The following is a 49,210-nucleotide window of genomic DNA, read 5'->3' on the forward strand; positions in this document are numbered from 1 at the left end:
TTTCCCATCTTAAGCACCCTGATCCCCTGCTCTTCAAAATGCTTTATATTATCGCTTTGTGCCACATCTGTAAGTAATATCCACTCAAATTCTGGGTATTTAATTAGTTCTAATAAAAAATCGTTAAGATACATTCCTACGCCACTAGGTCTTGAACCTAGAGTTCTTGCATCTACCGCTATTCTCATTTTAAATCCTCCCGGACCCTTCGTTCCTTTAAAAAGCGAATCTAATACACTAGATTAAATTTGCTATATTTAGTTCTTCTTAAACACAAAAATCTTGCTTATAACATAGTTTAACACGATAATAATAATCTGAGCCACTAATTTTACAATCATTGAATTGAAATGAAGCAATGTATCAAACACTAGAATTATAGCCTCTTCAACTACTAATGTTGCAAGACGACCTGTATAAAACTTTACCATCTCAGCTAACACAGCCTTAGCGCCCTTAGCCTTTGAATCAAAAACCCAAATTTTATTAGTGATATATGCAAATGTTACAGCAAAAATCCATGAAATAATATTGGCAATTAAAACATTAATTCCGCATATCTTATAAGCCACATAATAACTGGCAATGCTCACAACTGTTGTTAATCCACCAAAGAACAAATAAAGTAAAACTTCCTTATTCTTAAAATAAAATGGGCCAAGTGGTCCCCAAATCTTAGCTGACATTATTCTATCAAAAATGTCCTTATCCTTCTTTTCCATAATCCTACTAAGCCAAAACTAATTGGCTGCCTTTCTTATTCATAATAGCTTTTAGAAAGCCCTAGAGCTTTCCTTTTAATTGATTTTTATTTCATCCACAAAGTGCAGACTTCCTTATTTTACCATTTATGATATATAAGTCAATTATTTGGATACTATAGCTAAGGCTCCTTACTTTCTTCGCTAAATTTTATACAGAAAAAACTATAGACTAATAAGATTTAATCTTATTTAGCCTATAGCTTTAAACTATTTTTTCCTCTTTAAATACTTATAAATATTAAATAGTCCATCTTTCTCTTCAAATGAAATGTGCTTTCTATTTAAAATACCTATAAATATAGGAGCTTGTTCTTCTCCTATTTTTAACACTCTAACATTATTATCAACAATAAAAAAGAAAAACAACTCATGATACTTAATCACATGATTAACTTCTCTTAGTTTCAAAATACATTCGCCATCATCTAAAATTTCGTCATTAACTATTTCTCTTTTACTACATGTTGATTTTTGCCAAATTATTTTATTAAGTTTTTTTCAAATTTTTGTTTTAAATATATATATGCTATGTATAATATTAAATATGAAAACATTGTAATTATACAAAGTATAGATAAAATATGAAAACCTAAACGATAAATCAAAATTGAAAATATAAAAGAAATCGGTAAACCAATATAAGTAAGCTTTCCTAGATTTCTCGTTTTTGTTAGCCCAACCTTTTCAGGAATAAGATTTTCTACGCTAAAAATTTTTTCCAATTCTACCCTATCAGAATCCGTCAGTCTATCTTCTAAAATCATATTCCACCTCCACTTATGTATATATTTTGTAAGTATACACTTTACACATTTATAAATTATAACACTTATATATAAATATGCTAAATTTTATACAGTAAAAGCTATAGACTAATAAGATTAAATCTTATTTAGCCTATAGCTTTAAACTATTTTTTCTTCTTTAAATACTTATTAAAATTAAACGGTTCATTTTTCTCTTCAAATAAAATATTCTTTTTATTTAAAATATCTATAAATTCTAGAGCTTGTTTTTCTCCTATTTTAACAGCACCTATAATATCCCTATCCGTCAAAAAAAAGAATATATTATGATACTTAATAACCATTTCTATTATTTTAAAATCAATAACAGAAACTCCATCTCCCATAACAGCATCATCTGTCACTTCAATTTTACTATAAGATAGATTATTCCAAGCAAAATTATGTATATTTTTTTCTTTTTTTTCAACTCTTACTTTATACAGTATTTGTATTATAAAAATATAAAGGCAAGCTACAAAGCCTAATATTGCCATAGAATAGTCTTTATAGAAGCACAATAATAAAGATAATAAAAAAGATAATAAAAATAATATTGGAGTCAATATATAAATCACTCTCTTTATAAATTTCCTTGTTTTACGAGTACAAAATGGTATCATATCCTCTAATAAAAGTAACTTTTCTACCTCTATTCTTTCATAATCCGAAACTCTCTCATCTATAATCATATTCTTCATTCCTCTCTATTATCTTTATGCTCCCGCACATATTATTCCTATTAGTAATGGAACCCCTATTGTAAAAGCTTTAAGTATTAACACTAAACCACCAATCACTATTGCACATGCAACAACAACTGCTACAGCTGTAGCCACCACATTTTCATCTACCATAATTACCGATTCTTCATTAAACCTATTCTTCTTATTCGGATCCAGTGATATTTTAAATTTTAAAGCAACCGATATGCCACATTCAACATCTTCTTCTGGTAATAAATCCGGAGAACTTACTGTAAGTGTAAATTCAGCACTTAGAGGCGTTACATTACTTACCTCAAACGTAATATTACCACTTTTTACTGAAAATGCTACTTCTTTTAGCATATCTTCAACTTTATCTGTTTCCTCAATATTAGAATTAACTAAATTGCTTGATATAGCCATTATTTCGTTCTGACAAGTTTGTGTTAATTTTCCATCATTTCCTATCCCAACGTTAATACTATACGCTTTATCTGTATCTGTATTAACTGATGTAGAAATCACTGTTGTTACTTCTATCTCCACCTCAGGGCTTACTACATGAAACAACGAAATTTCTTTATCATATTCAATGCCAACATCCATTATTGTGTCTAAATATCCTAATGGAGACATTACATCGTAAACAAATTGATTTCTTGCGATTTCCATCTTTGCTTGAAGATTCTCTTCTTTTAATTCTTCAGCATTTTTTTCTTCAACATTATCAAATTTACTAAAGCCCTCATCTCTTCCTGACATTGCATCCTTATCTATTGGAAAGGTAGGTTGTGCCTCAAATGATTCTATTGTATGAAATTGATCAAAAGCCCAATTCTCAGGAATTCTATATCCTAGATTACAACTAAATCCAGTTGACATATCCGAAACAAAAGATTTGTCAGCTAAGCCTAGTGCTGAAACCTTTGTACACACAAATCTAGGTGCATATATTCCTATTCTATAATTCTTCTTATTTTGAGAACTATTAAAACATAATTTTATCTGCTTAAAATAAGGAACTATAAATGTATCTATTTGATATCCATAGCAATCGAAATCCACAGCAAAATATATAGTTGTTCCCCTTGGTATACCTATTCTTTCCGCTGCAAGTATTGCCGTTTTTGCATCAACACTTCCTTGTGATGGCTTTTTAAAATAATCTAGATAATATCCTCCATCTTGATAAATTGGAAATATTGATAATCCTGCATTTTCTATATTTACTACTTCTTCATGTGTCATATACTTTGGTACATGCTCTTTTCCAACATATCCTGTTAAATATCTACCAACATGTGTATATCCAGCGTTTTTTATTGCAAGAGCCTGCTGTTTATTTAATACAGTGGCACAATCACATGCTTTCGCTTTTCGATTTACATCCCCCTTACTTGTTAATAAGGACTTCATTGTTGAAACATCGACTTTACCCTTACTTACCAAGCCTATATCTGTAAGGCAATAAAATTCCTGAAATGCCTCTACTTCTCTTGCTGTTAAGTAATCATATATACCATCAAATCTACCCGGATCATATCCATTAAAATACAATCCATATTGAACTAATTTATTGTATGGAATTAAATTTGATGAATTCTGATCTTCCTGTAATACCTTTGGAAATGCAGCTGTTGTTGCTGGTCCGAAATTTAAAGAATTTAAATTTATTATTAATTCTTTTGTAACTCCCTCTGCGGCCTGTAATGCTCCAATTAAAGATAATGCAGTCTGTCTAGATATAATTCCATCACATGGTCCAACACCTATAACATCTGACCAATCTTTATTTAGCTGCCTCTGTATCGTAACTACCTTAGAATCTCCACCGCTAACCTTTTTGAACCAATTTAATGATAATAAACCAAACCATACTTTCCAATCAATCACACCAGTTTCTGGTAACCCTGCATCGCTTTGCATTTCTTTAATTGCTTTAACCCCAGAATTATAATATATTCCAGTGATTCCTCCTGCTGAATATCCTTTACAAAACAACGCACATTGAATTAGACACACATTTATTTGTGGTTCATCATTAGGATCCATTTTCTTCAAGGTGTTCCCAATACTCATTTGCTCCAAACATTGCATTTAAATACTTTTGTGCTTTAGTTACATTTGCATCACTCATTTTTCTTCCTCCGCTTATGTATATATTTTTGTAAAAATATTACTACTGTAGTATACTAAAACTAATGGTTAGAATCAATATTTTTATATAATTTATGAAACTTTTCGAGGATATAATTATGGAAGATAAAAAATACTATACATCAGGACAATTCGCCAAAATGGCTAATGTTTCAACTAGGACAATTCGTTTCTACGATCAGAAAGGATTATTAAAACCAAGTCGTATTGAAAATGGATCGAGGCTTTACACAGATGCCGATTTTGCAAGATTACAGCAAATAATACTTTTAAAATACCTTGGTTTCTCTCTAGAGGAAATTAAAAATATGACCATCGGAGATAGCGACTACCACATTCTTCTTAATTCCCTAGAATTACAGAGCCGTCTAATTGAAGATAAACTTGCTCAGATGCAGCTTGTAGCCGGTGCTATTAAGGAAACATCTGCTGCCATACGTTCTAGGGGCGAAGTCAACTGGGATCATATGCTAAATCTAATTCACCTAACCAATATGGAATCCAGCCTTAAGTCCCAATATGTTAATGCAAGTAACATCACTGCAAGAATCAAACTTCATAACCTTTATTCTATAAATAAGGAAGGTTGGTTCCCTTGGATATACAGACAATGCAAGATAAAATCTGATATGAAGGTATTAGAACTAGGTTGTGGTAATGGCGCACTTTGGACCAATAATACAACCAAAATTCCAGCTGGTGCTGATATAACTGTGTCCGACGTATCCAACGGTATGCTTCGTGATGCCAAGCGAAATATGAAGACGCTTTCAGCTTCCATGCACTTTAAAAAAATCGACGCCACAAACATTCCCTTTGAAGATAATAGCTTTGATTTGTGCATCGCTAACCATATGCTATTCTATCTTGATTTAAAGGCCAAGAAAAAAAATGCACTTGCAGAAATCTACAGAATACTTAAACCAGGTGGAAAGCTAATTTGTAGTACTTATGGTTCTAACCATATGAAGGAAATTTCTGATTTAGTAACTAGCTTTGATAACAGAATTCGACTAAGTTCTGACAAGCTTTATGAAAATTTTGGACTTGATAACGGAGCTGATATTTTGTCGAATTTTTTCAATAGGAAGAAAATCGAGAAAAAGCTCTATGATGATTATCTTCTTGTTGATAGCGCAGAACCTCTCATTGAATATATTTTATCCTGCCACGGAAATCAGAATGAATATCTTCTAGATAAGTATTCTGATTTTAAGGCTTTTGTTACTAGCAAAATCGGGTCTGGCTTTAAAATCACCAAGGAATCTGGAATTTTCATATGTACTAAATAGACATTCTTCTGTTTTTTATAGAAAAAATGGGAATATTTAGTTTATGTACTAAATTTAGTACAGGAAAAGTCTTGACGGTTACGTTACGTAACCCTATATAATACAATAGATTCTTAATAAACATTAAGTAAGTTGGATTTATTTTTGACTTACAATAAGTTATGTTAATTGCTAAGGCAATAACAGTATGGAGGAATTATGAAAGGTATTATTTTAGCAGGTGGTTCAGGCACACGTCTTTATCCACTAACAATGGTAACTTCTAAGCAGTTACTTCCAATTTATGACAAGCCAATGATTTATTATCCTATGTCAGTTCTTATGAACGCTGGCATCAGAGATATTCTTATCATTTCCACACCACAGGATACACCAAGATTTAAGGAGCTTTTAGGAGATGGACATCAGTTTGGTGTTAAACTCTCATACGCAGTTCAGGAAAGTCCAGACGGACTTGCTCAGGCATTCATCATCGGTGAAGAATTCATCGGAAATGACACTGTAGCAATGGTTCTTGGCGATAACATTTTTGCTGGTCACGGTCTTAAGAAGAGACTTAACGCAGCTGTTAAGAATGCTGAAGAAGGTAAGGGCGCAACTGTATTTGGTTACTATGTTGATGATCCAGAACGTTTCGGTATTGTTGAATTTAACAACGAAGGCAAAGCTATTTCAATCGAAGAAAAGCCAGCTAAGCCAAAGTCAAATTACTGTGTAACAGGTTTATATTTCTACGACAACAAGGTTGTTGAATATGCTAAAAGCCTTAAGCCATCAGCTAGAGGCGAACTTGAAATTACAGATTTAAATAGAATCTACCTTGAGAATGAAAGCTTAAATGTTGAGCTCTTAGGACAGGGCTTCACATGGCTTGATACAGGTACACATGAATCTTTAGTAGATGCTACTAACTTCGTTAAGACTGTTGAAACACATCAGCATCGTAAGATTGCTTGTCTTGAAGAAATCGCTTACTTAAATGGTTGGATTTCTAAGGATGATGTATTAGAAGTATATGAAGTATTAAAGAAAAATCAGTACGGTCAGTACTTAAAGGACGTCTTAGACGGCAAGTACCTAGACCAGTTAAGGTAAGTGTGCGCGCCCTTGGGCGCGTACTAATAAAATTATTATTAAGGAGAATAAACTCATGACTATTATCGTTACAGGTGGTGCCGGTTTTATCGGTTCTAATTTCGTTTTTCATATGTTAAATAAGTACCCAGATTACAGAATCGTATGTTTAGATTGCTTAACATACGCTGGTAACTTATCTACACTTGCTCCAGTTATGGACAACCCTAACTTCAGATTCGTAAAAGAATCAATTACAGATAGAGAAGCTGTTTATAAGCTTTTTGAAGAAGAACATCCAGATATGGTAGTTAACTTTGCTGCTGAATCTCATGTTGACCGTTCTATCGAGAACCCAGAAGTATTCCTTGATACTAACATCAAGGGTACAGCAGTTCTTATGGATGCTTGTAGAAAATACGGTATTAAGAGATATCATCAGGTTTCTACTGATGAAGTTTATGGTGATCTTCCACTTGATAGACCTGACCTATTCTTCACAGAAGAAACTCCAATTCATACATCAAGCCCATATTCATCATCTAAGGCAGCTGCAGATTTACTTGTACTCGCTTACCACAGAACTTATGGACTTCCTGTATCTATTTCAAGATGTTCTAACAACTACGGACCATACCACTTCCCAGAGAAGCTTATCCCTCTTATGATTGCTAACGCATTAAATGATAAGCCACTCCCAGTTTATGGTGAAGGTCTTAACGTTCGTGACTGGTTATATGTTGAAGATCACTGCCGCGCTATCGACCTTATTATTCATAAAGGTCGCGTTGGTGAAGTTTACAACGTTGGTGGTCACAACGAAATGAAGAACATCGATATCGTTAAGATTATTTGTAAGGAACTTGGTAAGCCAGAAAGCCTTATTACACATGTTACAGATAGAAAGGGACATGATATGCGTTACGCTATCGACCCTACTAAGATCCACAACGAACTTGGCTGGTTACCAGAAACTAAGTTTGAAGATGGTATCAAGAAGACAATTAAGTGGTACTTAGATAACAAGGAATGGTGGGAAACAATCATTTCTGGTGAATATCAGAACTACTATGAGAAGATGTACGCTAATAGATAATTAGAGTTTGTAAAGATACATTTTTCATAAAAAAATAATAGCCTGGCTCTAGCAATAGAGTCCGGGCTTTAAAAATATTAACGACTGAAAGGAAGCTAATAGATGAAGATTTTTGTTACAGGTGTTGGCGGTCAGTTAGGCCACGACGTTATGAACGAATTAGCTAAGAGGGGCTACGAAGGTATTGGTAGTGATATTGCTCCTAAATATTCAGGTATTGCAGACGGTTCTTATGTAACTACTGCAAGCTACTGCCCTCTTGATATAACAGATGCAGATGCTGTATCTAAGACTCTTAATGAAGTTAAGCCTGATGTAATTATTCACTGTGCTGCTTGGACAGCTGTTGACCTTGCAGAAGACGAAGATAAGCAGGCTAAAGTTAAGGCTATTAACGTAGATGGTACTAAGAATATTGCTAACTGCGCTAAGGCTCTTGATGCTAAGATGGTTTACATCAGTACTGACTATGTATTTAATGGTCAGGGTGAAACACCTTGGGAGGCTGATTGCAAGGATTATGCTCCTCTTAATGTTTACGGAGAAACAAAGCTTGGTGGCGAACTTGCAGTATCAGAAACTCTTGATAAGTACTTTATCGTACGTATCGCTTGGGTTTTCGGTCTTAACGGTAAGAACTTTATTAAGACTATGGTAAATGTTGGTAAAACACATGACTCTGTTCGCGTTGTTGCAGATCAGATTGGTACTCCAACTTACACACTTGATTTATCAAGACTCCTTGTTGATATGGTTGAAACTGACAAGTACGGTTACTATCATGCAACAAATGAAGGTGGATATATTTCATGGTATGACTTCACATGTGAAATCTACAAGCAGGCTAAGGAACTTGGCATTGAAGGTTATGTAGATAGAACTGTTGAGGTTAATCCAGTTACAACTGCAGAATATGGTTTAAGCAAAGCTGCTCGTCCTTTCAACTCAAGACTTGATAAGTCTAAGCTTGTTAAGGCTGGCTTTACTCCACTTCCAACATGGCAGGATGCAGTTCATAGATATTTAACTGAGATTAAGGATCAGTTATAGGATATTTGCTGATGATTCAAATGAATTACAGCTCGTTATGTTTATTTCAAAAATAAATTTAAGAAAGAGGTAAGATAATGGGACAGATTAAGGTAGAGAAAAATGTTGGTGGCATTGAAGGTCTTCACGTAATCACACCAGCAGTTCATGGTGACAACCGTGGTTATTTCATGGAAACATACAATCAGAACGATATGCACGAAGAAGGTCTTGATATGGTTTTCGTTCAGGACAATCAGTCATGCTCAACTAAGGGTGTTCTTCGTGGTCTTCACTTCCAGAAGGAATTCCCACAGGGCAAGCTTGTAAGAGTAATTAAGGGTAAGGTTTTCGACGTTGCTGTTGACCTTCGTAAGGATAGTAAGACATACGGTAAGTGGTATGGTGTTGAACTTACAGAGGAAAATAAGAAGCAGTTCTACATTTCAGAAGGATTTGCTCATGGTTTCCTTGTACTTTCAGACGTAGCAGAATTCTGCTATAAGGTAACAGACTTCTATCATCCAGGTGATGAGGGCGGTCTTGCTTGGAACGATCCAGCAATCGGTATCAATTGGCCAGAACTTGTTGGCGAATACAAGGGTAACTGCGAAGCTACAGGCTACACACTTACTGATGGTACAGCACTTAACTTATCTGACAAGGATCAGAAGTGGGATACATTAGAGAATACATTTAAGTTCTAATAATACAATGTATTAAAAAACGCAGCTTTAACAATTATTGTCAAAGTTGCGTTTTTACTATATATGATATACATTAACTAATATAAATTGCCAACCCTGGAGAGGGTTTACAATACTACATTTATAAAGGGGAATTATGATTAGATATCTAATCATATTATAAAACTATGATAAAATCTGTTTTTTATGCAGTAATGTTACTGTTATTTTTTATCTGTGCTTTATTATGGAAAAGAAAAGAAACGAAAATCAACATAATTGAAAACATTGCAATTGCGATAATGACAATTTTATGTTGGAATGCTTTTGCAACAGGTATAATCCAATTATTTTCTATTAAGATTTCTCTAATAACAATTGGACTTACTTACTTTATACCTATCTTATATATATTATTTACTATCAAGAAAAAAGGAATACAACATAATAGTTACTCACTCTGGGATATAGTTCCTATAGTTATTGGTGGTATATTATTATTTCATTATATAAAAAATTACTTTGGACTAGATTTACAGCTTCATTTCATAGCAAGTGATGCAGCTAGACATTTAGACTTCGCTCTTACTACGGTTAATTCTGGAGATATAGCGCTAAACATGTATTTTCATTCGTTAAACGATAGCTTAGCAATGTTATTCTTTAATCCTTTCATCTCAACAGTTATGGGACAGGCTAAAGTATTTACTCTTATGAGTTTGTTTGATTTAGTGCTATTTGGACTAGTTTTTTATGCTATAATTCGACCTTTAATGAAGAGCACACTAGATTACATCATCGGCAACATTTTACTTTTCATGTACGTTTGCGGATACCCATTATATGTAATGCAATTTGGATTCTCATATTATGTATCAGCAATTATATTAATCGAATTTATAATTTTAATTGCAACTAGATATCTAAATGATAGTTCATTAAACTGGCTAATATTACTTAATTTAGCATTATATAGTATATTTGTATGTTATACTTTCCTAATTCCAGTAACATATTTATCATTGTTCATTGCAGTTTTATGGAAACGATTTAAGCCAACTAGTAAGGTTCTTCTAAAAACAGCTTTAGAAGAAATAAAAATATTTATAATACCCTGCATACTAGGACTTTATTACTCTTATAAAAACCTCTCTGAGCTTTCGTCATCAGGCGGAGGAATAACTAACGAAGGTGGAAGCTATTTTGATTTGTTTTCCAACTTTATATGGCTATTACCTATAGCATTTGTTGGTTTAACCTTTTGCTTAAAGAAAATAAAGCACTATGTGTTAAGTTCATTTATAATCACAAATGTGTTATTTACACTATTTATTTTTATCCTTTGTATGAAAGGAAAGATGTCAGCATATTATTATTACAAAGAATATAATGTACTATGGCTTTTAGCTTTTTTAGCATTTTTCTATGGTGTGTTAGAATTAGAAAAACATAGATTAGACTTAATATGTATCTCAATCGCCATACCAATTGCATTAATTTCTATGGTTGTATTTAGAATAGAAGATAGAATTACTGAGCATAATCCTAATATTATGAATATAAGTGCAAAAAATTTTGTAAATATATATGCTTTCAATTATAATTACTATAAAAATTTTCCTATGTTCAATCCGTTGTATATTGACTTAATGAATTATGCAAATGAAAATATATCTGATTCAAAAAAAATAGCAGTTGGTGATGAAGTAACTAATGCTTGGTTTCAAACATTAACTAATTCAAAAAAGAGTTTTGCTTATGGAACACATGAAGACTTAGTTAAATTTATATCTGAAGAAAATCCTGATTACATTTGCATCTTTGCTTCTGAAAGATATAACGAGAACAAAGAATATCTTGATTCCCTAGGTAAATGTATCTATAAAAACGAAGGTGGATTTATAATCAAAACAAAATAATTAAAATTGTAATGGAGTTGAAAGTTATGAATAAACTTATTGTATATCACGGAAGCAGCATGGAAGCTCTAAAATTTGAAGGGAGCGATAGCTATGAAAAATAAATACTTTCCTGATGAAGAAATTGAAGAAAATGATTTATTCTTTGTATGTTCCATGATTGAACGTGTCGCAAGGCAGCTACATCAAAGAAATAAATATGTAGTAAACACCATAGGAAGGGATAACTTATATCACTTGCTAAGTGTTGCCAATGTATTACATTCTGAAAATCCGCTAAAAGTCGCAGATGATTGGATTAAAGATTATAATTTAAAAGCAGGAGATTTTGATATTACAGATATTGATAGAGACTTAGCTGAAAGAATCCCAACAGCATTAGAGATGGGAAGTGTATATAAAAGATTAATTCTAGATACCATGACTAGCAAAGAAAACTATGTCGATGGAATTATAAGAGTCTACAATAATGATCTATGTAAAGTTATTGATAACTATAATTGCAGTGCATTCTACGAACCGTCATATGTAATTGCAAGAGCCTATGAATCAGGCGGTTTTTAATAAGTAAAAATTTGGAGCAGTGAAAGCGCGAAGCGTTTTCACTGCTTTTTCTCTATTTCTAAGTTTACGACAAGATGTGATAATCCTATTCACTTTTCCAATTAGGTCAACGATTCAATTTTGTCCCCATTTTCCTCAGCTATACTCAAAGAGTCTTTCTCCACCTTACAAGTCAAGAAAAGTACCTTAACACCTGCTGCCTTTGCTTCCATTAAGATTTTCTTGTTTGCATTTTCAATATAAAAATCAATTCTTGAATCTCCATAGCTATATTCCGCTTTTACATAATCAAGTCTCTTTTTTTCAAGCCATTCTTTAACTACTTTATTAGAAGCTTGCTTCCTCTATTTTTACAATTTAACTAGATATTAAAATTACTAAATATTCTCTTTCTTTCTGTTTTAGAGACAACTATATTCTGAAGTTGCTCATAACTTCCATCAATCAAAGATTGCTCATCAATAAATATATCATCGATAACAATATACTCATGTGCCATAACACATTTTGTTATGTCATCATATTGTTTTTCAACACACTTATTGAAAAAATTAGCAGTCAATTTATTATCCGAAAAAGTAATAACACAATATGATTGATTCATAGTCTTTAGACTTATTCCATAACGTAACAACATCAAATGCTTCGTCAACCCTATAAATTTAAATCTTTTTCCACATTTCAATAATTTTTGTGTTATTAATATAGCCAAAAATGTGAATACTACTAATAATAATAGTTTTCCAAGTATAATTTTCATATTTTGTGATTCGCCTAAAATTGCATCTTCCAATTTTAATATTGCTATAAAAAAAGTTAACATGTATGCAACTAAATATAAGGCAATAATTACTAATAAAAACCTCTTTATCATCGCACTTTCGCGATTGATAATATTAAATCTTCTTTTCCAATATTCATTATCTGTTTTAAATTTAAATTCCACTTTATTTCACCTCAATTAATAATGCAGTTAATGCAGCAACTGCTGGAGTTCCAGCAAATACAATTATTAGCACTACTATTAGCAGAATTAAATAATCTGCTAAATGATATTTTTTCACCACTTTACCAGCCTCATTTACAGTTTTTTCTACAGCGTTAAATGCATTACTAATACACATAACTGTACTAGCCACAAACATCTTAATTGTTTCCTCCGTTTGCTCTTGCGTTGCGATTATTTCCTCAATTTTCCTATATTTTTGCACTTCTGCTTCGCTTAGCCCATCATCAAATTCAAACTCAAGACCTAATTCAACATATTCCTCAAGTCCTTCTTCAATAGACATATTCTTATGAAATAGAATAAACCATTTAAACGTACCATCATCTAACAATGATACTCCCATTTCAATATACCCATTATTTACCATAAACTGTACTTTTGACTGAAAATCAAGAATCCCAGACGCATCTACCATCATTGAATTATCTTCAGATACATTTTTAAATCCTTTAGTAGCAGTAATATATGCTTTATCTTCAATCTTACCATCCACGATATCAAACTTAGCTCTTGTAAAGCCATCACCAATTGATATACTTTCTCCCTGTGTAGCCTTATATTTAACAGTCACACCAGGTAAACTAACCTCTGTTTCAGCATTGAACTTAACAACATCTACATCAATACCTAGTAACTTCAATGTATCTACACAGAATCCATTAGCTACATCTCTGCTGCTTGGTTTAATCTGCTGTTCTGGTCTATCAATTATGTGATTAAAACCATTGTATTTTCCTGAAGTTGCTACACAATCAAGAGCAAATGCTCCATCAGCCGAACCTTGCGTATACTCACGTATCTGATCAAACACCCAATTATCAGGTAAGATAAAGCCTTTATTGCCACTATATCCTGTGGACATATCACTTACAAAACTATACTTGGCATAACCATAGTTGCCAATACGAGTGCATATGTTACGTGGGCCATAACATCCAATTGTATATTTATGACCATTATCCCTTATGTACTTAGCAATTCCCTGAAAATGTGGAATTATCATATCCGTTGTCTGGTCATCATTAAAGTCATAATCCACTGCAAAAAATATAGGTTCCCCATAAGGAATACCCAAGTCTTCGGCAGCCTCTACAGCTTTCTTAGCATCAGAATAACCCTGATCATAATTGTAATAATGTACCGTTGTTTCTTCATCAGGATGACTATTGTAGTACTCCTTTTCATCCTGATAAATAGCAAATATCGATAGTCCTTGATTGAATAAAATAGACAATTCTTCTCTTGTTAGATTCTTAGGGCCATTAGCTGTACGACCTGTGAGATATCTACCAATTATTCTAAAATCATTGGCATAAATTCTCTTTGCCTTAGTTTCCGTAATCTGTGTTGATGCATCACAAGCAAGCACATCTCTTTTAGGATATCCTGTACTTACAAAAAGTGACATCCAAACCTTGATATCTACCACACCATCTATATTTAACATGCCCGTAAATTTCTGAAACTCTTTTACTGCATTTGCCATTCTCTCATCAAAAGTTTCAGTAAAATTATTACCATCACTGCAATCAAAGGAATTTTCTTTGAATTTTCTTACACCATTAATGTATAAGCCAAACTTAGCAAGTTTTACAAGCTTCCCTTTACCTGTTCCTACTGTAAGGGTATTCTGCTTTGCTAGTTCCTGTGTTGCTGGGCCAAAATTTCCGTTAGCCGTGTAAGCATCCATACCTGCCGATATCTGGAAGGCATATATTAATGCTTTATTCGTGTTGGCATTGTACTTACCATCACATGGTATTATATCAAAATAACCACCATAATATCTATTAAGATACTGTTGAATAAGTCTAATTTTACTATCTCCACCTGGCACCAATACTAGTGCATCAGAACATAATATCTCTTTAAATACCTTAGCTGACAATCTTTCAGTTATATAATCTTCACTAAATCCAGCATCAAGCTGCACCTTTGTAACAGCCTCCATGGTACCATCGCCAAAAAATCCTGTGACAGCACTAGGATTATAACCCTTACAAAAAAGACCATATTGTAAAATTCTTACAAAATTGTTGTCACTATCTCTATCTCCCTTTTTTATGGCTTTACTATTGTAATTTTTAGCTGTTTCTTCCCCGAAGTAACCTGTTATGTTACTCATATGTAATTCAATCTGCAGAGCACGAACCAAGGCATTCATAACTGCATTACCAGTGCGTCCATTTTCCTCTACTTTAACAAATCCTTCTCTACTACCATAAGTTTTGTTTAACCACACTTGTGCTTCTTTTACTTTTTCGTCCATATTCAAGTCTCCTTTTTTAGCTAGTTTTCATTTGTAAAATCTGGATTTCAAATGTCTAATATGGTTATAACTCTTTTGTTAATAATATGCAAGGAAAATAGTTGGTTATATGATTTATTTTATAATTTTTATAAAAAATTAACACTTTTCTTATCACACTAACAAAAATCCTCCAAATTCTGCCACCTGACCTTATGTCATACAGAATTTGGAGGGGTTCTTTTATTTTAAAATTCTTTTGGATGATATGTTGGAACTACTTCCTTAATCAAGCTTCTAATGTCGTCAGTCTCTGAATAAGATGCCTCTTTTAATCTTTCTAGATCTTTGAAAAGTTGCTCTCTATCAAACTCAATTGGCTTGCCAATGTGAATTAACTTGTTATTAGTATCCTGCATTCCTTCTTCCTTCATAAGAAGTTCTTCGTAGAGCTTCTCACCTGGACGAAGGCCAGTGTACTTAATATCCATATTAACACCAAGTGTGTAACCTGAAAGTCTAATTAGGTTCTTGGCTAAATCATCAATCTTAACTGGTTCACCCATATCAAGAACGAAAATCTCTCCACCCTTAGCATAGGCACCTGCCTGTAAAACAAGGGAAACCGCCTCAGGGATTGTCATGAAATATCTAATGATATCCGGATGTGTTACTGTTACTGGACCGCCATGTTCAATCTGTCTTTTAAATAAAGGAATAACTGAACCATTACTTCCAAGTACATTACCAAAACGAACAGCAACAAACTCAGTCTTAGAAATTTCATTATAAGCCTGAACAATCATCTCACATATTCTCTTAGTTGCGCCCATTACATTAGTTGGGTTAACTGCTTTATCTGTACTAATCATTACAAATCTCTTAACACCATACTTATCAGACATCTGTGCTAATTTCCATGTACCAACAACGTTATTCTTAACAGCTTCATTAGGACTATCTTCCATAAGTGGCACATGCTTGTGAGCAGCTGCATGATAAATAATCTCAGGTCTATATTTTTTAAAGACTTCTTCAAGTCTACTTGTATTTCTAACAGAACCTATTAAGACTTCCACATCTGCATCAGGGAAATTTTGCTTTAATTCTTGCTGAATGTCATATGCATTATTTTCATAAATATCAAAAATAATCAATTTCTTAGGATTATGACTAACAAGCTGTCTACATAATTCAGATCCTATTGATCCGCCGCCACCAGTTACCATAATTACCTTGTTGCTTACGTAGCCCATAATTGATTCAATATCTACATTAATAGGATCACGACCAAGTAAATCTAACACATCAACATTTCTAATAGAGTTAATATTAAATTCTCCGTCTACCATCTGGTAAACGCCTGGCAATGTCTTTAATGAACATTCAGTTGTCTTACATATGTTAAGAATCTGCTTTTTTTGCTCTGCTGTTGCACTTGGTATAGCAAAAATAATCTCATCAACACCATAAAGTCTTGCGCTATCTACAATCTTGTCTCTACCGCCTACAACCTTTATTCCTCTAATATATTTGCCAATCTTATTCTTGTCATCATCAATAATACAGACAACTTCTGAATTAGCAAGATATCTAGAATTCTGAATTTCACGAATTATAACATTAGCTGATTCACCAGCACCAATAATCATAATTCTTGTATATTCACCAAGTTGACGCTTTCTATTTAATACAGTTCTTATCATACGATACATAAATCGGCTGGCAGATTCTGCCACAATAAGAAATACCATAGTATTAAAATAAACACTTCTTGGTAACATTGTATTAGTTAGTGCAGTAAAAATAACATGCACAACTTCTACAACAAAACATGCCTCAGCAATTTTGTAAACCTCAGCTATACTTGCATACTGCCATAATGAATGATACAGCTTAAATGCCCAAAAAATCACTAATGAAACCAACGTATATGGAAGCATATTAGCAGCATATGCATGTACATACTGTGGTTCAATCTTAGCAATGCTCACATCAAAACGCATAACCAATGCCAAATAAACAGCTGCATTTAATATAATTGCATCTACTATTATCAGGAAAAATCTTCTAACTAGAAGTTGCATCCTGTCTTTTTTCTTCTCATCCATACCAAAACCTCTTTTTCTTGAATGTAATATCAAGTCTTATTTTTTCATAAAAAAAGATCTTAATGTTCCAAGTCCATAAGATACATGTAATAAAAAAAACAATACCGGCAAAAGAACTGCACTAGCATGTCTCTTATCTCGTGGTGCTGTAATAACCGCCAAAATTGCCATTGCTATGGCAAGCAAGCAATAAAGCCCCCACATTATTCCTGTAAGTATACCAATAGCCATCCAATCTGTAAACAGGCAAAGTATTGTAGTTACTATAATAGCCATTACAAAAGCAAATGGAACAAAATGATATAAAGATAAACATCCCGGAACAAGTCTAAGAGTCTTACCAATCCAAAAACCATTGGCATGCTTTTGCTTCAACATCTTAGCTAAGCTACTTCTTATATATTGATAGCTTACGATGTCCGGATCAAAAAGAATATTAAAGCCAGCATTTCTTATTCTATAATGAATCTCATTATCCTCTGTTCTAGTAAGCTGTTCATTAAATCCGCCTACTTTATCAAACACTTCTCTTCTATAAGCCCCATGAAAAATTGATTTAACGTATGTCTTTCCAGGATTATTTCTAAAGGAAGCTATGCTTGATCCAAACATTGAATTTTCAGCAAGTAATAACGTATCCTGCCAATTAGAATCATCTTTTATAATAGTAGGTCTTCTGCCGCCTACCACCATCTCTCCAGATTCCAAATCCCTTACGTTCTTAGAAACAAAAGAAGTTGGTAACTTAGCATGGGCATCTACCTTTAAGATAGCCTCGCCCTCATAACAACTAAGCGCCACATTCCAGCCACACGGCAAAGTCTTCTTTGGATTTTTTACGATACTTATTTTTCTAAAATTTGTTGAGTTTTTCTCCATGAAATCCCTCATGATTTCTGGTGTCTTATCTGTCGATGCTGAATCAACCAAAAGCAATTCCATGTCATTATGGTTATAATCCTGATTTTTTATATCATCAAGAATATCACCTATATATTGTTCTTCATTATACGCTATAACGCAAATTGTAATATACACAAGTAATTCCTCTCATTCCTAACTATTTACGAACAGTTAGTTTTTCGCTCCCAACTACTGATATAAATGTATCCCATAAAACAGACATCTCAGTAAAGAAGCCAAATTTCTTGAGTGATTCAAGATTATATTTCATCTTAGCTGGCAAAATCTCATTAACATAAACATCGTCAGCATCTCCTGCATCAACTCTACCAAGGATCTTATCCTCGTCCTTATATGCAATACTTGTTCTGCTTGTAAGACCAGCTGGAAGAAGTAATGTGGCATACATTTCAGGAGTGTATCTCTTAACATATTTAGCAACTTCAGGTCTTGTTCCAATTAAAGTCATATCCCCTGCTAGTATATTAAAAACCTGAGGAAACTCATCCATTCTATATTTTCTAAGAAATTTACCAACTCTTGTAATTCTATTATCATTATCAACAGTAACTGCTGATCCTAATTCACTGGCATTTACCACCATAGTCCTAAACTTGAAAATTCTAAAAATCTTACCATACTGTGTCACTCTTTCCTGTCTAAAAAATACAGGTCCTCTAGAATCAAGCTTAATTGCTATTGCAATAACTCCCATAGGAATTAATAATACCACCATCATAATGAAAGCAATAATCACATCTATAAATCTCTTAAAACATAACCATATCTTATGCTTCTCTAAAATTGCATAATATTTATAAACTTCCTTGGTTCGCATCTTATTAGGCAATTTTGTCCAAGATCTTAGTCTCATATATTATTCTCCAATAATCAAAAATCTACTGTGACAACTTAAGTTGCCACAGTATCTCTATTTTATACGTATTTATTGAATGTTTCAATAACATATGCTAAATCTTCATCAGATAATCTTGTATGAAGCGGTAATGTTATTTCATTTTGATACATATTGTAACTATTAGGGTAATCCTTAATATCAAAACCTAACTTCTTATATGCTGTATGCATAGGAAGAGGCTTATAATGAACATTAGTAGACACGCCGTCTTCAGCCATAGCTGTAATAAGGGCGTTTCTCTTAGCTTCATCATAACCATCAATTCTAACAATCATTAAATGACCACTAGACTGATACTCATCTGTATAATGCTCTAAGATGTGAACTCTATCACTTTCAATGCCCTTCTTATAAGTTTCAACCATTTCTCTTCTTCTCTTTAAAAGCTCAGGATATCTTTCAAACTGTACAAGACCAATAGCAGCCATAATATCTGTCATATTGCACTTGTAATAAGTTCCAATGATATCGTATTCCCAAGCACCTGCCTTAGTCTTAGCAAGAGCATCTTTATTCTGTCCATGAAGTGAGAATAACTGTAACATTTTGTATGTATCCTCATCATCAATTCCTTCAATGCTATTCCAAGATAGAGCTCCACCTTCAGCTGTTGTTAAGTTTTTTACAGCATGGAATGAGAAAGCTGTAAAGTCAGCAATGCTACCACTCATCTTATTCTCACCCTTAAATTTTGCGCTAGCACCAAAGCCATGAGCTGAATCACCTAATACTAAAATTCTGCCTAGAGCCTCCTGATATTTGCCCTTTGCTCTAAAGAGGTCTTTCTTACTGTATACAATGTCAAAAATCTTCTCATAATCGCAAATTGTTCCCGCAAAATCAACAGGAATAATTGCCTTAGTATTCTCATTAACAGCCGCATTTAATTTATCATAATCAAAATGGAAAGTACCTGGCTCTACATCCACTAAAACTAACTTAGCACCAACGTGATCAACAACAGATGCTGAAGCAGTATATGTATATGCTGGTACAATAACCTCATCACCTTCACCAATTTCAAATAGTCTAAGTGCTAATTCAAGAGCTGCAGTTGCTGAATTAAGGCAAACAGCCTTTTTAGTTCCTACATAATCTGCGATTTTTCTCTCAAATTCCTTAGTCTTAGGTCCAGTTGTAATCCAACCTGATTTAAGTGTGTCCACTACTGCATTAATTTCAGCATCAGTTATATCTGGTGGTGAAAAAGGTACGTTTAACTTACTCATTTTTACTTATCCTCCAAAATCCATATCTAATTGTTAACTACTTTAACGATTCCACCTTACTTGATTCACTTTCAGTCCCTGAATTAAGTTCTGTTTTTACCATTTCAGGGAAGCTATATTTAAGGTTTCCAGTGGTGTTAAGTACTGAAATCGTGTAGCTTACAGTCTTATAGCCTTCTTGTTTTAATGTTATTGTCTTGTTGCCATAAGTTTTTTGAAAACTACAAGGTATAACTCCAACATAAACACTATCTACATAAAGCGCAGCTCCAGTTGGTGCTTCAACAGAAACTGTATATCCGTTAGTGTTATCCTTAGTTGTAGTTGTCTCCTTAGTTGTTCCTGTACTGCCATTAGATATCATATCTATAACCTTAGTTTTGTAAGATGAATTTACTACGAAGGTTTCAGAATATTGTTCGTAGTGATTGCAAACCAAGGTTAAATAATGCCTTCCATATTTTAATGAAATAGGCTCTGAATAGTCAACTTCTACATTATCAATGCTAAGAATAGCATTACTTGGTGTAATAGAAAAATTGACTGTTCCATACTTGTCTGCCTTTGGCGCATATTCGCTAAAGTCGACACTAGATGTTTCATCCTTGTTAATAGTTACAGTCTTAGATGCTGATACATCTTCTAACTGAATTTCTACAGTATACACCCCAACGGGAGAAGTAACAAGCATTCCTTCTGTAACAGCAAATAATTGCTTGCCAATTGTAACATATCCACCGACGAAAGCATCTAAACCTGTGAATTGAACATATCCATGTCCATTATTTACATCAATAGAATAAAGTTTTTCTCCAATGCCCCTTAAAGTTAAATTGTCTTGTTTTACTATCTGCGCAATATTAATTCTAGCGCCATCTGATAATACCACAGCATTTTCATCATAATAAAGATTAGTAGCACCAATTGTAATTTTTCGACTACTTTCATCTACTGTAATATCTGAAACATCACTTCTTTCCCAACTATCAGAATTGCCATAAATAGCATTCGCCTTACCATTCTTTCCCACATAAACATCGTAAATCTGGCCAGGCTCAAGAGAAACATCTGCAACTACCTTCTCATAAGCATCCTTAATATCAGTAGCACCTGTATATGGAACTTCATATTCTGTGCCAGATGAAATATCTAACATATGAGTCATATCCTTAGCTGTATCTATAAAAGTGAGAACACCTGTAAGAGTAGGCTTTGCTGTATCTTCCTCTACAATATCGTCTACTTTTTTCACAACTCTGCCAAGAGTAATTGAACTGCCCGGCGTAATTGTGCTTGATTTCTTCGCCTTACCAATGCCACTACAAGCAATCTGCGACATAAATAATGTTAAGCATGCTCCCAAGGCAACAAGCTTAATTACATATCTCTTCATAAAATTATCCCCCAAAAATTAGCAACCACAATTTAGCGTTACTTACTAATTTACCTATCTACTCCACGTAAATTTTATCACAAAGCTTCGATTATGTGAAGTTTTACAAGTTCACACGCATATGAATAAGTTTTATGTTATAATATGTCTTGCATGTAATGCAAGACCCAACGCCCGCCCATTGCGCAGCAATTCTCATGCGGGCTTTCCAAACCACTGTCTTGCACGCAGTGCAAGACCCAACGCCCACTCATTGCGCAGCAATTCTAATGCGGGCTTTCAACCCTTGTCTTGCACGTAGTGCAAGACCCAACGCCCGCCTATCGCGTAGCGATTCTAATGCGGGCTTTCCATTATGAAAAAATAACCCGAGGTTTTTATGAATATCGATGTTAATAAAAATGCTTTTAAAATAGATTTACCAGAAGACGTTAAATTCGTCATTAATCAAATAGAAAAAAATGGACATTCTGCCTACGCTGTTGGTGGATGTGTCCGCGACACATTACTTAATAAAAAACCGCAGGATTGGGACATTACCACATCTGCCCTTCCTACACAGGTAAAATCCTTCTTTAGAAGAACAATTGATACTGGAATAGAACACGGCACTGTTACAGTCATGATTGACAAAACTGGTTACGAGGTCACAACCTACAGAATTGATGGTGAATATAAAGACGGAAGACATCCCGAATCCGTAGAGTTTTCCGTACGCTTAAGCGATGATTTAAGTCGCCGAGATTTTACAATTAATGCTATGGCATACAATGAAACTGACGGATTAGTTGATGAATTTGGTGGAATTACAGATCTTAACAATAAGATAATCCGTTGCGTTGGAGTTGCCAAAGACCGCTTTAGTGAAGATGCTCTTCGTATGATGAGAGCAATTCGCTTTAGTGCACAGCTTGGTTTTAACATAGAAGATTCAACAATGAAGGCTATATATGAACTTGCACCAACAATAAATAAGATCAGTATGGAAAGAGTTCATGTAGAACTAGGAAAGACACTGGTTTCCGCTAATCCAGAACGATGTCTTTTATATTCAAAAACAGGACTTTTTAAGGAAATTCTTCCTCTTATAGATGAAGCTCTTACTAACAAACACGTTAATAAGACCTTAAAAGCCCTAAAGCATATTCCTGATGACTATGATTTAAATTTAACACTACGAATGCGTTATGCCCTTTTATTCTCATCACTTGGAAGCGAAAGTGCAACAAAAACCCTAAAAGATTTGAAAATGGATAATGTTACAATAAAACTTGTTGCTTCAATAATCGAAGCTAGCCAAAATGAAATTGCAGAGACAGAACCAGCCATAAGAGAAGCCCTAAGGCGACTAGGCAGTGATATTTTCTATTTATCACTTGATTACCAAAAAGCCCTAACACTTGCGGCTTCAGATTTAACGGGAATAACAAATCCTGTTAAATTATCTCACTATGAGAACCTTAGGAAAATGGCTAAGGAAATCATTGACCGAGGAGACTGCTTCTCTATAAAAAGTCTAGATATTTCTGGTAACGACTTATTAGAATTTGGTTTATCTGGAAAAGATATAGGAAAGACTTTAGAATACCTCTTAGATTTATGTATTGAGAATCCTCGACTTAATGAAAAATCCACATTAATTAGCATGATTCCAAGAGACTAATTAAATAATCACGTATTATAATAAAAAGTCATTTTTGGCAAATGCCAAAAATGACTTTCTTAATTTTACCTAATCAATATTTCCACTTATTCTATCCTATACACTTATATAAATATTTATTGTATCATATAATAAAACAATAAATGAATTTAATCGTAATGCAACAAAACAAGGAGACATAATGATAAAAATTGCGATATTAAATAAGAAAAAACACATGCTTGAAAAATTACATAACATTATTTTAGAATACTCTTTTAGACGAAATATAGAGATAATTATCGACGAATTTATACATGAGAATGAGTTATACTCTATAAAAAGTAACCATGATTTAATCATAAAACAAGAAGACTTGCCAAATGAAACAATATATAAAGAAACAGTTTTTAATATTATCGACGAATTTTTCCAAACCATAAATGATAGCAAAAAATATATTATTCTAAAGCAAGGACTAGACCAAAAAATTATAAAAATTAAAGATATACTTTTTATTGAGGCATTTGGAAAACTCAGTTTAGTTCATGTGTTAACTGAAAACAGGGTAATAGAATCAACAGAACTATTAGCCTCATTAGAAAAAAGACTTGATAATAAATTCTGTAGATGTCATCGATCTTGTCTTGTAAATTTACGACATGTTATATCATATAATCAAACACACGCTATATTAATAACCGGAACTAAAGTAGACATAAGCAGAAGAAAGCATAAATTTTTCGAAGAAAAATATAATCATCTATCTTACAAAAAATAATAACCACTTATTCTATGTTAATAATTAACTCATAATTTTATGATATATTCTTCTAAAAGGAGGTATATATATGAGCAAAAAAAAGACATCTATAGTAATAACTTGGATATTATTACTTATATTAATTATGAATATGGGGCTATCCTCAGTATTTGCAGCAGAAAATAACTATCAAAGTTATTGTATTGAAGTGGATGATTTAATTCAATATAATAACACAACAAATATTGAATTAAGTAATGATAAACTTAAAGAATTAAACATCCTAGCTACAGAGATGAATCTAAATGATCAAGATATTGATGAAATCCAAAAATTATATAAAGAATATCATCAATATAATCAGATAGAAGATAGCAAAATAAAAGCTAAAATAGTAAAAAAAGTCGTAAAATTAATTGTTCCACTAACCGGAAAAGCTTTAAAAGCTGCGGGTGTAAAAGTAACTGAAAAAGGATTAGCTGATATAACAAACTTTTTATTTGAATGGGAAGGTCCATTACAAGATGGTATTGAACAAGCATTAATAAGCATAGGTGCACCTAAAACTGTTGCTCATTGGTCAGCAAAAACAATAATGTTTGTTCTTTTTTAACCTGGAGGCATTATGAATAATAAAGACAAAGAAAACTTAGCAAATTCAATAACATTCTCTATACTTATGGCTATTGCACTTATAGCTTGTATAGCAATGTATGTAATAAAATTCATTACAGATAAAACGCTACTAAGTCCATATCTATTCTCTATCCCTTTCTTTTTAGGATACGCAATTAACTTTATCTTAAATGCCAGTCTTAAAAAAGAAAAGAAATATATACTATATGCCCTTATAGCAATTATTTTATTTATTATAGATATAATTTTACTTGTGAATAAGTATTAGAAAAGAAAGTCATTTTTGGTAAATGCCAAAAATGACTTTCTTTTTATTTACTTCTTGTAAATTTCTGACCATCGACTTCTAATTCAACTGCAGCCAATGCTATAGTGTTTCTTCTTAATCTATACTTTTTAGTTAACAAATCAAATTCTTCCATTGAAATACTCTTTTTATTTTTATCTCTTAAAAATTGATTTGCAATTTCCAAATACTTATAATCACCTAAAATGGCATGTCCTCGTGATGCAAATTGAACTCTAATTTGGTGATGTCTTCCAGTCATAAGCTTAATTCTTATTCTGCTTACTTTACTTTCTTCATCATAGGATAAAAGCTCATATTCTAATCTAGCTTCCTTAAAATCTTCATTATCTTGCATAGATTGTGTCATATCACAAATGCTACTTGTATTATTAACCTTATCATGAATTAAATAATCCACCAATGTCTCTTTTTTGCAATCAACTTTTCCATAAACATAAGCCTCATATATCTTACTTATAGAGCCTTTGTCCTGTACTTCTCTAGAATATCTTGCAGCAGCTTCCTTATTCTTTGCAAATAAGACCAAACCTGCTACTGGCCTATCCAATCTATTAATAATTGCTGCATAAACCTCTTCTTTTTTCTTTTTTCTATATGCCAAGACTTCTGACACTAGATCTACATCAAGGCTTTTTCCACTTTGTGAGAGCTGTCCAGCCTTCTTATCCACAATTAATTTGTCTTTATCCTCATAAATTACCTTTAACATTCTTTTACCTTAGCGCGAAAACTAAAAATACGCTGTTCCCTAATAATAAAATACAAGCTATTCCTACAAGAATACTAATCTTATCCTTATCAAATATACCTTTTGTTATAAATCGAATTGCATATCCACAAAAAATTACGGCTGAAAGTACGTGCGGCCTTACCCATACTGTATTAGTAATGAAATTATATACGTACATAACAACGCATCCAATCGCCGCAAGTCCCATCAATGCTGTAAATGCAATCGAATTAGCTCGCATATTACTTTCATCGTCATTTTTTTTCATAAATTCTCCTCAATAATACGCCCGCATTTTATTGCTGCGATGGGCGGGCGTTGGGTCTTGCAACTTCGTTGCAAGTTTTCTTGGGAAAGCCCGCATTAGAATTTGCTTCGCAAATGCGCGGGCGTTGGGTCTTGAAAGCCCGCATTAGAATCGCTTCGCGATCAGCGGGCGTTAGGTCTTGCAATAAAATTGCAAGACAGGTTACATCTTAAATCTGTAGCCTACGCCCCAAATTGTTTCGATGTACTGTGGCTTTGATGTATCATATTCGATTTTTTCACGAATCTTCTTTATATGTACTGTAACTGTTGCAATATCACCGATTGAATCCATGTCCCAAATTTCCTTAAATAATTCATCCTTTGTAAAGACATGATTTGGGTTTTCTGCAAGGAATGTAAGAAGATCAAATTCCTTAGTTGTAAAGGCTTTTTCCTCACCATTGACAAACACACGTCTTGCTGTCTTATCAATCTTGATACCTCTTACTTCAATAATATCATTAGCTGGCTTGCCACTACTTACAAGTCTTTCATATCTTGCAAGATGTGCCTTAACTCTAGCAACCAATTCACTTGGTGAAAAAGGCTTTGTCATGTAATCATCTGCACCTACTCCAAGTCCACGAATCTTATCAATGTCTTCCTTCTTAGCTGAAACCATAATAATAGGTGTGTCCTTACTTTCTCTAATAGTCTTGCAAATCTCAAAACCATCAACACCTGGTAACATAATATCAAGAATAAAAATGTCATAATCATTTTCAAGAGCCTCTGCCATTCCTGATGTTCCATCTGAACAAACAGTTACTTCAAAACCATTTAATTCTAAATAATCCTTTTCAATTTCTGCAATTGCATCTTCATCTTCTACAATAAGAATCTTACTCATATTAACCTCCAAAAGTCGATTTTTTTCAATTATTATTTTTGTTCACTGGTGCAAGTCAACTCTTTTTTTCTGTATTTAGGTAACTTTAAATGCATTGTTGTACCTTGACCTTCAACAGATTCTGCCCATATTTTTCCTTTGTGGTCTTCCACAATTTTCTTAACAATAGCAAGTCCAATGCCGCTACCACCTTGTTTAGAATTTCTTGAATCATCAGTTCTATAGAACCTTTCAAAAATTCTTTCCAAATCCTTGCTAGCAATACCCTTACCATTATCACTAAATTGGACATGAACATATTCACCTTCATCGTAAATATCAATTCCAATTTTTCCCTGGCGGCCTTCCACCATGTATTTTTCAGAATTACTAATAATATTGTTAACTACTCTCTTTAACTGTTCCGGATCCACACATACATAAGCCGCTTCTGTTAAATGAGATTGATACTCTAAATCAATCTGACTTGCCTCAAGTTCAACACTAATTTCCTCAATGCAGTCATTAAAATAATCTCCTGCACTAATCTTAGTAAACACATAAGGCACTCTGTTAGTATCAAGCCTTGAATAAATTGACAACTCATCAATCAATTTATCCATGTCATTTACTTTATTAGCAATAGTCTTAATGTATTTTTGTCGTTTTTCTTCAGTGTTAGCTATACCATCTTGTAAGCCTTCAACATAGCCCTTAATAGCGGTAAGTGGTGTTTTTAAGTCATGTGAAATATTTCTAATTAAGTCTTTTTCTTCCATATCAGATTTTAATTTTGCTTCTGAGTTTTCCTTTAGAATAAGTCGCATTTCTTCAAAATCCTTGCAAAGTTGACCTATTTCATCATTACTTACCCTTGGCATCTTAAAATCGAAATTACCATCTTTAATATTATTAGTTGCTAATTTCAATTTGTTAATTGGCTTTATTATTGAATTATAAATCCACACACTTAGTATAATTGCCGTAAGAACAAGCACTATCATTATAGCTAGCGCAAACATGGTAAATGAATTACGTATCTGTGGAACTGTCTGGGTTATAGATGTCAAAATCGATACGTTATATACGTTTCCTTCGCTATCAGTAAAACACAAGGTCTTTATAATTGACTGATAATCACTTTGATAAAATCCCGAATCACATATTTGCCCATTTTCCGGTGCAGATACGTCTGGTAAAATTTCTTCAAGTTCAGTTTTTGAAAAAGAAGTCGAATTAAAAAGTAACACACCATTCCATGTTACAACTAAATCTGATAACTTCGTCTTTAACTCAGATGAAATCTCCCTTAGCGTTGCCTCATCAGAAAAACTATCAGGATCGGATTCAGCTCTCTCTATCATGGACTGATAAATACCATTGGTTACCTCACTAATTAAGGTTCCATTAGAATAGATACTCTCGATACCTATTTTTTTCTTAACACCATAGAATTGTTTATAATTGTATGATTGCCATTCTAATATTAAAAATGCCGCTGCACTAAATAGAACTACCGGCATTAATATCATGGTTATAAATGATATTTTTAATTTATTTTTAAGCTTCATAGATTTGCCTTTACTAATTTATTATTTTAATAAAGATATTTTATCACAAATATAACCATTTGTTTATGATTTAACGATGAAAAGAATAAACATTACATAAATTTTCATCTAAAGCTAAATTTTCGTTTAATTCCTTTCAATCACCATTTGTTATCGTTTTGACAAAGTCAGTCATCCCGCCTACATCAATAGTTTAAAGCAATTATTTTAGCTATTCGTTAAATTTTTCTCAATCTAGTTCCCTCAAATCCGCATAAAATCTGCAACTTTCGCAAATTTGTCGTTGTGCGTTTTATATTAATATGCTACAATCGAATTATGCAATAAGCGTTCGGCCGCAAAACATTCTAGCAAAATCAATCAATCTCTAATGTTTTAAATTCATTGTAAGATGCTTGACTTTACCGTAATTTTTCCCTTCTTGGGAGTTAGTCTTACAATGTTTTTTTATTGCTAGAACCGATCGCAAAAATAAAAAAATGGAGGGCAATATGATAGGTAATGTTATCGTGGGCCAATCTGGTGGTCCAACATCAGTAATTAATTCAAGCCTAGCTGGTGTATTCAAAACTGCAAAGGATAGAGGAGCTAAGAAGGTATACGGTATGCTTCACGGTGTTAAGGGCTTATTAGATAAGCAATATGTTGACTTATCTGAAAAAATTAAGACTGATATAGATATCGACTTATTAAAAAGAACACCTTCTTCTTATTTAGGTTCTTGTCGTTATAAATTACCTGAAATTGGTGAAGACAGAGAAACTTATGAGAAGATATTTGCTATCTTAGAAGAACTTGATATTAAGTATTTCTTCTACATCGGTGGTAACGATTCAATGGATACAATCAAGAAATTATCTGACTATGGTTTAATAATCAATAGTGATATTAGATTCATGGGTGTTCCAAAGACAATTGATAACGACTTAGCTGTAACAGATCACACACCTGGTTATGGTAGTGCTGCTAAGTTTATTGCATCAACAATGAAGGAAATTATCCGTGATGGTCTTGTTTATGATTATCCACAGGTTACTGTAGTTGAAATCATGGGACGTAACGCAGGTTGGTTAACAGCTGCTGCAGCTCTTGCACGCGGTGAAGATTGCGAAGGCGTTGATTTAATTTATCTTCCTGAGAAGGTGTTTGACATCGACCATTTCATGGCAAGAGTAGAAGAAAAAGTAGGGGATGGACGTTCAGTTGTTATTGCAGTATCTGAAGGTATCAAAGTCGAAGATGGTCGTTATGTATTCGAACTTGCAGATCACGTTGAATTCGTAGATGCATTTGGTCACAAGCAGCTTGCTGGTACAGCTAAATTCTTAGCTGATAAGATTGGTGCTGCTTATGGTGTAAAAACAAGAGCTATTGAACTTGCTACATTACAGCGTTGTGCTGCTCATATGTGTAGTAGAACAGATATTACAGAAGCATTCAACGTTGGTGGTGCTGCTGTAAAGGCTGCATTCGAAGGTGAATCTGGCAAAGTAGTTGTATTAAAGAGAGTTTGCGATGATCCATACATGTGCATTACAGAAACACATGATGTTCATCAAATCGCTAATATCGAAAAGAAGATTCCACTTGAGTGGATAACAGATGACGATTATGTAACAATGGATTTAATCCACTACATTCGTCCATTAATTCAGGCTGAGTTATCACCAATCATGGTTGATGGCTTACCAAGACATTTAAATATTAATATGTAATTATAACTAAAATATTTTAAAAAAGACTGTGCAATGAGATTCTATCTCACTACACAGTCTTTTATATATCTATATATTATTTTTTCCTCAGGAATTTCTCCTTTTATCAAGTTTGGTCTTCATGAAGAGAAACAATAAAAATACCATCTTGTTTATAGATTACTGTGTTTCTATCGTTAAAAAATGTACTAATTTATCAAATTCATTGTCTCCTATATCTTTTCGTCTAATGTAAAGATGTTTATAATCATATACATGTTCATGTGTTATATGTAATCGTTTAATTGAACGGGTTTTATTGATTAATAAACTGCGATAGTTTATTTTGTCTTTTTTAATATATAAATATATATTTTCTTCTGTATTTAATAATTCTTTATATGAATGCTTATATCTTAGTCTTAAAGAAATTTTTGTTAAAAAAGGAACTTTTACTTTGTTAAGTCTTATTTTGTATATTTTATATGATAAAAATTGTAATACTAATACAATAATAAACAAAAAACCATAGTATATATAACTATAATCACCTAATAATATTAGGCTAAAGTATGAAATCCAAAATAACAAATATAACGCGATAATAATCTTTTTTGATTTGACATTGAGTAAATGCAGGTGTCTCATTTTGGTTACGCCAAGATCTAGCCAATAATCTTCGTTTACAGTGTATTTTATATTCACAAATTAAGCCTCCTATACGAATACTAGCAAAATCTTTATTATAAAGTATCCAAGTGTTATAAAAAATGCCGCATTAATAGTGATTTTTATAGCTTCTTTTGCAGCATAACTATAGTCTATTAGAGACATTGTTGTTGTAATTCCTATAGCTGTATCTATAATAAAGTTGGCTACTAATTCGCCTTCTTTCTTTGCTAACTCTTTAAAATTTTGCTGTATGGTTTGTTTTTCATTTATTGTTAGATGTTCTTTAAACGTAATCGTTAATCCAACTTCCACGTACTCTGTTAATCCTTCCGAAACATTAGCATCCTTATGTATTAAATATGATATGCTAACTTCTCCTGTTTCTGAAATATTTAGTCCATATTCTATATATCCATTTTTTACATTAAATTGTAATTTGTTCTGCAGATCTACAATGCCATTGTAATCTATATTAACAGAATTATCAGAGGACGCGTCTTTTAATTTGTTCATTACTTCATCGTAGGTTGCATTAACTATCTTTCCATCCTTAACAGTTAAACTAGATCTTCGATTACCACTTCCTACTGACACTTTATGCCCGTAGGTTGTTTCACAAGAAATTGTTAATTCAGGTAAATCAATGGTATATGTCTCATCAAATGATTTTATATCAATGTCATAACCTAGAGCTTTTGTAGTATCTTTACTAAAGTTTAAGGCAATGTCTTTTGATGAAAGTGTCTTTTGACTTGATTCATTAGCCACTATATTTTTAAAGCCCATATATTTACCAGATGTTGCTACACAATCTAGGGCAAAACTACCATCAGCTGAGCCTTGTGTGTATTCTCTTATCTGATCAAAAGCCCAATTTTCTGGTAAAATGAATCCCTTATTACCGCTGAAACCTGTAGACATATCGCTAACAAAACTATAGGTTGCATATCCATTATCAGATATTCTTTTACAGATATTTCTTGGGCCATAGCATCCTACAAGATATTTATTACCGTTTTGTCTAATATATTCTATAATTCCTTGAAAGTGTGGAATTATCATATCTGTTGTCTGATCATTATTAAAATCATAATCAACAGCAAAAAATATAGGCTCTCCATACGGAATCCCTAAATCAGAAGCCGCTTTCACAGCTTTTTTAGCATCTTCAAAACCTTGATTATAATTATAATAATTAACTGTAGTCTCTTCATCTGGATGTGTTCTATAGTATTCTTTTTCATCCTGATAAATAGCGAATACTGATAGCCCCTGGTTAAATAAAGTCTCTAATTCTTCTTTTGTGAGATTTTTAGGGCCAGCAAGAGTACTACCTGTCAAATATCTACCTATAATTCTAAAATCATTGGCATATATTCTCTTAGCTTTAGTACTTGTGACTCTAGTTGATGTGTCACAGGCCAGGACATTTCTTTTTGGATATCCAGTGCTTACAAGAAGAGACATCCATACTTTTATATCTACTTTTCCATCAACTTCTAGTATACCAACATATCTTTGAAAATTTTCGACATTATCTTTCATTTTAGAATCGAATACATCTGAAAATTCTCCATTTTCACTACAATCAAATCTATTTACATTATTTCTTCTTACACCATTACAATAAAGAGCATATTTTGCTATCTTTACTAATTCACCTCTAGCATTGCCAGTTTCTAACTGCTTTTCGCCTGCTAATTTAGTTGTTGCTGGACCAAAATTTCCATTAGCAATTGCCCTATCCATTCCACTCTCTATCTGAAATGCATATATTAAGGCTTCATTAGTTGCTGCATTATATTTACCGTCACAACTAATAATTCCAGTTAAGTCGCTATATTTTCTATTAAGATTTTGTTGGATTTTTCTTAACATTTCTTCTCCACCAGAGACAAGCGTTAATGCATCTGATGACAATATAGCTTTAAATGCTTTAGCTGATAATGTGTCTGATAGATCATTTTCATCAAATCCTGCATCAACCAAAACTTTATGAACAGCCTTTAATGTATTTTCTCCAAAGTACCCTGTTACGGCTGTAGGATTATAACCTTTACAATAAAGTCCATGCTGAAGAATTCTAATTATAGATTTGTCTTTATCTTCATCGCCCTTCTTTATAGGATTCTTATTATATAGATTTTCTGTGGCTTTACCAAAATAACCTGTTGGATTTTCAATGCCAAGTTCGATCTGTAAAGCCGTAACTAAAGCTTGCATAACTACATTACCGGTTCTGCCAGTAACAGATATAGTTTTAAATCCAGTTTTGCCCTGATACTTTTTATTTAACCAAACTTGAGCATCTTTTACGCGTTCATCCATAAGTCTACCTCCCCTTTTATGTCTATCTTAAACGTCAATTTTATTATAAACCTTGGGATAAGTGATATTATTAATAAAGCATAAAAATTTTATGATAAATCTGGAGCTAGACTTATCATTTTTAAATCTAATCCTTAATAACACATAAAAAAAGAAGATAGATACAATTAAACTTGCTCAATTATATCTATCTTCTAAGTTTTGTTTATTATCAAATCAGTATAATAATATCAATTTTATTCGATATTACTTAGCAACAATATTAAAGATCTTACCCTTAACGTAGATTTCTTTTATAATATTCTTTCCTTCAAGTGCCTTAGCAACTCCAGCAACTTCCTTACCTCTTGCCTTTACTGATGCTTCATCTTCATCAACAGCAATTTCAAGAGTACCACGTACCTTACCATTTACCTGAACACCGATTTCAATTGTGTCATCCTTACATTTTTCTTCATCAAATGTTGGCCAAGCAGCATATGCTATTGTTTCTTCATGACCAAGCATCTGCCATAATTCTTCACCAATATGAGGGCAGATACATGAAAGCATCTTAATAAAGCCTTCTGCATAAACTAAAGGACACTTTTCTTTAACTGCAGCATTCATGAAGATCATCATCTGTGAAATAGCTGTATTAAAGCCAAGTGTTTCAAAATCAGATGTAACCTTCTTAACTGTCTTGTGGTAAACCTTTTCAAGGGCTCCACCTTCGCCATCAATTAAGTTTTCTTCTACTGAGAAGTAGTTCCAAACCTTATTTAAGAATCTTCTTGCACCTTCAACACCATCATTAGACCATGGCTTAGAAGCTTCAAGAGGTCCCATAAACATTTCATATAATCTAAGTGTATCAGCACCATAATCTCTTACGATATCTGAAGGATTAACTACGAATTCTGGGAATCTCTTACCCATCTTAATACCATTAGAACCAAGAATCATACCCTGGTGTACTAACTTCTTAAATGGTTCCTTAACTGGTGAAATACCCTGATCGTAAAGGAATCTATTCCAGATTCTTGCATACATTAAGTGACCTACTGCATGCTCTGGTCCACCAATATAAAGGTCAACTGGTAACCAATGCTTAAGAAGTTCTGGATCACATAATTCCTTATCATTCTTAGGATCAATATATCTCATGTAATACCATGATGAACCTGCTGAACCTGGCATTGTAGAAGTTTCTCTCTTACCCTTAATGCCATTGTGATCATACATCTTCCATTCTGTAGCATTCTCAAGAGGAGCCTGTCCGTTCTTACCCTTGTAATCTTCAAGTTCAGGAAGAAGAAGTGGTAATTCATCATCATCTAACACATGAATCTGTCCATCTTCTAAGTAAACTACAGGAACTGGTTCACCCCAGTATCTCTGTCTTGCAAAAATCCATTCTCTAAAGTGGTAGTTAGCTGTACGCTTAGCAACACCCATCTTCTCAAGCTTAGAAGTGATTGCTTCCTTAGCTTCTTCAACAGTTAAACCTGTGAATTCTTCTGAGTTAATAAGCTTGCAGCCCTTGCCTAAATAGTCTTGTTTTTCAAATGCATGCTCTGAAACATCTGCGCCTTCAATAACCTGAATCATAGGAATATTGTGGGCGATAGCATATTCAAAATCTCGCTGATCGTGACTTGGAACAGCCATAACAGCACCTGTACCATAGCTTGCAAGTACAAAATCACCGATAAATAAAGGAACTTCCTTGCCATTAACTGGGTTAATACAAGTAACGCCTTCAAGTGGACAACCTGACTTAGTCTTATTAAGTTCAGTTCTATCCATGTCGTTTTTCTTCAAAGTTTCATCAATGTATGCCTGAACTTCTTCTAAGTTCTTAACTCTTGGAAGTAAGCTCTTAACAATATCTCCATCTGGAGCAAGTACCATAAATGTAATACCATAAATTGTTTCAATACATGTTGTAAAGATAGAGAATTCGCCGCCGCCAACGATCTGGAACTTAACCTCAACACCTTCAGACTTACCAATCCAGTGTCTCTGCATTTCCTTAGTTGATTCTGGCCAATCAATTTCGTCTAATCCTTCAAGTAACTTATCTGCAAAAGCAACCTGGTCAATTACCCACTGCTTCATGTTCTTACGAACTACAGGGTAACCACCACGCTCTGACTTACCATCAATAACTTCGTCATTAGAAAGAACTGTACCTAATTCTTCACACCAGTTAACTGGCATATCGATATATTTAGCATAGCCTTCCTTATATAACTGCTTAAAAATCCACTGTGTCCACTTATAAAAAGAAGGATCACTAGTAGCAATTAACTTATCCCAGTCGTAGTCAAAACCAAGTTCCTTTAACTGACCTGTGAAAGTTTTAATATTCTTCTGTGTAAAACCATTAGGATGATTACCTGTCTGTACAGCATACTGCTCAGCAGGAAGACCAAATGAATCATATCCCATTGGATGAAGGACATTATAGCCCTGCATTCTCTTCATTCTTGAAATAATATCTGTTGCTGTGTAGCCTTCTGGATGACCAGCATGAAGACCTACACCTGATGGATATGGGAACATATCAAGTGCGTAGAATTTAGGCTTTGAAAAATCCCAAACGTCTGTTGCAAATGTCTTGTTCTCCTCCCAATATTTCTGCCACTTTGGCTCAATCGATTTCGGATTGTAATTAGTTGTATTAGCCATAATCTTAGTCCTTTCATTTATGACAATTTTATTCTAGGGTTTACACCCATCACATTTACTATATTAGTGCAAATGTATACACTCACACAAATTCTAGTATAAAATTTATTACAATTATTGTCAACGCAAGTTCCTAGTCCTCTGTATCCGTAAGACTAAAGCGAAAGCGACCCTAATCTTCCTCTATAACCTCAATCTCAAGATAAGAAAAGTCTATTTCTTCAACAAAATTATCTTGAATAAATTTTACCTTACTGTGTCTTTTAAAGTCTTCAATATTAGAATCAAGCCAAATAGGTTCACCTAAATCAAACTCATAGCAAGCCTCTCTAATAGCATTAAAAATCTTCCTTGTTCTATTTAAATTAGGATCATCATCCTTAATAACTGTATCCTTTAAAAGATGTCTATTTTCATCAAAAACTTTACACCAAAGTCTAAACATATCTTTCTAAACCTTTCCCATTATTTTTTTATTTAGCCCCAATTAACCTTGCTTTCTAGAACTTTTACGAATTCTTCTAATCCTGCCTTATCTTCTTCATCAAATCTTTCAAGACAAGGGCTATCAATATCTAACACCCCAATAATTTTACCATCTTTATGAATTGGAAGAACGATTTCTGAATTAGATGCACTATCGCAAGCAATATGTCCAGGAAATTCATTTACATTTTTAATAACTTGTACCTTATCTTCCTTAACTGCAGTGCCGCAAACACCATTGCCAAGAGCAATTTTTACACACGCATTCTTGCCATTAAATGGACCAAGAATTAAATCTAGAGGAGAACGTTCCTTATTAGAATGATCATGAGCGCTATGAATTGCATTGGTATTTTTATTAATGTCTTTTTTATCCAATCCTAAAAATTCCTCTGTAAAATAAAATCCTGCCCAGTTTAATTCTTCTAAGTTCTCCATAATAAGCGCACCAGCGTTGGAAACAACAGGAAGATAAAAATCTTCAATTTCAATTAATCCCTCAATCTGTGCCTTTAAAATATCATAATCTGTCTTATTTTTTCTAATATATTTCATACATTTACCTCACATATCATTTGGTTAGTGTAAAGTGTAACAACCCTTATTAAAAAATGCAATTATGAAAAAAATAAATTTTTTATTATTATCCCCGCCCTATTTAATAGAATGATTTATTTATAAGTGGTATAATTATTTCATAAACTTGTAAACATAAACTTAAAACGGGAGGAAACTAAATATGTCGCAAAGGAAAGATATCAAAAAAATTCTTATTATCGGCTCTGGCCCAATTATTATTGGTCAGGCCTGCGAATTCGACTATTCAGGCACACAGGCTTGTAAGGCTTTAAGACAGCTTGGATACGAAATTGTCCTTGTAAATTCCAATCCAGCAACAATTATGACAGATCCAGAAATGGCAGACGTAACTTACATCGAGCCACTTAATACCAAGAGGCTTGAGGCCATTATTGCTAAGGAACGCCCTGATGCTCTATTGCCAAACCTAGGTGGACAATCAGGACTTAACCTATGCTCTGAACTTAATAAGGAAGGTATTCTTGATAAATACAATGTTGAAGTAATTGGCGTAGCCGTTGACGCCATTGAACGAGGTGAGGATCGTATTGAATTCAAGAATACAATGAATAAATTGGGTATTGAAATGGCAAGGTCAGAAGTAGCTTATAGTGTTGAGGATGCACTTAAGATTGCAGAAAAACTTCACTACCCTGTTGTTCTTCGTCCCGCTTATACAATGGGCGGCGCTGGTGGCGGCATTGTCTATAATAAGGAAGAATTAAAGACAGTTTGTGAGCGTGGCTTGCAGGCAAGTTTAGTGGGCCAGGTTTTAGTAGAAGAATGCGTACTTGGCTGGGAAGAACTAGAACTTGAGGTTGTCCGCGATAAAGACGGCAACATGATTACAGTTTGTTTTATTGAAAATGTAGACCCTATGGGGGTTCATACAGGTGATTCTTTCTGTACAGCCCCAATGCTTACAATCTCAGAATCTGTACAAAAAAGACTTCAAGAGATGGCATACAAAATCGTTGATTCAATTCAGGTTATTGGTGGCACTAATGTCCAATTTGCCCACGACCCTGTTACAGATAGAATTATAGTAATTGAAATCAACCCACGAACATCACGTTCTTCAGCCCTTGCATCAAAAGCAACAGGTTTTCCTATTGCGCTTATTTCAGCAAAACTAGCTGCAGGGCTTACTTTATCAGAAATTCCTTGTGGTAAATACGGTACTCTTGATAAATACAAACCAGATGGAGACTACGTTGTAGTTAAATTTGCCAGATGGGCATTTGAAAAATTTAAAGGTGTTGAGGATCACCTCGGTTCTCAGATGCGCGCAGTCGGTGAAGTTATGAGTATTGGAAAAAATTATAAAGAAGCCTTCCAAAAAGCCATTCGTTCACTTGAAAAAAATCGATATGGTCTTGGACATGTTAAGGATTTTGACACCCTATCTAAGGAAAAGCTACTAACAATGCTTAATACTCCTAATTCAGAAAGACACTTTATGATGTATGAAGCACTAAGAAAGGGTGCAACTGTTGATGAAATCCATGAGATTACTAAAGTTAAAAAGTTTTTCATTGAACAGATGAAAGAATTAGTTGATGAAGAAGAATATCTAATCCATAAATACCGTGGCCAAGTACCTATAAGCAGTGATTTAAAGAAGGCTAAACTCGATGGTTTTTCAGATAAATACTTAAGCCAGATTCTACAGGTTTCAGAATCAAGCATTCGAAACAAGAGAGAAGCTGATGGAATTTGCGAGAACTGGGATAGTGTTCATGTTTCAGGAACCACAGACAGCTCTTACTACTATTCAAGCTACAATTGCACTGACAATAATCCAATCACATCAGATAAACCAAAGGTTATGATTCTTGGTGGCGGACCTAATAGAATCGGTCAAGGTATTGAGTTTGATTACTGTTGTGTTCATGCAGCAAAGTCCCTTAAGAAATTAGGATTTGAAACCATTATAGTAAACTGCAATCCTGAAACAGTTTCTACAGATTATGACACTTCAGATAAACTTTATTTTGAGCCTTTAACCCTTGAAGATGTGCTAAGTATTTATAATAAGGAAAAACCTGTAGGTATAATCGCTCAATTTGGAGGTCAGACTCCTCTTAATCTTGCAAGTAAATTAAAGAAAAATGGAGTTAAGATTCTTGGCACAAGCCCTGAAATTATTGATCTTGCAGAAGATAGAGACCAATTTAGAGAAATGATGAACAAGCTAAACATCCCAATGCCAGAGTCAGGTATGGCAATCGATGTGGACTCAGCAATTAAGATAGCTAATGAAATTGGCTATCCTGTAATGGTTCGTCCATCCTATGTTCTTGGCGGACGTGGAATGGAAATCGTCTATGACGATGAACAAATGATAGAATACATGTCTGCAGCCATTGGAGTAACTCCTGACCGACCAATACTTATTGATAGATTCCTACAACACGCCCTTGAATGCGAAGCTGATGCCATTAGCGATGGTTTACATGCCTATGTCCCTGCTGTTATGGAACATATTGAACTTGCGGGAATTCATTCCGGGGACTCTGCTTGTATAATTCCATCTAAGCATATTCCAACGGATATACTTAAGACCATCAAGGAATATACAAGAAAAATTGCTGAAGAGATGCACGTTGTTGGGCTTATGAATATGCAATACGCCATTGAAAATGGAAAGGTTTACGTTCTAGAAGCCAACCCAAGAGCCTCAAGAACAGTTCCACTTGTATCTAAGGTTTGTAATATACGAATGGTTCCTATTGCCACAGATATTATTACAGCTGAAATAACTAAGAGACCATCACCAATACCAAACCTCAAAGAACAGGTTATTCCTTACTATGGTGTTAAGGAAGCTGTATTCCCATTTAATATGTTCCCTGAAGTTGACCCATTGCTTGGACCAGAAATGCGTTCAACTGGAGAAGTTCTTGGAATAGCAAGAAATGAAGGTGAAAGTTTCTATAAAGCTGAGGAAGCTGCAGGACAGACTCTTCCACTAAAGGGAACTGTACTTATAGCCGTAAATAAAGCTGACAAACCATATATAGCTGAAATTGCTTACTTGTTTAAAGAAAGTAACTTTAATATTGTTGCAACTAAGGGAACCCTTAAAGTTCTTAAAGATGCAGGAATTATGGCAAAAGCTATTAATAAAATTTATGAAGGTCGCCCTAATATTATTGATGCAATTAACAATGGAGAAATTGACCTTATTATAAATTCTCCTGTTGGTAAAGATTCTGCATATGATGATTCCTACCTTCGTAAAGCAGCTGTTAAAGCAAAAATTCCTTACATTACAACAGTAACTGCGGCTAAAGCAGCAGCCACAGGAATTAAGACTATTAACGACTCCATAGGCGCCAAGAGAAAAAGTGATGTTAAATCTCTTCAAGAATGGCACAAAAGCATCACTAACACAGTAGAATCCATTTAAGCTAAGTAAATTTGACTGGTAATAAAAAGCCTTGGTAGATTTTATTCTATTAACAATAGAACTAAATTTACCAAGGCTTGTTTATGGAAAGCCCGCATTATAATCGCTGCGCGATGCGCGGGCGTTAGGTCTTGCAACTTCGTTGCAAGACAGGTGGGGAAAGCCCGCGTTAGAATCGCTTCGCGATGAGCGGGCGTTGGGTCTTGCAACTTCGTTGCAAGACAATTATAACCACATATAATCCACTAATTCATTAGCTACATAGACAAGTTTTAAATTAAAAAAGCCCTTATTATCCTCTAATGCTTTTAAAAATAACTTATCGCCTTCCCAAATTGGCAAATTGTATACATCCTTAATCTTTACCCATTCTAATTTGCCTTCATCGCAAGGAAAATTAACGCCACATTTTGACTCATCTCCAGTAAATTTCTCTGTTGTAAAGACATGGACATATTCACATATTCCCCCTTGATTATTCTCATAATCAGACTTACTATCAAAAGCTACAAAGGTTACAATACCGCGATAATCCGGATTATTAATTTCGTATCCAGTCTCTTCCTTTACTTCTCTTACTATACATTCTGTAGGGCTCTCATTTTTTTCAAAATGTCCACCAATGCCAAGCCATTTATCCTTATTAATGTCGTTTTTTTTCGATATACGATGCATCATTAAATACATGTCGTTTTTCTTCAAATAAATAAGAGTAGTTAATTCTGACATTTATCCACATCTCCTTTAAACATACTCAAGAATTTCCACAGGTTTGCTTACTATATGTGTAGAACCAAGAGCCTTTAACTCTTCAACTGATCCATAACCATAGCCTGCTCCAATTGACTTAATACCTACCTTATTAGCTGCATTAATATCAAACTTAGTATCTCCAATCATAACGCAGCTGCTTAAATCCTCAATATTCTCCATTTCTAACACCTTACGGATTAAATCATCCTTCCCATGTGTCTTGGCATTAGGATCTGAGCCTACAATCCCCTTAAAATACTTGTCTATTTCAAAATGATTTACGATTTTTACTGCCATTTTCTCTACCTTAGATGTAATTACATATAGAGTCTTACCTTCCTCTACAAGTTTTGAGAGGACCTCTTTAATTCCATCATACAAAGGTGCATTAAAAAGTGTTGTAGTTTCATAATAATCTCTAAAAATCTTAACACCTTTAGTTGCCTTTTCATCGTCATATCCAAGGATATTAACAAAAGAATCATAAAGAGGTGGTCCAATAAACTTTAGCTTGGTCTCCTTACTGATTTCCTTCTCTCCTAATTTCTCAAGAGAATACTCTATAGCCTGTAAAATACCAAATTCTGACTGTGTCAAAGTTCCATCTAAATCAAAAAATACATAATTATACATTTGTTTCGTTTCCTTTTATTATTAGCTTTATTAGACCTGATTTATAATCAAAAAAATTCGTCTTTTGAAATGATACTTAAATTTCAAAATAATTGCAACCTAACTTAAATTTGTGCTATTATTAGCTTTGATAAAATTTATTCAATTGGAGGGATTTTTTATGGCATGTTTTTTAGTACCAACAGCAGGTGCAGTTGCAGCAGGTGTTGCTAGCAAGGTTGTTAAGCATAAAGAAGCCGAAACAAAGCCAGCTCACATTTCAGTATCAACAAAGTTATCTTGGTTAGTTAAGATGTTACTTGGCGGTGCTGTATTACTTGCTTTCGAGCATGTATGGCATGGTGAAGTAGTTCCTTTCTTCCCATTCTTAACTGCAATGGAAAGTGCAGACTCTACAGCAGAAATGCTACATGAAATGGCAACAGTCGGTGTTACAATGACTGCTATTATCGTTGCTGTATGGATTGGTATGGTAATTGTTGCTTCTTCTTTTGAGAAAAAAGCAAATGCCCTAAAGGCAAATTAATCTTATCATTTAATTAGAAAGGAGAAATTCATGACACTTTTAATTTCAACATTAGCTGCTATTATTAGTACAGTAGTTTGGTATGTAAATCCTAAGGCTCGTCAGCTAAAATGCGGCATTCTCCTATGGTTATACTGGGGTGCTTCTTTAATGTGGCTTGGTGATGCAATCTTTGAATATGCTGAACTCAAAAGCGCATACTTTACACCAGCTGCAGCTGATATGTTAAACGATACATTCCTTGGTTTATCTGTGGTTATATTAGCTCTTATTATTTGGGTTGTTTATATGTTAATTACAGATCCACTTGGAACATTAAAGTCAGAACTTTTCTTTAAGCAAGAAAAAAACGAAGTTAATAAGAAAAATCTTAAAGAGACAAATTAAAATAAGTCGCTTTTATTCAAAAATAAAATTTGAATAAAAGCGACTTTTTATTTCTTAAAAAACACTATATTAAAGACTGACTAAAATTAAACTATAACGTTTCTTTCACGGCCTTCAAAATAAGCAACAATATTCTCATATATTTCATCCATTAATCTCTCTCTTGCTTCATGTGTTGCCCAAGCAATATGAGGAGTAATAATTAGTTTATCGCTATCCTTGATTGTAAGAAGTGGATTATCTCCCTTTATTGGCTCAACGCTAATAACATCAAGACCTGCTGCTGCAATTAAATCTTCATTTAAAGCTCTTGTAAGGTCTGCATCATTAACTATTGGACCACGTCCAAGGTTAAGTAAGATAGCACTTTTTTTCATCTTTGATAGAGCATTATAATCAAATAAGTTATTAGTATATTCATTTAATGGAGCATGAATTGAAATAATGTCCGATTCTTTCAATAACTCATCTAATTCAACCTGTCTATATTCTGTATCATATTTATGACCGCTTGCTGAATAACATAATACTTCACAACCAAAATCTTTAGCGATTCTTGCTACCTTAGAACCTATGTTACCAAGTCCTACAATACCCCATTTCATACCATTTAATTCATGGAAGATATTGCCAAAATATGAGAATACTGGCCACATAGCATATTGTCCAGTTTTTACAAAGTCATCGTAATGTCTTAATTTTTCAAGTAAATAAAAGAGTAGAGCAAATGTATGCTGAACCACTGATTCTGTTGAATATCCTGCTACATTGGCAACTCTAATACCTTTTTCTTTAGCATATTCTATATCTATATTGTTATAACCTGTTGCTGCTTCAGCAATTACCTTTAGATTAGGTGCGGCATCTATGGCCTCCTTGTTCATTAGAATCTTATTAACAATTACTACGTCTGGATTATGAATGCTCAATCTTTCAATTGCCTCATCATAATTTGAAACAGCGTATTTTGTTATATTTCCTAACTTATCAAATTTTTCTAGTGAAATGTCATCGCCATAAACACTAGCTTCTAACATTAAAATTTCCATAAATGCCTCCTAATTTTTAGTACATGCTCACCTCCACTACAGAAAATGTTGCAGTTTCGTATTTTGCAAGATCATCGCTTGAAATATAAGTAAAGCAATCAAACATCTGTGATTGATTTGCCCCTAAATCATTAACATAAATGTAATCATCACCAATTCTATTACCACTTGGATCCTTAGCTTCTACATGTACAGAAAAACTCTTAGTTTCCTTTTCTTTGTTAGTTATTTTAACTGGTAACTTTGTATTTGTCCAATAAGTATCCTTATCAACTACAAAATTTTCAAATTCAACGCCTATTGAATTCTGAAGAAGTTTATCTGTGTTACTGCCGTCTAAGTCGTCAAAAGCAGTTTCTAAATCACTACTTGCATCATCTAATGCCTTAGAAAAACTATCCTGCATTAGAAGAGTAATTCCCATTGCACACACACATAAAATTAAACCTACTGCTGCTGTTGTCTTACTTGCCCTCTTTATTAAACATACAATACCAAGTAGAGCACCAATAAGACCTAATACAAAAGCTGCATTATTAATAATAGGAATCAATTGGTGTGCTTACAGCACACTTTTTACTTTATACCTTTATTATAATTTAAGCTACTAGAATCTCTGATAAGCCAAATCCTATTAATACCACTAAAGTACAGCAAATAACTATCCAAAATACTGAAGCTATAAAGCCTAAATATCTATTAGCACTATTAGCTCCCGGAAATACATCTCTTATTCCCCTATAGTTAAATAGAAATAAAACTGGGAATATAAACAAAAACAAAACAATTAATAAAATGAACACAGCACCTACAAATGTGTATTTTGCTATATCTTCAGGAGTTAAAAAGCCATAAAAACAAATAGATACAGCACATATATAATAAAGAGTTGCAAGACACATCTTCCAAAGCTTTAAAGACCTATATCCAGGGAATAAAAAACTCTTTGTATTAAAGCTTGTTTGCTTAGTTTGATTTGCTTGTAGTTAGATTATCTTTCGGAAAGCATCCTGTTAACATTCTATTAAGTACAATTCCCACAGCATAAATGTCTGTCCTTACATCTGATGAATTATATCCAAGTCCAATTTGTTCAGGTGCAAAATAGCTAGGCGTACCAAGAAATTGAGTATCTGTATTAGATTCTTTATTAATCTTCTTGGCAGTATTAATATCAACAATCTTTACCTCATTAAATCTTGTAATAATGATATTATCTGGTTTTACATCCCTATTAACAAATTCAAAGTCATGGAGATGCTTTAAACCTTTAGCTACTTCAAGTATTATTCTTACACTTTCATCTTCAGTTAAATGTCCATTTTCTTCAATTAACTTTGTAAGTGTCTTTCCACTAATGTATTCCTCAATTACAATTAGCTTTTTCTTACCATCCTCGCCTGAATCCAAGTTTTCACTATCCTCAATGCACTCACTAATAATAGGAAAATATTTATTTTTAGTTTCCTTTATATATTCATATAGCCTTTTGTTATATGTTGTTAGTTCTTTTTTTACATAATACTGATTGTCTAATTTATTCTTAACCAATACGACATTATGATCTGAATCTATATCATCCACAGTATCTATCATAGATAGGGCAAGTTCATCTTGAATAGTCATACTTCCTCTTTTCACTAGATATTATTACAATAAAAGCTTTAATTTTTCCAAAAATTATTATATCATAAAACTAGTGTTCATCAAGTTTTGACCAATTTTTAACACACTAAAAAACAAGGAGATTTTATAATAAATGGCTGATTCAAAAAATACTGTTGAGTTGTTTAATCAATTAAATTCTGTAAAATCAACAATTGATTTTAACCAGTACTTTGAAACAATTAAATAAAGCCCTAAGGCTTACTAATAATAGCTGCTTAGATTTTAGAAATGTAAGAGATGCATGTATTGTATTTTATATAAATAAGGGAATTTATGACGTTATTAAAATAAACCAATTTATAGAATCACAAAATGGAAGTCAAAAAGATATGCTAGTTTAATCTAGCATATCTTCTTTTATTTCTAAACACATTAGTAAAAAAGCCACCATTAACACTAGGCAACTTACCCAAATTGCATGTGTTCCAAGCTTTGGTCCTATATTTCCACCAATTCCTGCTCCAATGGCAAATATAAAAATAACAATAAAATAGTATCCTGATTTTTCAAGTAATTTCTTATCTTTAGTTCTTGTAAAGCCTGACAGAGCTGCCATTCCACTTCTTAAATTTCCAATACACATTGTTGTTGCATAAGCATTACCACTTACCTTTCTAAAGGCTTGTACCTGCATTGCACATGTTAGAGAAACCAAAGAGTTAGCGACTATATCATACTTAAATGGTATAAATCCCACAAAGAAAAGTATTACAACTTCTATAGCTACTATTATTTGTCTCCAATGCAATTTCTTAGAATGCTTAAAATGGCTTCCTATTTGCTCTGCAATAAATACCCCCACTGCAAATGCCAATAAAGGAACAAAATACTTTAGAGCCTTATATTTTTCATTCTGCATAATATAAGTACTCATAAGCACTATATTACCTGTCTGCGCATTAGCAAAGACATGTCCTCTTAATATATAAGTGTAAGCATCTTGAAAGCCCCCTGAAAAAGCAAGAAATAGTCCTACTATTAGTGCCTCTGACATTTGCTTTTGTCTTGTTAGTTTGTTTGCTATAGTTTTCATTTTTTTCTTCCTCTTTTTTTGCATTAAGCTTTTTTATATTCTGCCCGAAATTGAAAAATCCGCCGCATTTAGCGACGGATTAAAATCTCAGTCGTTTTTAATCCGTCTGAGCTTATATTTATTAAATGTTAGCTACTAATTCCTTTATAAGCTTTACTGAATTAGCAATTGCCTGCTTCTCAAATTCTGGATAATCCATTGTTGCTGAATCATCAGCCTTATCTGAGATTGCTCTTAAAATAACAAATGGTACGTTGTTAATATGTGAAACATGAGCAATTGAAGCTCCTTCCATCTCTGTACAATATCCCTTAAATGTTGATTCGATTCTATCCTTAGTATCTCTATCTGAAATAAACTGATCACCAGATACAATTCTTCCTACATGTCCTTTTATTTCAGGTAAAACCTTAGCTATTGCTTCCTTTGCAAGCTTTACTAATCTTTCATCTGCCTTAAATGCTAATGTATCCATTCTTGGAACCTGACCTAATTCATAACCGAAGCCTGTTACATCTACATCATGATGAAGCACATCATCAGAAATTACAATATCTGCAATATCAATTTCTGGTCTTAGAGAACCTGCAATACCTGTATTAATAATATAGTCTGCCTTAAAATCATCTACTAAAATCTGTGTGCAAGCTGCAGCATTACATTTACCAATTCCTGAACGTACAACTACCACATCTTTTCCATTAAGCTTTCCTGCTCTAAAGTTCATGCTAGCCTTAGCTTCTTCTCTTTCAATGTCCATTGCTGCAATTATCTGCTCAACTTCTTCGTCCATTGCGCCAATAATTCCTATCATTATGCAACCTCCTATTATTTATTTTGTATTTTTCTTAATTAATTCAATAATGTTAGCAATTGAGTCTGCCTGTTTACTCTCAGACATCTTACTTATAAAACTATCTTTATTGTCGTATAATTTATTAATTTCATCAAGTAAAAGTTTACCCTGAATCTTGTCATCCTTAATTAGCTCATCTTCATCAAGAACTAATGAATAGCCATGTTCCTTAAATGACTTAGCATTAAGAATCTGATCGCCACGGCTTGCCTTTGCAGAAAGTGGAATTAAAAGGTTTGGTTTCTTTAAAGCTAATAATTCACAAATTGCATTAGCACCAGCTCTAGAAACGACTATATCTGCCATGGCAAATAAATCCTTCATTTCTTCACTTATATATTCAAACTGCTTATATCCTGGTAATGTGTCATATTTAGGTTCTGTCTTACCCTTACCGCATAAATGACAAACCTGATATTTTTCAAGTAATTCAGGTAACACATCATAGATTGCATCATTGACATGCTTAGCACCTGTACTTCCACCAACTACTAATATAATTGGCTTCTTATCGTTAAATCCGCATAGACGAAGGCCTGCATTCTTATCGCCCTTTAATAATTCCTGTCTAATTGGCGATCCTGTTAATACTGCCTTTCCTTCTGGTAAATACTTAACTGTTTCAGGGAAGTTACAACAAACATTAGTTGCCTTCTTCATTGCTATTCTATTAGCTAATCCTGGTGTCATATCTGATTCATGAATAATTACTGGTATATGTCTAAATCCAGCTGCTAAACAAACTGGTACAGATACAAATCCGCCCTTAGAAAAAACCACATCTGGCTTAATCTTACGAAGTAATCTATTAGCCTGAATAATACCTCTTAATACTCTAAAGATATCAGAAAAATTCTTAGTACTAAAATATCTTCTTAACTTTCCTGATGAAATACAGTGATATGGAATATTCTCTGCTTCTATAAGCTGCTTCTCAATTCCTGTATATGATCCAATATATTCAATCTCATATCCTTCTTCAATTAATGATGGCATAAGTGCAATATTAGGTGTTACATGACCTGCTGTTCCACCACCTGTAAGTACTATCTTCTTCATTAGAAATTGCCCTCCTTATATGCTTTTAACGCTTTTGATAACTGATCTGGACATGATGTACCTCTTCCTCTGCAATCTATGCCTTCTAATCTATTAATTGTGTCATCAACGCTCATTCCTTCTACCAATCTAGCAACTCCTTGTGTATTTCCATCGCATCCGCCAAAAAATGTTACTTTCTTGATTATATCATTCTCAATTTCAAATTCAATTTCTCTCGAACATACTCCCTTGGTTTTATATATCATAATATACCTTCTTTCCTAAATATATAGACCCTTGTTCCCTTAGACACGGTCTACTTTCATACGAAATCCAAATTTAACTCCCTGTAAAAATCTATCTAGACAAATACGCCTTTACACAAGCTTACTAAGTATAGCATACTTAAAAATGAAATAAAACACGAAACAAATCGGGTAGGAGGTAGATAATTATTTTATCTACCGACCTCCCACAGCACCGTACGTACGGTTCCGTATACGGCGCTTCTCTAGTTTTCACATATTTTCAAATAAAACTCTGTGAATGTTGGGTATCCTAGTTCACGGAGTTTCTTGTTGTTAAACGCAGTCTGTAATACAAAATAACTACCGCAATACCAGTTGCCATTTCGCATGTTTGCGCATATCCACGCTTTTCCTTCTTCCACGCCTAACTTTTTGAGTTCCTTGAATTTTGTTTTAGCCTTCTTCCATTGTTTCCAGTAGATTGTCCTTATCTTATG

Annotated in this window: 47 protein-coding genes and 2 pseudogenes (1 of these 49 only partly in view); 15 read left to right on the forward strand and 34 right to left on the reverse strand. The window is 33.4% G+C overall.

Features of this window, described 5'->3' with window-relative positions; genetic code table 11:
• The 6 genes from T537_RS0105200 to T537_RS11990 all read right to left on the reverse strand — a co-directional run.
• Positions 1-188: the 5' end (the start) of a glycosyltransferase family 4 protein gene (locus tag T537_RS0105200; protein ID WP_051554890.1), read on the reverse strand. Its footprint begins 931 nt before the window's first position; only the first 188 of its 1,119 coding nucleotides appear in the window; its start codon is at positions 186-188; the stop codon falls past the left edge of the window.
• 69 nt (positions 189-257) lie between these two features.
• Complete coding sequence (locus tag T537_RS0105205; protein ID WP_027437215.1) at positions 258-722, reverse strand: GtrA family protein; 465 nt, start codon at positions 720-722, stop codon at positions 258-260.
• 249 nt (positions 723-971) lie between these two features.
• A complete protein-coding gene (locus tag T537_RS12845) occupies positions 972-1,172 on the reverse strand; it encodes a hypothetical protein (RefSeq protein ID WP_155895237.1) in 201 nt (66 codons plus the stop codon).
• A gap of 71 nt (positions 1,173-1,243) precedes the next feature.
• Positions 1,244-1,528: a hypothetical protein gene (locus T537_RS0105215; protein WP_031556614.1), complete on the reverse strand. Its 285-nt coding sequence runs from the start codon at positions 1,526-1,528 to the stop codon at positions 1,244-1,246.
• 146 nt (positions 1,529-1,674) lie between these two features.
• Positions 1,675-2,241 (reverse strand): hypothetical protein, encoded by a 567-nt coding sequence (locus T537_RS0105220; protein ID WP_031556615.1) that lies wholly within the window; start codon positions 2,239-2,241, stop codon positions 1,675-1,677.
• A gap of 24 nt (positions 2,242-2,265) precedes the next feature.
• A complete protein-coding gene (locus tag T537_RS11990) occupies positions 2,266-4,308 on the reverse strand; it encodes a glycoside hydrolase domain-containing protein (RefSeq protein ID WP_242839164.1) in 2,043 nt (680 codons plus the stop codon).
• 203 nt (positions 4,309-4,511) lie between these two features.
• Between T537_RS11990 and T537_RS0105230 the strand changes: the two genes are divergently transcribed.
• From T537_RS0105230 to T537_RS0105265, 7 genes are all read left to right on the forward strand, one after another.
• Positions 4,512-5,705, forward strand: a complete 1,194-nt coding sequence (locus T537_RS0105230; RefSeq protein WP_031556616.1) for a MerR family transcriptional regulator — start codon at positions 4,512-4,514, stop codon at positions 5,703-5,705.
• Between the two features lie 198 nt (positions 5,706-5,903).
• The gene (rfbA, locus tag T537_RS0105235; protein ID WP_027437218.1) at positions 5,904-6,800 is read left to right on the forward strand and encodes a glucose-1-phosphate thymidylyltransferase RfbA; all 897 of its coding nucleotides are present in this window, start codon (positions 5,904-5,906) and stop codon (positions 6,798-6,800) included.
• Positions 6,801-6,855: 55 nt separating this feature from the next.
• Complete coding sequence (rfbB, locus tag T537_RS0105240) at positions 6,856-7,875, forward strand: dTDP-glucose 4,6-dehydratase (protein ID WP_027431482.1); 1,020 nt, start codon at positions 6,856-6,858, stop codon at positions 7,873-7,875.
• Between the two features lie 102 nt (positions 7,876-7,977).
• On the forward strand, positions 7,978-8,925 hold the full coding sequence (rfbD, locus tag T537_RS0105245; protein ID WP_031556617.1) for a dTDP-4-dehydrorhamnose reductase: 948 nt from the start codon (positions 7,978-7,980) through the stop codon (positions 8,923-8,925).
• Positions 8,926-9,002: 77 nt separating this feature from the next.
• On the forward strand, positions 9,003-9,611 hold the full coding sequence (gene rfbC, locus T537_RS0105250) for a dTDP-4-dehydrorhamnose 3,5-epimerase (protein WP_031556618.1): 609 nt from the start codon (positions 9,003-9,005) through the stop codon (positions 9,609-9,611).
• Between the two features lie 281 nt (positions 9,612-9,892).
• Complete coding sequence (locus T537_RS0105255; RefSeq protein WP_155895238.1) at positions 9,893-11,509, forward strand: hypothetical protein; 1,617 nt, start codon at positions 9,893-9,895, stop codon at positions 11,507-11,509.
• Positions 11,510-11,602: 93 nt separating this feature from the next.
• Entirely contained in the window at positions 11,603-12,073 is a 471-nt protein-coding gene (locus T537_RS0105265; RefSeq protein ID WP_031556620.1) for a hypothetical protein, read from the forward strand.
• 101 nt (positions 12,074-12,174) lie between these two features.
• Here T537_RS0105265 and T537_RS13230 read toward each other — a convergent pair.
• The 8 genes and pseudogenes from T537_RS13230 to T537_RS0105300 all read right to left on the reverse strand — a co-directional run.
• Positions 12,175-12,399, reverse strand: a pseudogene (locus tag T537_RS13230) (DNA/RNA nuclease SfsA); the annotation flags it as partial.
• Between the two features lie 35 nt (positions 12,400-12,434).
• Positions 12,435-13,019 (reverse strand): hypothetical protein, encoded by a 585-nt coding sequence (locus T537_RS0105270; RefSeq protein WP_031556621.1) that lies wholly within the window; start codon positions 13,017-13,019, stop codon positions 12,435-12,437.
• A gap of 1 nt (position 13,020) precedes the next feature.
• Positions 13,021-15,351: a glycoside hydrolase domain-containing protein gene (locus T537_RS0105275; RefSeq protein ID WP_051637169.1), complete on the reverse strand. Its 2,331-nt coding sequence runs from the start codon at positions 15,349-15,351 to the stop codon at positions 13,021-13,023.
• Between the two features lie 227 nt (positions 15,352-15,578).
• A complete protein-coding gene (locus tag T537_RS0105280) occupies positions 15,579-17,441 on the reverse strand; it encodes a polysaccharide biosynthesis protein (RefSeq protein ID WP_027437222.1) in 1,863 nt (620 codons plus the stop codon).
• A 36-nt stretch (positions 17,442-17,477) separates the two neighbouring features.
• The gene (locus T537_RS0105285) at positions 17,478-18,479 is read right to left on the reverse strand and encodes a glycosyltransferase family 2 protein (protein ID WP_031556623.1); all 1,002 of its coding nucleotides are present in this window, start codon (positions 18,477-18,479) and stop codon (positions 17,478-17,480) included.
• Positions 18,480-18,501: 22 nt separating this feature from the next.
• On the reverse strand, positions 18,502-19,218 hold the full coding sequence (locus T537_RS0105290) for a sugar transferase (RefSeq protein WP_027437224.1): 717 nt from the start codon (positions 19,216-19,218) through the stop codon (positions 18,502-18,504).
• Between the two features lie 62 nt (positions 19,219-19,280).
• Entirely contained in the window at positions 19,281-20,492 is a 1,212-nt protein-coding gene (locus tag T537_RS0105295) for a DegT/DnrJ/EryC1/StrS family aminotransferase (protein WP_031556624.1), read from the reverse strand.
• 37 nt (positions 20,493-20,529) lie between these two features.
• Positions 20,530-21,885 carry a PEGA domain-containing protein gene (locus T537_RS0105300; protein WP_031556625.1) on the reverse strand — a complete coding sequence of 452 codons (1,356 nt, stop codon included), beginning with the start codon at positions 21,883-21,885 and terminating at the stop codon, positions 20,530-20,532.
• 379 nt (positions 21,886-22,264) lie between these two features.
• Between T537_RS0105300 and T537_RS0105305 the strand changes: the two genes are divergently transcribed.
• The 4 genes from T537_RS0105305 to T537_RS0105320 all read left to right on the forward strand — a co-directional run bounded on the left by T537_RS0105305 (position 22,265) and on the right by T537_RS0105320 (position 25,194).
• Entirely contained in the window at positions 22,265-23,548 is a 1,284-nt protein-coding gene (locus T537_RS0105305) for a CCA tRNA nucleotidyltransferase (protein ID WP_031556626.1), read from the forward strand.
• A 181-nt stretch (positions 23,549-23,729) separates the two neighbouring features.
• Complete coding sequence (locus tag T537_RS0105310) at positions 23,730-24,308, forward strand: LytR/AlgR family response regulator transcription factor (protein ID WP_031556627.1); 579 nt, start codon at positions 23,730-23,732, stop codon at positions 24,306-24,308.
• Positions 24,309-24,378: 70 nt separating this feature from the next.
• Positions 24,379-24,903 carry a hypothetical protein gene (locus T537_RS0105315; protein WP_031556628.1) on the forward strand — a complete coding sequence of 175 codons (525 nt, stop codon included), beginning with the start codon at positions 24,379-24,381 and terminating at the stop codon, positions 24,901-24,903.
• Between the two features lie 12 nt (positions 24,904-24,915).
• Positions 24,916-25,194, forward strand: a complete 279-nt coding sequence (locus T537_RS0105320) for a hypothetical protein (RefSeq protein WP_031556629.1) — start codon at positions 24,916-24,918, stop codon at positions 25,192-25,194.
• A gap of 43 nt (positions 25,195-25,237) precedes the next feature.
• Here T537_RS0105320 and T537_RS0105325 read toward each other — a convergent pair whose 3' ends face one another.
• The 4 genes from T537_RS0105325 to T537_RS0105340 form a co-directional block, all read right to left on the reverse strand.
• Positions 25,238-25,945, reverse strand: a complete 708-nt coding sequence (locus T537_RS0105325) for an RluA family pseudouridine synthase (protein ID WP_051637170.1) — start codon at positions 25,943-25,945, stop codon at positions 25,238-25,240.
• Positions 25,946-25,949: 4 nt separating this feature from the next.
• Entirely contained in the window at positions 25,950-26,234 is a 285-nt protein-coding gene (locus T537_RS0105330) for a hypothetical protein (RefSeq protein ID WP_031556631.1), read from the reverse strand.
• A 201-nt stretch (positions 26,235-26,435) separates the two neighbouring features.
• The gene (locus T537_RS0105335; protein WP_027437232.1) at positions 26,436-27,125 is read right to left on the reverse strand and encodes a response regulator transcription factor; all 690 of its coding nucleotides are present in this window, start codon (positions 27,123-27,125) and stop codon (positions 26,436-26,438) included.
• Positions 27,126-27,157: 32 nt separating this feature from the next.
• Positions 27,158-28,675 carry a sensor histidine kinase gene (locus tag T537_RS0105340; RefSeq protein ID WP_031556632.1) on the reverse strand — a complete coding sequence of 506 codons (1,518 nt, stop codon included), beginning with the start codon at positions 28,673-28,675 and terminating at the stop codon, positions 27,158-27,160.
• Positions 28,676-29,166: 491 nt separating this feature from the next.
• On the opposite strand from T537_RS0105340, the gene T537_RS0105345 reads away from it, so the two are divergent.
• Complete coding sequence (locus T537_RS0105345; protein ID WP_027437234.1) at positions 29,167-30,390, forward strand: 6-phosphofructokinase; 1,224 nt, start codon at positions 29,167-29,169, stop codon at positions 30,388-30,390.
• A gap of 159 nt (positions 30,391-30,549) precedes the next feature.
• Here T537_RS0105345 and T537_RS0105350 read toward each other — a convergent pair whose 3' ends face one another.
• From T537_RS0105350 to T537_RS0105370, 5 genes are all read right to left on the reverse strand, one after another.
• Entirely contained in the window at positions 30,550-31,074 is a 525-nt protein-coding gene (locus T537_RS0105350) for a hypothetical protein (protein WP_031556633.1), read from the reverse strand.
• Positions 31,075-31,086: 12 nt separating this feature from the next.
• Positions 31,087-33,369 carry a glycoside hydrolase domain-containing protein gene (locus T537_RS0105355; protein ID WP_051637171.1) on the reverse strand — a complete coding sequence of 761 codons (2,283 nt, stop codon included), beginning with the start codon at positions 33,367-33,369 and terminating at the stop codon, positions 31,087-31,089.
• A gap of 246 nt (positions 33,370-33,615) precedes the next feature.
• A complete protein-coding gene (gene leuS, locus T537_RS0105360; RefSeq protein WP_031556635.1) occupies positions 33,616-36,042 on the reverse strand; it encodes a leucine--tRNA ligase in 2,427 nt (808 codons plus the stop codon).
• 172 nt (positions 36,043-36,214) lie between these two features.
• Complete coding sequence (locus T537_RS0105365; RefSeq protein WP_031556636.1) at positions 36,215-36,487, reverse strand: hypothetical protein; 273 nt, start codon at positions 36,485-36,487, stop codon at positions 36,215-36,217.
• Between the two features lie 32 nt (positions 36,488-36,519).
• On the reverse strand, positions 36,520-37,083 hold the full coding sequence (locus tag T537_RS0105370) for a GAF domain-containing protein (protein ID WP_031556637.1): 564 nt from the start codon (positions 37,081-37,083) through the stop codon (positions 36,520-36,522).
• A 184-nt stretch (positions 37,084-37,267) separates the two neighbouring features.
• Here T537_RS0105370 and carB point away from each other — a divergent pair, with 184 nt between their 5' ends.
• A complete protein-coding gene (carB, locus tag T537_RS0105375; RefSeq protein WP_031556638.1) occupies positions 37,268-40,519 on the forward strand; it encodes a carbamoyl-phosphate synthase large subunit in 3,252 nt (1,083 codons plus the stop codon).
• Positions 40,520-40,744: 225 nt separating this feature from the next.
• On the opposite strand, the gene T537_RS0105380 is transcribed toward carB, so the two are convergent.
• Together T537_RS0105380 and T537_RS0105385 are read right to left on the reverse strand one after the other, a co-directional pair.
• Entirely contained in the window at positions 40,745-41,248 is a 504-nt protein-coding gene (locus T537_RS0105380; protein WP_031556639.1) for an NUDIX hydrolase, read from the reverse strand.
• Positions 41,249-41,263: 15 nt separating this feature from the next.
• Positions 41,264-41,905 (reverse strand): HAD hydrolase-like protein, encoded by a 642-nt coding sequence (locus T537_RS0105385; protein WP_031556640.1) that lies wholly within the window; start codon positions 41,903-41,905, stop codon positions 41,264-41,266.
• A gap of 160 nt (positions 41,906-42,065) precedes the next feature.
• Here T537_RS0105385 and T537_RS0105390 point away from each other — a divergent pair, with 160 nt between their 5' ends.
• Together T537_RS0105390 and T537_RS0105395 are read left to right on the forward strand one after the other, a co-directional pair.
• A complete protein-coding gene (locus T537_RS0105390) occupies positions 42,066-42,431 on the forward strand; it encodes a hypothetical protein (protein ID WP_031556641.1) in 366 nt (121 codons plus the stop codon).
• 30 nt (positions 42,432-42,461) lie between these two features.
• Complete coding sequence (locus T537_RS0105395; RefSeq protein ID WP_031556642.1) at positions 42,462-42,818, forward strand: hypothetical protein; 357 nt, start codon at positions 42,462-42,464, stop codon at positions 42,816-42,818.
• A gap of 86 nt (positions 42,819-42,904) precedes the next feature.
• Here T537_RS0105395 and T537_RS0105400 read toward each other — a convergent pair whose 3' ends face one another.
• The 9 genes and pseudogenes from T537_RS0105400 to T537_RS13000 all read right to left on the reverse strand — a co-directional run.
• On the reverse strand, positions 42,905-43,867 hold the full coding sequence (locus T537_RS0105400) for a D-2-hydroxyacid dehydrogenase (protein WP_027437244.1): 963 nt from the start codon (positions 43,865-43,867) through the stop codon (positions 42,905-42,907).
• A 16-nt stretch (positions 43,868-43,883) separates the two neighbouring features.
• A complete protein-coding gene (locus tag T537_RS0105405; RefSeq protein WP_027437245.1) occupies positions 43,884-44,420 on the reverse strand; it encodes a hypothetical protein in 537 nt (178 codons plus the stop codon).
• Positions 44,421-44,466: 46 nt separating this feature from the next.
• The gene (locus T537_RS0105410) at positions 44,467-44,769 is read right to left on the reverse strand and encodes a hypothetical protein (RefSeq protein WP_027437246.1); all 303 of its coding nucleotides are present in this window, start codon (positions 44,767-44,769) and stop codon (positions 44,467-44,469) included.
• Positions 44,770-44,833: 64 nt separating this feature from the next.
• Positions 44,834-45,493 (reverse strand): protein kinase domain-containing protein, encoded by a 660-nt coding sequence (locus T537_RS0105415; protein WP_031556643.1) that lies wholly within the window; start codon positions 45,491-45,493, stop codon positions 44,834-44,836.
• Positions 45,494-45,872: 379 nt separating this feature from the next.
• Entirely contained in the window at positions 45,873-46,568 is a 696-nt protein-coding gene (locus tag T537_RS0105425) for a YoaK family protein (RefSeq protein WP_027437248.1), read from the reverse strand.
• A 121-nt stretch (positions 46,569-46,689) separates the two neighbouring features.
• Positions 46,690-47,382 (reverse strand): 5'-methylthioadenosine/adenosylhomocysteine nucleosidase, encoded by a 693-nt coding sequence (locus T537_RS0105430; protein ID WP_031556644.1) that lies wholly within the window; start codon positions 47,380-47,382, stop codon positions 46,690-46,692.
• Positions 47,383-47,400: 18 nt separating this feature from the next.
• Positions 47,401-48,483, reverse strand: a complete 1,083-nt coding sequence (locus tag T537_RS0105435; protein WP_027437250.1) for an undecaprenyldiphospho-muramoylpentapeptide beta-N-acetylglucosaminyltransferase — start codon at positions 48,481-48,483, stop codon at positions 47,401-47,403.
• Entirely contained in the window at positions 48,483-48,731 is a 249-nt protein-coding gene (locus tag T537_RS0105440) for a TIGR03905 family TSCPD domain-containing protein (protein ID WP_027437251.1), read from the reverse strand. The genes T537_RS0105435 and T537_RS0105440 overlap by 1 nt, the downstream gene beginning before the upstream one ends.
• Before the next feature lie 245 nt (positions 48,732-48,976).
• Positions 48,977-49,210, reverse strand: a pseudogene (locus T537_RS13000) (group II intron reverse transcriptase/maturase); the annotation flags it as partial.

This window comes from Lachnospira multipara LB2003, assembly GCF_000702205.1.
Taxonomy (GTDB): domain Bacteria; phylum Bacillota; class Clostridia; order Lachnospirales; family Lachnospiraceae; genus Lachnospira; species Lachnospira multipara_A.

Excerpts from the sequence above, each read along its gene's own strand:
- T537_RS0105265 (WP_031556620.1), top strand. The coding sequence starts at position 11,603 with ATGAAAAATAAATACTTTCCTGATGAAGAAATTGAAGAAAATGATTTA.
- rfbD (WP_031556617.1), top strand. The coding sequence starts at position 7,978 with ATGAAGATTTTTGTTACAGGTGTTGGCGGTCAGTTAGGCCACGACGTT.
- T537_RS0105325 (WP_051637170.1), bottom strand. The coding sequence starts at position 25,945 with ATGTTAAAGGTAATTTATGAGGATAAAGACAAATTAATTGTGGATAAG.
- T537_RS0105390 (WP_031556641.1), top strand. The coding sequence starts at position 42,066 with ATGGCATGTTTTTTAGTACCAACAGCAGGTGCAGTTGCAGCAGGTGTT.
- T537_RS0105280 (WP_027437222.1), bottom strand. The coding sequence starts at position 17,441 with ATGGATGAGAAGAAAAAAGACAGGATGCAACTTCTAGTTAGAAGATTT.
- rfbA (WP_027437218.1), top strand. The coding sequence starts at position 5,904 with ATGAAAGGTATTATTTTAGCAGGTGGTTCAGGCACACGTCTTTATCCA.
- T537_RS0105395 (WP_031556642.1), top strand. The coding sequence starts at position 42,462 with ATGACACTTTTAATTTCAACATTAGCTGCTATTATTAGTACAGTAGTT.
- T537_RS0105430 (WP_031556644.1), bottom strand. The coding sequence starts at position 47,382 with ATGATAGGAATTATTGGCGCAATGGACGAAGAAGTTGAGCAGATAATT.
- T537_RS0105340 (WP_031556632.1), bottom strand. The coding sequence starts at position 28,675 with ATGAAGCTTAAAAATAAATTAAAAATATCATTTATAACCATGATATTA.
- T537_RS0105320 (WP_031556629.1), top strand. The coding sequence starts at position 24,916 with ATGAATAATAAAGACAAAGAAAACTTAGCAAATTCAATAACATTCTCT.
- rfbB (WP_027431482.1), top strand. The coding sequence starts at position 6,856 with ATGACTATTATCGTTACAGGTGGTGCCGGTTTTATCGGTTCTAATTTC.
- T537_RS0105275 (WP_051637169.1), bottom strand. The coding sequence starts at position 15,351 with ATGGACGAAAAAGTAAAAGAAGCACAAGTGTGGTTAAACAAAACTTAT.
- carB (WP_031556638.1), top strand. The coding sequence starts at position 37,268 with ATGTCGCAAAGGAAAGATATCAAAAAAATTCTTATTATCGGCTCTGGC.
- T537_RS0105400 (WP_027437244.1), bottom strand. The coding sequence starts at position 43,867 with ATGGAAATTTTAATGTTAGAAGCTAGTGTTTATGGCGATGACATTTCA.
- T537_RS0105355 (WP_051637171.1), bottom strand. The coding sequence starts at position 33,369 with ATGGATGAACGCGTAAAAGATGCTCAAGTTTGGTTAAATAAAAAGTAT.
- T537_RS0105315 (WP_031556628.1), top strand. The coding sequence starts at position 24,379 with ATGAGCAAAAAAAAGACATCTATAGTAATAACTTGGATATTATTACTT.
- T537_RS0105215 (WP_031556614.1), bottom strand. The coding sequence starts at position 1,528 with ATGATTTTAGAAGATAGACTGACGGATTCTGATAGGGTAGAATTGGAA.
- leuS (WP_031556635.1), bottom strand. The coding sequence starts at position 36,042 with ATGGCTAATACAACTAATTACAATCCGAAATCGATTGAGCCAAAGTGG.
- T537_RS0105385 (WP_031556640.1), bottom strand. The coding sequence starts at position 41,905 with ATGTATAATTATGTATTTTTTGATTTAGATGGAACTTTGACACAGTCA.
- T537_RS0105345 (WP_027437234.1), top strand. The coding sequence starts at position 29,167 with ATGATAGGTAATGTTATCGTGGGCCAATCTGGTGGTCCAACATCAGTA.
- T537_RS0105310 (WP_031556627.1), top strand. The coding sequence starts at position 23,730 with ATGATAAAAATTGCGATATTAAATAAGAAAAAACACATGCTTGAAAAA.
- T537_RS0105255 (WP_155895238.1), top strand. The coding sequence starts at position 9,893 with ATGACAATTTTATGTTGGAATGCTTTTGCAACAGGTATAATCCAATTA.
- T537_RS0105300 (WP_031556625.1), bottom strand. The coding sequence starts at position 21,885 with ATGAAGAGATATGTAATTAAGCTTGTTGCCTTGGGAGCATGCTTAACA.
- T537_RS0105425 (WP_027437248.1), bottom strand. The coding sequence starts at position 46,568 with ATGAAAACTATAGCAAACAAACTAACAAGACAAAAGCAAATGTCAGAG.
- T537_RS0105330 (WP_031556631.1), bottom strand. The coding sequence starts at position 26,234 with ATGAAAAAAAATGACGATGAAAGTAATATGCGAGCTAATTCGATTGCA.
- T537_RS0105380 (WP_031556639.1), bottom strand. The coding sequence starts at position 41,248 with ATGTCAGAATTAACTACTCTTATTTATTTGAAGAAAAACGACATGTAT.
- T537_RS0105205 (WP_027437215.1), bottom strand. The coding sequence starts at position 722 with ATGGAAAAGAAGGATAAGGACATTTTTGATAGAATAATGTCAGCTAAG.
- T537_RS0105435 (WP_027437250.1), bottom strand. The coding sequence starts at position 48,483 with ATGAAGAAGATAGTACTTACAGGTGGTGGAACAGCAGGTCATGTAACA.
- T537_RS0105370 (WP_031556637.1), bottom strand. The coding sequence starts at position 37,083 with ATGAAATATATTAGAAAAAATAAGACAGATTATGATATTTTAAAGGCA.
- rfbC (WP_031556618.1), top strand. The coding sequence starts at position 9,003 with ATGGGACAGATTAAGGTAGAGAAAAATGTTGGTGGCATTGAAGGTCTT.
- T537_RS0105305 (WP_031556626.1), top strand. The coding sequence starts at position 22,265 with ATGAATATCGATGTTAATAAAAATGCTTTTAAAATAGATTTACCAGAA.
- T537_RS0105440 (WP_027437251.1), bottom strand. The coding sequence starts at position 48,731 with ATGATATATAAAACCAAGGGAGTATGTTCGAGAGAAATTGAATTTGAA.
- T537_RS0105230 (WP_031556616.1), top strand. The coding sequence starts at position 4,512 with ATGGAAGATAAAAAATACTATACATCAGGACAATTCGCCAAAATGGCT.
- T537_RS0105415 (WP_031556643.1), bottom strand. The coding sequence starts at position 45,493 with ATGACTATTCAAGATGAACTTGCCCTATCTATGATAGATACTGTGGAT.
- T537_RS0105290 (WP_027437224.1), bottom strand. The coding sequence starts at position 19,218 with ATGAGACTAAGATCTTGGACAAAATTGCCTAATAAGATGCGAACCAAG.
- T537_RS0105335 (WP_027437232.1), bottom strand. The coding sequence starts at position 27,125 with ATGAGTAAGATTCTTATTGTAGAAGATGAAGATGCAATTGCAGAAATT.
- T537_RS11990 (WP_242839164.1), bottom strand. The coding sequence starts at position 4,308 with ATGGATCCTAATGATGAACCACAAATAAATGTGTGTCTAATTCAATGT.
- T537_RS0105220 (WP_031556615.1), bottom strand. The coding sequence starts at position 2,241 with ATGATTATAGATGAGAGAGTTTCGGATTATGAAAGAATAGAGGTAGAA.
- T537_RS0105295 (WP_031556624.1), bottom strand. The coding sequence starts at position 20,492 with ATGAGTAAGTTAAACGTACCTTTTTCACCACCAGATATAACTGATGCT.
- T537_RS0105365 (WP_031556636.1), bottom strand. The coding sequence starts at position 36,487 with ATGTTTAGACTTTGGTGTAAAGTTTTTGATGAAAATAGACATCTTTTA.
- T537_RS0105410 (WP_027437246.1), bottom strand. The coding sequence starts at position 44,769 with ATGTGTCTTGCAACTCTTTATTATATATGTGCTGTATCTATTTGTTTT.